The organism is Pseudooceanicola sediminis (assembly GCF_003575965.1).
Classification (GTDB): Bacteria; Pseudomonadota; Alphaproteobacteria; order Rhodobacterales; family Rhodobacteraceae; genus Pseudooceanicola; species Pseudooceanicola sediminis.
In genome coordinates this window covers 1-56,154 of sequence record NZ_QWJJ01000020.1, presented here as the reverse complement: position 1 = coordinate 56,154, position 56,154 = coordinate 1, and the positions used below count along the sequence as shown (strand labels likewise).

Genomic DNA, 56,154 nt, shown 5'->3' with positions numbered 1-56,154 from the left:
TGGCCGGACGCAAAGCTGCGATCCGCGCGTCACGCTCGGACTGCCGAGCCAGCACGGCGGCGAAATCAATCCTGGACGGCGCCATCGGCGCGGCCAGAGTGGGTTCGATCTTGGACATTGGAAACTCCGAAATGAGGGAATGGATCTGAACCCCGAGGCTCTCTCTCGTCCTCCTAGGCTCACATCCTCCCCAGCCCTTCTCTGACTCTCGGGCGTCACGCCGCGATCTGCAGGGCGCGAGACGCGAAGACACGCCAGAGCGGATCGACAAGACGGGCATCGAGAACGTCGGCGTGGTGCCGCAGCCGTCGCGCGAGGCCATGTTCATGCCATTCGGCCGCCCGCATGGCCTGCGCGCGGGTCTGGCTTGCCTCGGACACGACGGCGCGGGCTTCGGCGGCATCCGAGACCGGGTGGCACCATGCGACCCCGCCATCACAGGTAGCTCCGGCCAGAACGAGACGGCCCTCCCGATCGAGGATTGCCAGGATGCGCGGAGCGTCTTCAGGTGTGATATCTTCGGCGTGAACGATTGCCCCCTGCATGGCCTCGGCCAGCGTGGCAAACCGCTCCAGTACCATGGGGTGTGCCTGCCCGGACATGAGAGCCCCGGGCGTATGGCAAGTCGTCGTGAGCGCAAACGGCAAGTCTTGATCTTTAAAATCGGTCAGGAGGCTCGGCGGCAAACTTGTGTTCTGCGTTTCCGGCTGAGTTTGGCAAGGAAGGTCGAACATGGGCATATCTCCGACGGTGCGGAAAGCCTCTCTCACCGCTTCAAACCGTCAAAGACCGAACCGCCGCCCTCTTCCTCGAAGGGGCGACGGCGGCGGGTACGAAAGGCGCGTCAGAGCTTGCCCAGGGCCCGCAGGCTCAGTTCCGTCCCGGCGCCGACGATGATGTGGTCGTGCAGCGTGAGGCCGAGATAGCGACAACCCTTCTGGATCTCCTTGGTCATGCTGAGATCGGCCTCCGACGGCGTTGGATCTCCCGACGGGTGGTTGTGGATCTTTTGTGCCCCGTTTTCTTATGTGCCCCGAAGTCAAGATCGGTAGCTCTATCAATGGCTTCTGAGGCAAGGCTGGGCACATAACGGTGCATGCTTGTTGGCATCAGGTGTTTCTGGTTTTGGGCGACAGATGATTGTCGAGACACTGGGCGGCCAATCATGCCGCCCAGTGTCATATCGCTACAGGGATGAGAGCCACGCCAGCATGGCCGCGTCATCTCGCCATGCGGATTTTCGTGCTTTGCCACCAGCAACCGGCTCAAGCAGTTTCAGGGCTTCCGCCTTCATGCGTATGGTTATCTCGGCGTAGCGATTGGTCGTCTCCAGATTGACATGCCCCAACCAGCCCCGAATGACGTTAACCTCCACCCCTGACTCGAGGAGATGGACCGCCGTTGTGTGCCGAAACACGTGGGGCGTGATGTGGGTGCGTGAGGCTTGTACGCCCGCCGCCTCCCAGAGTTTGGCGTGATGGCGAATACGCTTGTAGATGCCGAAACGGGTCATCCCGCCGCCTGTGCCGCCGACGAACACAATGGTATCTGGCGAAAGAACTGTGGCGCGTTCATCCAGCATGTCCTGCAACGCCTTGGCGGTCTGGCTCCAAAGAGGGCAGGTTCGCCACTTTGACCCTTTGCCGAGCAGCCTGACCCGCGCCGGTGAGGCTAAATCGAGTTGGCCCACCTTCAGTTGCGCGACCTCTGAGACGCGCGCACCGGTGTTGTAGAGCAGCATGAGGAGCGCGCGGTCGCGCAGCGAAAGACGATCCTGGGCGGGGATGCAGGCAAAGAGCGCCTCGACCTCATCACGTGCCAGAAACTTCATCTCTGGGCGCTGATGGCGCTTCATCGGTATGGCTGCAACCTTGGCGCTGACCGGCAACATCTCTGGTGCGGTCCGGCAGAGATATTCGAAGAAAACGTGCAGGGCCGTCAGGCGCTGGTTGCGCGTACTGATGGCGTTGCCGCGCTTGACCTCCATGTTGTTTAGGAATGCCTGCACAGCAGAGTAGTCCAAATGCTCGAACCCGAGGCCACTGACCCCGATCCGATTGGCATCCGCAACGAAGATCAGGAATAGACGCAGGCTGTCTCGATAACTGCGGATCGTGCTGGATTGCAGGCCTTTGTGGCGCGGCAGATACTCCAGAAAGTAATGGTGAACGGCGGTGGGAAGGTTCAGCTGTGTCATGCTTGGCCTCCACCGCTCAGCGTCGGTGCGAAGGCCTCGAAACGCTGATTGGCGGCATCGAAAAGATCGTTAGTGATGGTCAGATAAACTGCGGTGCTGCTGGGATTGAGGTGCCCCAGAAATGTGGACAGATGATGGAGGCGGTCTGCCGGCGTGATCCCTTGGCGGTACCAGTTCAGCAGGGTGCGCACCGCGAATGAATGGCGCAGGCCATGAACGTGGGGACCGAAAACTCCAGGCGGGATCACAAGGGCGAGTTGCGGCAACAGGTCATCGCGAAAAGTGTTCCGGATGCTGTTGGTGCTGATCGGTGTACGGCCATTCCAGGAAAATAGGTAATTGGTGCCCGAGCAGGCGAACCCATGTTGCTCGCGTTGCGTCAGGTAGCTGCGTAGCCTGGCGGCCAACTTGGGGCCAAAGGGCACAAGTCGATCCTTGCCAAACTTGGTATTGCGGATCTCCAACACTTCGCGGGTCAGGTCCACATCGCCCCACTGAAGGCGAGCGACCTCCCCGACCCTCAGCCCAAGGCCAGCGAGCAAGGCAAAGATCATCTCGTAGAGAATGCCGCGCTGTGGTGCGCGTGAATTATCTGGCAATGCTGCGGCCAAAGTCAGCAGTAGCCGGATAGTCTTGTCAGAAAACAGGTAAGGCAGCTGTCGCGCTGTTTGCGGCTGAGGCTTGATCGTTACCGGTGAGGCACCAAGGATTTGTTGGCTGGCGATCCAGTCGAACAACCGTCGAACATCTCCGAGCAGATTATTGTAGCTCCGCGGGTTGGTTCGGTTGCGGGAATCCAAGAAGTCCTGCAGGCACTGTGCGTCAATCGCCTCAATGCTTTCCACGCCGCGGTTGTTGAGAAATCGATCGAGCAGCCGAAGTTGGCGATCTTCGCAGGCGAACTTGCATCCCATGGCGCGTTTTGCACGCAGGTATTGTTCGATCTGAGGGGCCAGGATGCTTTGAAAGCTGTTCCAGGGGGCGGTCATAGCACGTCCTCCCCTTGGGCAATGACCATCTCTCGCAGCTTGTGCACCGCCACCTTGCCATAGACCAATGTGGATGCGGGGTGGCGATGACCGACGTAATCGCCAATGACTTTGAAGGGCAGGTCGGCTTCTACAAGGTGCTGAACGCAGGCATGGCGCAATGTGTGCGAGCCGGCACGTGCAACCTGAATGCCAATACTGCGCATGCGGCCAGAAACCATGCACGACACCCCCGTATGCCTCATAGGTGTATATGGCGATCTTGCGGCCAAGAAGACTTGGCGATCGGCGATATCCGTGCGCCGAACGTGCAAATAGGCGATTATGGCTTCGCCGACGGTCGCTGACAGCGGATATCGGGTCGAATGGCCGCCTTTGCGCATTGGGATGCTGATCTGGTCATGCACCCAATCAATATCATCGAGGCACAGGGCCGCGATCTCTCTTGCACGCAATCCGTAGCTGGCCAGCAATGTCAGAATGGCATAGTCGCGTTTGCCCACGTCGGAGCGGCAATCGACGCTGGCCAGCAGGCGCTCGACATCAGGCCATGAAATGGCACGTGGAATGGATGCTTGTCGATAGGCGCGGCCGCGCGGAAGACTGCGTGTGAGATCGTTCGCAATGATGCCTTCACGGTGCAGATAGGCGAGGAAGACGCGCAAGGCGCCGGTCGTGCCGAGCATGCCGGACTTGTGCAACGTCTCCGCGCGGGTGTTAATGAAATCAGTGATGGACGCCGGGGTAAGCGCCGACAGGGTTATGCCCGTCTGCGCCAAGTATGACTCGAACGGGCGCAGGGTGTAGGTGTATTTGTGTAGCGTGGCTTGGCGCAGTCCTTTCTCGTTGAGAAGGAAAGGGAAAAAACCAGGTGCGCTGACACAGAAGGGCATGCGGGGACGATGGCTCGGACGTGTGAAACCAGGCAGAGCTAGGCAAAGCATTCGCTCCACAGGCAAACGGCTTTGGGAAGCGATTGCCGCCCGGTCCTGTGCGCTCTTGCACCACTTGCCGTGTTTAGCAAACCAGTGGCTTACAAACGCATCTACGTGATCTGGAAGCTGATCAAGGCGTTGAACACCACGTCCAACGACGAACTCGTTGAAGTGTCCGAGGGCCCGAACATTCTGCTGAATAGTAGCGGTACCGGTATGTAACTCATCAAGCGATTGAACGTAGCGCTCGATCTGCGGCCCAAGCCACTGGGCTCTGATACGGTCGATCACCTTGAGCGACCTGAAATGGCGTTCCAACATGACAAGCATCCTTCTGGAAAATTGCAGGAGCTGTCATGTTGCACGACGTTTGCCGTTATGTGCCGGGCTTTAGCTCAGAAGCCATTGAAAGAGCTACTGATCTTGACGGCGGGGCACATAAGAAAACGGGGCACAAAAGATCCATTATGTGGCGCGCCACATAATGGACCAGGATCAGGGCGCTGGCGTTCAGCATCAGAGCCCGTTTGATCACCTCGCGCGGATAGACCGGGACATGGTCGACCGTGCCGATCGACAAGAGCTCATCGGCGATGATGCAGTTCTTGCGGTCGAGATAGAGAACGTGGAACCGCTCGATCGGCCCGCGCACCGTCAGCGCGCAATAGTCAAGAAGCGCCTGCCAGCTGTCGATGACGGGGTTTCGGCTGAGATAGCGGCCGAGGATGTCTCGGGCCTCGAGGATGACGGTTTCTTCCTGGGGGGTCATGGGGGTCTCGCTGAGTTACCCACCTCGACGCCCCTTCCCTCTCGGGGCGGGGCCGGTGGCGTGCATGTGGAAGAGGAAAACGCGACCGCCGCGGATGCAGGCGGTCGCTGTGCCGGGCTTCGCGTCAGCCGACCCGGTCGAGGAGCTTCTTGGCGCGCCCTTCCATATCAAGGCGGGCATCCTGCTGGGTCTTGTCTCGCGCGAGCCGCGTGATGCCCTGCACGAAGTCGAAGATGCTTTCCGGCGGTCGGCCTTCCTCCATCAGCACCTTCTCGATGATCTTGCCGGATTCGGCCTTCGAGAAGCCGCGCTTGCGCAGGAAATCCGCGCGGTCCTCGTCGCTGCGCGCCACGACTTGCTGCCGTGCCGCCCTGATCCCATTCACGAACCCCTGCGGCGAGGAGTTGGCAAACCGCGTCAGCGCCGGGGCCGCCTCATGGGCGAAGCGCGAGGCCGCGTATTTCGAGTGGCGGATTTTGATCTCCTGGAAATCCTCGACGCCCCAAAGGTTGCGGTTCTGGCACACCGCCCGAAGGTAAAAGCTCGCCATACCGAGGGTCTTCGCCCCAACCTCGGAGTTCCAGCAGTAAAACCCCCGAAAGTAGAGGTCGGGAGAGCCGTCCGCCAGCTTGCCCGCCTCGATCGGATTGCGATCGTCGACGAGGAACAGGAAGACGTCGCGGTCCGAGGCGTAGAGCGTGGTCGTGTCGCGGCTGATCTCGACATCGGGGTTGTAGACCCCGGTCGACCAATCCAGCACACCCGGCACCTTCCAGCGCGTATCGCTCGTGCCATTGCCCGCGATGCGCTGCACCGCCTCGACAAGCTCGAAGTCGTGGATGCGGCCGTAGTCGGGACCGGTGACGGCGCGCAGTTCCGTGCGGCCATCCTCAGTCTCGAAGGTCTTAACCTGCTCGGCACGGTGGTTTGTCAGACCGTACTGCAGGTTGATCCCCGCCAGCGGCGCGGGCAGCTGCCGCAGGTAGGAGGCCGGAGCGCCGACAATGCTGGCAAGCTGGCCAAACGCCCAATGGGTAGGCACGACCGGCTCATGCGCCTTCGGCAGGACCAGATGCAATCGCTCGGCGCTGTCGCGCGCGGCCTCGACGCGGATGTCCGCTGTCTGCACCACGCGGCTGCGGCTGCGCTCGGAGCGACCCTTCACGCTCGCCCAGAGATCGTCGAGCGACAGATACCGCTCGTCATCGGGCCGGTTGAACCATTCGGACGACACCCGCCCGTTCCGCTCACCCCGGCTCACATCCACCTTCCAGCCACCAGCCCGCGTCGGCTGTACCGGATCCAGAACTTCCACAACGCCCATCGGCATTCCTCCGCGACAGGCGCCGGGAGCCACTCTCCCAGCCTTTAACCTGTCGCGAAAGCAATCAGCCTTTCTCTCACTCTTCAAAAGAGGCACGAGCGGCGGCAATGCGGGACGAAGCGGGCGCTCGCTGCGATTGCGCAATCGCCGAATTTCCTACCCAGATTCGGTTGTTCCAGCGCAGTATGTGTCCATCTCTAGATGTGCGTGGGAATCTCAGACTTAGGGGGTGAAAGGTGAGCAAGTTGCAGGATGAAGAGGGCAAGACCGACGAACTGCCACAAGGCATTACGATTCCGAGCGACCTTCAGTTTTCCGCCAGAATGTTTCCAGACGAGGACTACGCCAAGGAGGCGATGTACAAGTTGCATTCCGTTCTCAGCGTCATCAGTCAATCCATCGACCTAACTAACCTGGATGGCGTGACGGTCGCCTTCGACTACGACGAAGCACTGGCTGATCTTGATCGTGGATATGAGACAACCTACACACTCACCGCCACCAAAGGTGTCGCCATCGGTGTTGCAATGGCGCCCACGGTAATTCGCGACGGTGTGATCAAAACGCATCTAGTACTTAACGCGAACTACGCGCTCAGCATCCTAGAAGGACCTGGGGAGGAAACCGAATACTTTTGGCAATCACTTCACCTAATTGCACACGAATGCGCGCATGTGGAGGTGACAGCAGCATTTGACAAGTCGTTCCCCGGGTTTCTTCTTCAGAAAACACACAGCAATATCCTAGATAACATGCGCTGGCAGGTTATTCTGGCAACGTGGGATGAGTATGCTGTATGCCGCATCGCCGGCTCCATTGGAGATGATCCCGTAGAGGGTTACCTCGAAACCTTGGTCAAGGTGTTGGGCGATACCAGGGGCCAATGCTGTGAGCTGATTAAGGCATATCGGACCCACGGGGATGTTGGGCAGATTGTAGGGGAAGTATATGGGAAGCTCGGCGATCTGCTGAAGTATTCATCTTACTTTGTGGGTGCTGCAGCAGCGCAGGAAACCCCAGAAACGCATCCGCCTGCTCTCACCGATGAGGCTGAGTTTGGGTGGTTTTCTCCGTTCTACGAACGCTTGATTGAAATGCAGGAGGCGCTTTGGAACGAGTTTGGGAGATGGAAGAATTTGGATGCCTTCGAGGCAATCGGCGATATCTTAGAGGACATGGCTGAGAGCATTGGTGTCGAAGCGTCGCGCGAGTCCGACGACCTGATCAAATTCAATATTCCATACCGACCGGAAAGCATGCCCGACATTGCCATGACGAACCCGTTAATGCGTGCACTGCTCGGCAGATAGCTGCATTGCATCATCGGCCAAAGTGGGCTCGAAGCTACATTGTAGCAGTGCAGCGAACCCGGCGGGTTTCCCCGCCGGGCCTGAGGGGGGGAGACCCCGTTCCTCAGAACGGGATCTCATCGTCGCGGTCGACCAGTTCGGGGTTTTCGTTCTCGGCCGACTTCGGGCGGCTCAGGAAGTCGACCTTCTCGGCAATGATCTCGCAGCCGTAGCGGTCGTTCCCCATGCTGTCGATCCACTTGGTGTAGTGGATGCGGCCGTGGACGAGGACCTTCATGCCCTTTTCGCAATGCTCAGCGACCGTCTTGCCGAGACCGTTGAAGCAGGTGATGCGGTGCCATTCGGTGTCCATGACCCGGTAGCCGTTCTCGTCGCGCATCACACGGCCTTCCGAGAGGCGGGGGCGCGAGGTGGCGAGGCTGAAGTTGGTGATCTTGGTGCCGCTCTGGGTGGTGCGGACTTCGGGGGTCTGACCGATGTTGCCGGCGAGGATGACGATGTTCTGCATGATAAGCTCCTGTGTGTCCTGTCTTCGGGACCGTCCCTTCGACAAGACCCTGAAAAAGCCCGTCGGGTGACGCGTGCACGGTGGACAGCATGGACACCGGAAACCCCCAAAGGACCGGGGTGGAGCGGGCAGGACGCCAAAGGCGGCCAACACGGCCCGGACTGACGCGGGGTTGCGCGCGAGAGCCCGAACGGGATTAGGGGATTGTCAGTCGAAGGGATGGCCCAGAAGACAGAGAGATGCGGGGAGCCCTTGCTAGACCATGTCCCCTTGCCAATCGGGACTGTTTGACCCAAAGCCCAACTCCCCACCAGCGGCGCAAGTGTCCATCACCGGCTCTCGCCCCCCTGCCCTTCCCCGCTGGGAAATGCAGGGCCTTGCCGCGACAGGCTATCGATACCGGAATATTCAGGACACGGACCGCACCCACTAGCTGAGTGGGATCTCGGGACGTTGTCGCTTAACGCGGACAGAAAATGCAGAAGGAAGTCGCCGGGGCATTCTTCACGGTCTTGGATTGGCAGATGGCGAAAGGTTGCGCGAAGGCGGAAGCCATCGCCATGGTATGGGCCACTTCCTGGCCGAGCTGATCGGGGAGAGCGGATACCGCTTTGCGCCAACATTGTTGGATTTCCGGCTCCCTGAGCTCTTGGCGCCGACCTGGTCAGGTCACGGCCGAAAACTACGGGGGTTCGTCGATGTGGCGGCGATAGATTGACGGCTGACGACATGACCGCGCGGCAAACTCCGGGTTCAGTCTGGGTCGGACCGATCAACTGCGTCCAACTCGAAAATCGTTGCCTCGGGTTTCGGCCCCATCACACGCGTTGGCAGATTAGGCGCAGGCAATTGCCCTCTGTGGTGCCCCTTCACCAACACAACTTTACCGCTGCGATAGCGCCGCTCATGTTCGCTCACCCAATGGCGAACAGGGCCGCTTCGCCCGTCCTGGACCTGACGCTCGAACTCAAGGCGAGCCTGCCGCTCCTGCATGTGAGCCGCGGCCTGCGGACCAATGCGGATTGTAAGATGGGATTTCTGCGCACCTAGAATCCAGGACTTCCCGAATTTTCGAGCGGTCTTGGCATCCTTGGCTGTGAACGTCTCGTTTTCCGTGGGAATGATGCCACCCAAGTCCGGGGAAACCAGCATCGCAAAGAGCGCGTAAGGGATGAACAGGTCGTAGCCTGTTTCAACTTGGTGCACCGTGCGCCGACCGTTGATCATTTCCATCGTATCACCGCTCCGCACACGGAATTCGACCATGGAACGGCTCAACTCGACTTCGACGTTGTCGTAGTTCAACTCGCCTGTCGGAATTCGCTTCACGAGCAAAGCGCAGATTGGATCGACGACCCGCGAATTCTCGCGGCGATGGAACATCGTGATGCGCAAGTGGCCCTTGTTACGATCATCGATGAGATAGCCGCGTAGACCAGTGCCTACGGGTTTGTCGTCATGTCTCGTTACAGGTGAAGCCCGTTCAAAGCGCGCGACACCCAGCTCTCGATCGTCGAATTCGACCCAAACAACGTCGGCAGGGAGCTTTACCTCACCCAGAATGGCCATTGCGGGAAGACCGGTTTCCGAAGCCTGCTTGGCGACTGCGTCATGAAGCGTATCGGCATAGGCTGCAGCCATATGGTCGAGCAGGTACACTTTCGCTTGCTGCAGGGCATCGAGCGCATACTCGCGAAAGCGCCTCAGATCTTCGGACGGCGCAAAGTGCCAAACAAGGTCGTCAGCAGGAGCCGATCTACCCGCAAGCGATGAACCGTATAAGGAAATCAATGATTTGTAGAGCATGCGACGTGACCTGAACCAAATACGACGCAGTTTCCGACGAACCCTGACGATATTCAAGCGGTCTTCATGGCACTGCAATTGACCGCTGATGTCTGGGCAAAGCCAGATTGGCTGACGCTCGAGCTCGTTTTTATGCAAAGGCATGCCGACCATCGTCGGCTCATTTTGCCGGTCAGCCGGAACGGTGGACAGGCGAAAGGCCCGGATCGGAGCCTTGCTCCGAACCCGAGCCGTCTGAAACGTGAGGCCGAAGCCTCACCCGAAAGGATCGTATTCCGAGACGATCACGACCTCGTCGCCGTCGATCTCATCGGCGGGGACAGCGCCATAGGTTCCATCCCCGGCCTGGAAGACGACGATCGAAACCATGAGCGTGGCGGCGAGGGAGGCGGCGAAGGCGTGAGCATCTTTGCGGGACATCTGTTTGGCTCCTGTCTTGGAGGCGGGGGACCATCCCCCGCGCGACAGGACCTCGCAGGCCCGAAGACTGGCTGACATCACCGGGTGCGTTCGGCTCGTCCGAATCCACCCGGCGGCACGGGTTCGCCCGTAGTCCGCCCCCTCGCGGGTTGATCTCGAAGACAGGATTCGGGGCAAGGAAGGGAATGGCGAGCGGGGGATGGTGCGACCGCTGACTGGAGCCGTATGTTCCACTGATGTCATCGCTGCCAGCCTCCCGGCAGACATTTGGTACCAGATCTAGTTCCGTGTTGGATTGGAACCTATGGTGCCCCGCGATCTCGCGGGACAGGGTCGTGATGGGTGAGAGGCCCGCGCTTTGGCGGGCCCCTTGGGTTCTACGTAGGCTCAGGCGGCAAGCTCCGCGCCCCCTGCCCTAGCAGCGCCTTCTTCGCCGACAATCTCCAGCCGCGCATTGCGATAGCCTTCTTTGGCGATCCAGAGCTCGGCAGCCGTGACAGACTCGGCCAGGTGGAGCAGCTCCGTGCAACCGCCGAAATCCAAAAGGACGCGAACCTGCCCGGGCTGTGGTTCCTCAGCGACCTCGAAGGTCAAGGCGCTGTCAGCCGAATGCGTTCGCATGATCGTCACGAGAATGACCCCGTCCGAAGAGAAATTCCCCTCGTGCAGCGTGAACGACGCCGGCGCAGTCCAGGTCGGATAGGGTCGCGGTGGCTCCTTCTTGACAAGACGGCCGACGCCGTTCGAGCGCTCCCAGGCCGCGAGCTTCTTTGTGAACCGCGCGGGCGGTTTCGGACTGTTGTCGGTGTAGCGAATGAGCGCCCCCAGGGGCGCGGTGTCGAGAATGGTCGTTGCAGACATGATTCCTCATCCTGAATGCGTGATTTTTCATTCATCTAGTTGATATTGTTGAGATTTATGAGATTGAGGGCGGGTTTTCCCGCCCTCGGATGACTCAGATCACTCCGCAGCCATCATCGACGCATCATCACCCGGCAGGTCAGCGGTGAGGAAGGCGGGAAGGTCGACATCCTCGGTCTGGTCGATGTCGGAAACGGGTTCAGACGCCCCCTGCCCTTCTGCACCGTCCAGTACCGCCGGATCGTGACGGCGAAGAACCTCCGGCAACCAGCCGCTGTCTTTCAGCAGACGCTCGGCTTCAGTCGCCATCTCGCCCTTCTTCAGGTGATCGAGGAGTTGGGCAGTGCCTTCCCCTTTCGCCTCGCGCACGGCCTCGAGGATCCGGGCCTTGGGCACGCGGTTCAGGTAGGTATCGGCAGTCGGCTCCCAACCTGCCTCGACCATGTCGAGTTCGACCGCCTGTGCAACCAAGTCGGACTGAGTCATCCGCTTGGTCAAACCGCTGGCGGTGATACCGGCACCATAGGGGTTCACCTTCTCGTGGAGCGCGTTGATCCCGAAGCTGAGGCAATGCGCGAGCAGCGACAGCCGGCTCCCTTGATCAAGGGAGGTCAGGAAGTCCCAGAGCGCGGCATCGTCGCCGAGCGGCAACTCGGCCTCCCACTCCGCGTGGCGATCGTCCACCAGCTTGGCCACCACGCTGTCTTTCAGATCGCTCGCCTGCGCGGACATGTAGACGTGACGTACCGAGACCTCGAGGCAGCTGCCGACCGAACTGGACGTCCGGAAGGTATCATTGACGAGCCTCAGGAGCAGAAGCGTCAACGCGACGTCAGGGGAGCGACCGACAGCTTCGCGCAGTGCCAATGTCCGGTGCGCCGTCAGCTCCATGACCAGCCGCTCAGGCAAGGGCTTCAAGGCACCGTCGTCCTCGTCTTCGGGCACGTTCGCGCCGAGGGCTTGACCGGCAGCAGTGATCACCGTGCCATTGCCGATACCATCTACGCTGTTCGGCGCTGAAAGCTCAGCGCGCTGCCCGTCTGCCGCCAGTTCACCGCTGTGGACATTGGCGTCTTCCCGAGGCTCATCCTCAGGCCGCACGAAGCCCCGATAAACTGCAAGCTCGCCATAGCGGTCAAGCGTCACAAACGCCCCTGCCCGTGCGATCTCCTCCGCGTCGAAAATCAGCGGCCGGGCATCGAGTTTCTCCATCGCGACTTCCAACTCGCCAAGACGCGCGTCGATCTCTTCGGGGAATTCATCCTGGCCCTCGTATTCCTCCTCGAGCGCCCGGTACTCGGCAAGCAGCTTGGCATGGGCCGCGCCTTCGTCATCTGTCATCGGCGCCGGGTCTCCGCTCAGCCGCCGCAAACCGTGGCTATAGCCATAGGGCAGGTCGAGCGAGACCTCGATCCATTTCCAACCTTCGGTCGCAATCGCTTCGGCTTCAGCCTGAAGCTTCTCGCTGACCAGACGATCGAGCAGGGCAGGGTTTTCCAGCCAGCCGCCGTCATCGCCCTGAAAGAGGTCATGCAACATGGTGCCACCAGCCGTCTCGTACGCCTCGACGCCGACAAAGACAGCACGACGGTCAGAGGCCCGCACCGAGGTTTCTGTCAACATGCGCCGGATCTGATAGGGCTCTTTATTCCAGGACGAACGAATTGCCTCCCAGACCTGAACTTGGCGCTCGTGATCCGGATTGACCGTAAAGGCCATCAGCTGCTCCAGCGTCATCTCGTCCTCGGCATAGAGCTCGAGCAGGGCAGGGGCCACGGCGGCGAGTTTCAGGCGCTGTTTGACCACCTGCGGCGTGACGAAGAAAGCGGCCGCGATCTCTTCATCGCCTTGACCCTTCTCCCGCAAAGCAACGAAGGCGCGGAACTGATCGAGCGGATGCAGGGCTGCGCGCTGCATGTTCTCAGCGAGCGAGTCGTCTTCGGCGAGGATCGCGGAAGTGGCATCCCGTACGATGCAGGGAATGGGCGTCGTCTTGGCCAGACGCTTCTGCTTCACGAGGATAGACAGGGCCTGGAAGCGCCGACCACCAGCGGGGATTTCGAACTTGCCGGTCTCGGATCCATCATCCGCCAGAACGGGCCGAACGCTCAGGCTCTGCAGCAACCCGCGGCGGGCGATGTCTTCGGCCAGTTCCTCAACCGAGATGCCAGCCTTGATGCGCCGGACGTTGGACTGGCTCAGAACGAGTTTGTCGAAGGGGATATCCCGGGACGGGGACAGGGTGACTTTCTGGGTAGATTTCGCCATCAGATATTCTCCACGACGGGCGCCGGAAGCCACTCTCCCGATCTCACTTCCCGTCAACCCTTTCACAGCCCATCTCTACCTCTCAACATGTCCACCGCGGTGGACATCACGCAGTAGCTGCCCCAGAACGAGAAAGCCTCTCCAACAACACTGATGGGTTGAAGTCAGTTTCTCTGCGACCGAGCGTGATGCTGTGGAAATACGCTCCGAAGTCTCGGATGCGGTTGCTCATCTGGAGAATTATGAAGATGGCGCACGATGCTTTTTGAGAGCCTATCTTTCTAGCAGCCTTTTCGAAGGTGCTTTCGTGGATTCCCATCATTGGAGCGAGCGTTCTGGCGTGGCTTTCGACATCGTGCCAGTTTCTAAGTGAGTTCGTCGCGAACGATGTAGCTTGATCACAAACGGTTGTGAGTGTTTGCAGGGGAAGTGTTTCGCTGTCGGTCCCGCTTTCTAAATCTTTTTGTTCTTTTTTAGACTTAGAATGGTGGCGGACAGTTTGCCCGTCATTGGCGGGCAGTTTCATTGTTTCTGGTGCGTCCACCGCGGTGGACATCTGTTTGCATTGAGCTTCCAGTTCGCCGAGCAAAGCACGATACTCCGTGATCGAGAGCTTCCTCCGAAGAACTCGGCGTACCTGATGAGTGAGTTCGTTCTCGGGGTCAGCTTCGTCGATCTGCGCAAGTTTGGTTAGGATTTGCTTTCGCAAAAACACGCGATCCCGACGAGCGTTTTCCATCGCTTGGGCTGTTGCAAGTAGTTCGCCGGCACGCGCGAGCAACGGAGCCAGCGACAAGCCATAGCTAATGGACTGACCTTCGGACGACTTCACTCGGTATCTTTTGCGATTTGGGCTGTCGTGGCGCTTCATAAAACCGAGTTCAACAAAGCGATCGATGTGCCTACGGAGGGTTCGTTCATCGATCCCGCCAACTCGACGGCAGATCTCGTCGTTGGAAGCGAAGACTGTGTCGCCATGCCCAGGCTTGAGAAAGCTCAGCATCGCTTGGAGCGTTTGAACATGTCCTGGACGGAGACCGAACAGGCAGCGACTATCTCTGAGCGCGCGGAAGACTGCCCAGATGTCGGTTTCAGGTGTGGTCGTGGGGGGGGTGCCCTTGCCGACGCCAAAGGTCTGAACGGAAAGCTTTGTGAATGCCATGTTTGTTGAACGACGACCGTTGCGGCCCACAACTTCCCCGGCTCTTCTCGCTGTTTTTGGCGAGAAAAGGCAACAAAAAGACGTCCACCGAATCGGTGACTCTTGACCGGCATGTCGGAGATTGCTACATCACAGGTGCAAATCAGATGATGAGGGCTCTCCGGGGGAAACCTTGGGGGGCTCTTTTCTTTTCGGTCTTCGCCTTTCTCCTCTGCTCGTGTTTTTGGTTATGACCGGGGATCAGCTCCCCGAGCCTCTCTCATTCTGCCATTGTTCAAAAAGCTGTCGCAGCGTGGTTTCCGCGCGCTCTTCGAGCCATTGGCCGAATTCCGGGTTGTCCTTGCGGGTGATCTTGATAGCGATCGACTTGCCATCGACTGAAAGTGTGCCGACAGGGCTACCACTATTGTCCTTTACCACGGTCGTTTGGCCACGGGCGCTTTGGTTGGCTGCGCCACGCGCCTTGCTGGAGCAAGCAACATAGACGGCTTGAAACTTGTCCGTGCTTGGAGTGGTGTCAGGCAGAGAGGCAAGTGTCTCAAGCGCAATGTCGACAAGCGGAACCTTCTCTGAAAGTGCAGCAAGATCACCCCATTGGCGTCGACCTACGCCATGAGCCGGGCCGATAAGCCGGACAAGTTCGTCAGGCAGCTGCTCGATGACTACACGATGGTTCGACACACCTTGCCGGGTGAGGCCTAGGGCGTCCTGAATGACGCCAGGCTTGTAACCGGCCTCCTGCATCTCTTTGATAAAAAGAGATTTTTCAATGAAGGACGGATCCAGCCGCAGGTTGTTTTCCTGACCTTGCGCGATCAGAGAAGCATCATCATCGAGCGTTCGAACGATCGCTTTGACGGTTCCACCAACTCTTCGAATGGCTGCAAGTCTACGACGCCCGTAGATGATGCGGTATCGATCCGGTTGGTCAGAGGGGCGAACCATGATCGGCACTTGCTGACCATGCTTGCGAATGCTTTCGGCGAGATCTTCAATGCTACTATCTTCCAGGATCAGGCGATCCCGGAGACCATCCATATCGATCCGGTCGGGTTCGATATCTCGGATTGAGTTGGCAGTGATTTCCCGGAGAGAATCCCGCAATCCGCCAACCGAGCCAGGTAGCTTCGAGGATTTGACCGGGGCAGGGGAGGAGGCTGCCGACTCTTTCTCGTCTTTCGGTGGCTGGTTGAAGATATTTCGAGCCATCAGCGACGCCCCCATGCCATTTGGATTGTCTGCTCCAGCTCATCGGCAACGCTGTTCACGCTGGTCAAAGCCCGATCAATGGTCTTCCGAATGAGCTGGCTCGGGTCTACCTCATAGATGGTTTGCTGAGTCATGCCGGCGTCAGAAATGGCTGTCGACTTCAGCATCGGTTCAGTCATGACTTGGCCCGCAAGGATTGAACGCAGGTACCCGGCCATTTGCGTTTGTGGTCCGTCCGACGGCTCGTAGCGTGTGATCAGGAACTTTACGAAGTCCCAAGTGACATGTCGTCCAATCGCCTCTTCGACGGCTTTGACCGTTTCCGAAGCGAGTTTGAGGAACTGGCTCATCGAAGCGATGTCGAGCATGCCGGGGACGACCGTCACAAGTAAGCCCGTGGACGCTGCCAATGCTGTCAATGTCAGGAAGCCCAACTGCGGAGGGCAATCAATCAGCACGATGTCATAGTCTGAGTCGACTTCCTCTAGCGCCAGAGCAAGACGCTCTGCAAAAATCGGCTGAACCCTACGCGCAAGGGCATTCGCTGTCTCGGTTTCGTACTCGGACAACATCAAGCCAGCCGGGACCATGTCGAGCTTGTGGAAGTATGTTTTCTGGATGACCTCCGAGAGCGGAACTTGATCATCGTATCTCAATGCGTCGTAGATTGTGCCGCCTTCGGCAAATTCGAGCTCAGGCCGGTAGCCGAAAAATGTCGTCAAACTGGCTTGTGGGTCGAGGTCCAGCACAAGCACGCGGTAGCCACGCAGGGCATACCTGTGTGCCAAATGGATCGTCGCTGTTGTCTTCGAGCTACCGCCTTTGAAATTCACGACCGAAATGACCTGAAGACGGTCGCCGTCTCGGCGGCCAGGTCTGTACGCGTCAGCATTTTTGCCTGTCCGCGCCAAAATGTTGCGGAGGTCGTCAACTTCTTCGGCCGTGTAGAACCTATGACCGCGACCGTCAGTGTGAACTTCTGGGAAGCTGCCATCTTTGTGGCGGTTGCGCAGGTTCGACGTACTAACGCGCAGCAACTCGGCGACCTCGGTCGAGCTGAAGCGGCGCAAGGACTTGCGTTCTTCTGGCTCGAACGCAACTTTCATCTGCCGGTCAAGCGACTCAGCAAGACTGTCTGCGAATGCTCCGATGTCGGAAGAGCCTATACCTTGCGTGTAGCCCGTATTTCGATCATCCATGTTCTGCCGCCTCTCATGGCCTTTGCTAAGGCTCTTTGTCGTTCTGACGGTCGAAGCCGCGTCTGACGCGTTTTGCCGTCAGAATGGAGATGCCACGAACATCTGTGTCCGGCAAGAAGAATCTAGATGTAGTGGAAAAGTTATCCACAGCACCAATTTGGTCGCGCGGGGCTTGCGACAGATAACGCATTGATTAACAACGATAAAGACCGTTTCTGGCGAAGCCGATACCCTTCGAGATATTTTCTGCTCGCGCGAACTAACCCCAAGGCTTTGTTGGATATTTACGTGGCTTTCGTCCAATTGAGGTGATGATTCTGGAAGATTTGGGCCGAGCGAACAGAGTGGTTTGCCGACCATTGGCGCCTACAAAAGGCCGAGACGCTCTGCCCGCTCCAGCAGCATTCTGACTGAGGAAGGCTGCCAGCTGGTACGACCGCGAGGGGTGCGCTCACGCATGGATTCCAGTCGGTCGCAGATTGCCTGCAAGGTGATCTCGGGGTCAGCACCTTTGATCGCAGCGACTATCGCAGGCAGGCGATCGTCAGTTTCGCGTCGTCCGGCGCGGCCAAGAACTTCATCAGGCAGAAAGCCGTCGCGCACATATGCCTTCACGGCGCGGAGCAGGCGGCTTTGGGTCCAATGGCGATCTGGGGGCAGGGGGCCATTGATAATCCGGAGGACGTCTTCCCAAGCCATATCGGGGCGCAAGCGGCGCACATGGGGCACCCAATCCTGCGCTGTCTCGTTCAAGCGCTCCATGTAGCCGTCCTGTCGAGCCACCCGCACCTTGCGCAGCGCTTCAGGGTCCTTGGCGCGAAGACCTGGGTTGCCGCCTACGCGGCCCTTTGAGTGTGCCGAGGCAAGTCCGGCTTTGGTACGCTCGCGGATCAGAGCGCGTTCGAACTCAGCCGCAGCGCCCAGAACCTGCAACGTGAACTTGCCCTGGGGCGAGGCAGTATCGATCGGGTCCTGGAGCGAGCGGAAGAACGCCCCCTTGCCTTCCAGTCTTTCGATCACCTCAAGTAGGTGCGACAAAGACCGCGCAAGCCGGTCGATCCGCACGACGACCAGCGTGTCGCCCTTGACAATCCGCTCCAGCACACGTGCAAGCACGGGCCGCGCGCGATTGCCGCCCGAGGCGTGCTCTTCAAAGATCTCGGCGCATCCCGCAGACTGCAGTGCCTCAGACTGGGGCAGGGGGGTCTGATCCTCGGTGGAGACGCGCGCATAGCCAATCAGCGGCATGAAACTGGGCCGTTTGCAATTTTATGTACCACCAATAAACGACCGTTTGTAAATGAATGCAAGGGCGCGCTCTGTGGCGCTGTTCATCAGAAAGCCCTTGGTTTCCATACGCAGAGCGCGATCAGGGAGGTCTCGCGGACCATCGCGCGCGCGTGCTATGTAAGGTGTACAAACGCACTCTGATAAAACCCTTGGGTAAAGCTCAAAATAGCTGTATTTTGCGCATATGAGGCCTGGAACCCCCGCATTGTATGATGAATCCGACGCGCTCGGCATTTATGCTGAGGAGGTCGAACAGGCGTCTGAGGACGACCTGTGGTTTCTGCCCGGTCCGATGGACGACGAGCCGGACTATTTGCCGCCGGGACCACGGGCCGAACCGCGTGAAACCGAGGTCCTCGACGAATGGCGGAAGGCAGAGGGCGGGCAGGCCGCGCGTCTTGCCCGTGTGGCCGGTCGCGTCGGCGCGCTGGACGACCGGTTGAAGCGCGGACCGGAAGGATGGCGGCATCGGCTTGCGCTGATGGAGGCCGCAGATTTGAGCTGGCACACCGGTGACCGCATCAGCCAAGACCGGCTGGCGCTCTGGATCTCGCTGCGCCTGTCCGGTGTCCAGGACGACACGGCGGCGCTGGCGCGAGTCGGATGGGCGATTCGGCGACTGACGGGTGGACCGGGACCGGAGCAGGACCTTTCCGCCTTCCTCGACCGTCGCGACCCCGAGAACATCAGTGATGAGACCGAGCCGTTCGTGGATCGCGCGAGCGGTTGGCTGGATCTGATGGGGCAGGCCACGGACCTGCACCCGATCACTCGCGCTTGCGCGGGCTTTCACCTCTGGCGCCTCGCGGGGCTCGGGCAGCACGACGACCGTATGGAAGCGGCTGTCGCAGCTGCGCGGATCGCGGCCAGCGATGGAAGAGGCGCAGTCTTCACGCCTCTGGCCATGGGCGGGGCAGGGGGACTACGAGCCGGTGGTTCACCGTTCGAACGTCTGGAACGCTGGCTATACGGGATGGAAGCCGCGTGCCTGACCGCGGTGCGGCACCTTGACGATATCGAGGCATGGTCGGCGCGGGCGGAAGCCGAAATGACATTGCTCTCGGGCAGGACGCCGCCGGCCTTGCGCGCAGTGCTGACCGAATGGCCGCTCGTCTCTGCGCCAATGGCCCAGGCCCTGACGAGTGCCAGTCGCGCCGCTGTTCAGCGCAACCTTGCATGGATGCAAGAGCGGGGTCTGATCCGCGAGGTGACAGGACAGGGGCGGTTCAGGATGTGGAAGGCGACAAACTGAAGGTTAGCGTGGGTCTCACCCGCTCACTCGACAGCAGCGATAACCGCGAGCACGCGGCAGGGCGCGCAGAAACTCACCAACACTTAATGCATTTGTTGCACTTATTTCATATATGGTGGTAGAGAACAGAAACCGGAGAGGAGACCACCATGAACATGCTGGCACACCGACATCTTCCGCCCACGCCGCAGGACGCAGCGATTGCGCGCGTCTCTGGCCAGGCATTGTCACGCTTCGCCCAGGCGCGCGCGCCGTTGAAACTTCGTGTGACGGACTCCGAGCAGATGGAGCCGATCGAGCTTCCTGCGGGCGCCGTATCGCTGCTCATGGAGATCCTCGAGGCGATGGCAGCGGGGCGGGGGGTCACCATCATCCCCGAGAACGCCGAACTCTCGACCGTACAGGCCGCTGAGGTTCTGAACGTCTCGCGTCCGTTCCTGATCAAGCTGCTCGAGGATGGTGCCATACCGCATCGGAAGGTCGGCAAGCATCGCCGCGTCCGCATGGAAGACGTGATGTCCTACAAGGCCGCGATCGATACCGAGCGTGAAGCTGCGCTCGATCAACTGGCCGCCGACGCTCAAGAGCAGGACATGGGCTACCGCTCGAAATGAGCCAGTACACGGTCCTGTTCGATGCGAACGTCCTTTATCCCGCGCCGATGCGCGATGCACTGATGCAGTTGGCGGTCACAGACCTTTTCAAGGCCAAGTGGACGGCCGATATCCATCGGGAGTGGATTGATGCGCTTCTGCGCAATGAACCTCATCGGGAGCGCGCCGCGCTGGAACGAACTCGCGACTTGATGGACAGGGCCACACGCGACTGTCTGGTCACCGGCTACGAGGCATTGGTGCCGGCCCTAACACTGCCGGACCCTGACGATCGGCACGTTCTGGCGGCGGCAATCGTTGGGCGCTGTGACGCGATCGTCACGCAGAACCTGAAGGACTTCCCACCAGCGGCACTTGCGCCCTTTGGCATCGAGACCCAACACCCTGACGACTTTTTCCGGAACCAACTGTCTCTCGCGCCCGGTCTGGTCTGTTCCGCGCTGCGGAAAGTTCGCGCGCGCCTCAAGAATCCGCTCAAAAGCGTCGACGAGTATCTCGCGATCCTGACACAGCAGGGGTTGGTCGCCACGGTTGCCGACCTGGAGCAATTCGCCGACCTGCTTTGATCCCAGAACTGCCCTGACTGAATACGTTCTGGCCAGAGTTGTGGCACCCGATCCATCATCACCGCGAGATTTCGCCCGCCAGGACTGCACGCCCGTGGACTGCAAGCGTAGCAGTGAACCTCGGGCAACCGAACTGCCGGATCACGGCGACAATGCGCGCATCGTACGCCGCTTGCCCTATGACGCGACACAGGTCTGACGCGTGAAACTGGCGGTTCGAGCTTGGCGCAGCCTTGATCTGTTCGTGCAGCTCGCGCTCTCGTGGCTCTTGAACCGGCTGTGGTGCGGGGAGAGCCGGTGGGCGCGTCGCTTCTCCAAGCGAGGTGCGCCACCGGCGCATGAAGCCGAGCAGGAAACCGGCCGGAACCTTGCTGTTCCCACGGGCCCGGTTGAAGGCAAGGAAGCGTTCCCAGATCACTTGCGTATCGACGTTCCAGCAGGGTAGGGCGCTCTTCGCGGCCTTGATCAGCTCGGCCCAGCATGTTCGGAACACGTTCGAGCAACCGTCAATGTTGATCTGTCCTGTGAATATAGTTTTGTTAGATTCTTCTCTAGATAGTGATGTGTCGCCTCCGCCTGACACGAGATCGTGGGTCTGTTCGCCGTCGTCAAAGGCCGCGAAGCGGAAAAGCCAGGGGGCGAACTTGCCGTTCGATTTCTCGCGCTCAAGCTTCAGTTCAGAAGTTTCAAGCTCACTCAGCAGAACGCTCAGGTACTGGCGCGAGACGCCCATCTTCGCCGCCAGAGAGGACAGGGTGAAGGCAGCCGTGCCGCGGGGCAGGCCGTTATACCCATCCTTCCACGCAATTCCGTCGAGGATGAGCGTGGCCAGCTTGTGCGCCGAAACGGAGAGGTCTGTCTGCGTGATTCGCCTGAGGATCAGGCCGGTCGTTGGTTCCATGGTCGTATCTCCTAAGAGACGATGCCATGTCGAGAGCAAACAACATTCTTGCCAGCAAAAACACTTTGCTGGTTGCAGGGGTTCGGACACTGCGCTAAAAAGACCGTGTTCAGGGGTTTTTTTCTAGCGCGGCGTCAGGCTTCTCGGTCTGGCGTCGTTTCCCTTTTTTGGGGTGATGCACTGCCTCCGGTGCAAGTTGATCGGAGCGGGCCAGTGCTACGCTGGCCCGCATGGGGTTCAGTATCGAACCTCTTCGAAGCCGTAGTTTCCTTCATGGTCGCGCCAATCGACGAAGACCGAGCGATAACTCACCCAACCACAGTGCTCGGGACGGGGCAGAAGCGAGGCAGGTGGAACAGCTCCCACGCTCGATCTCTGCCAGCGATAATCGCCCTGCACACCGTAGGAGCCGAGCCTAGTCGAGTCGTAGCGGATGCAATCACCGTCACGATCCTGATGTTGGCTGAACTGGACATGGTAGACGCGGATGCTCCGAACGAAGTCGAAGGCGCTGCCAGAGATGTCGATATCGGCGCGTTCATCGGCCTGCGCCAACACGAACGGACCTGTCGCATCCGGGAGGCTGATCTCAGGCCGGACGGGCGTTGTTGCAGAACTCAGTCGGTGAAGGATTCACATCGGGAATCCATGCGGTTAGACGATCTGCATGAGCAAGCCCAAGCCCGCCCGCTACCGCACGACGAACTGGTCCAGCTACAACGATGCGCTCAGGAAGCGCGGATCGCTGCTGATCTGGCTGGACAAGGAGATGACCTGGCACGCGCCGCATGAGGGACGCCCAGGGCGCCCGCCGGTCTTTTCGAATGCCGCGATCCAGTTTTGCCTGTCGCTCAAGGTTCTGTTCAAGCTACCGCTCAGGCAGACAGCCGGAATGGTCGCGAGCCTCCTGCGCCTGGCAGGGCTAGACTGGCCCGTTCCGGACTACTCGACGCTGTGCCGCAGACAGAAGACCCTCAAGGTGCAGATCCCCTATCGCCGTGCCGAAGGGCCGCTGAATCTTCTGGTGGACAGCACCGGCATCAAGTTTCTTGGCGACGGCGAATGGCAGGCCCGCAAGCATGGCGTTCAGGGCCGCCGCCAATGGCGCAAGGTGCATCTGGCGATGGATATCGCCACCTCGGATATCCGGGCCGTCGAGTTCACCCCTAGCCGGGAAGGCGACAGCCCAGTCCTGCCGGACCTGTTGGGCCAGATCCCCGAGGACGAGGACATCGGCACCGTGACCGCGGATGGTGCCTACGATACCCGCCGCTGCCACGGCGCCGTCATCGCACGCGGTGGCACGGCAATCATACCGACCCGAAGGAACGGTCGAGCTTGGAAAGAGGACTGCCCGGCTGCCAAGGCGCGCAACGAAACCCTGCGCGCCACGCGTCACTACGGTCGGGCATTCTGGAAGCGGTGGACCGGATACCACGCCCGTAGCCGAGTGGAGGCCAAGATGCGATGCCTGAAGGCCTTCGGTGAGCGCATCGCCGCGCGGGATCCAGATCGCCAAACCGCCGAAATCCACATCCGGGTCGCCCTTGTCAATCGCTTCAACGCGCTCGGCACCGCCCACGTCGTCCGCGTGGCATGAAACTGAATGGGAAAGGGGCACTCACAACTCAGGCCGACTTTCTGCAACAACGCCAACGAGATCTACGCGGCCCCTGTCTCCTGAGCGCGGAACCGCTGACGGAATGCGTGAAGCTGAGAAGAGATGACAAACCGGTCGAACCGGGGATCGGGACACCCCAGGGGGTCAAGGCGCAGAAAGCGCGCAATTTTGATTGGGACCCGATCCGCGGACTTCATCTGGGCCAGCGGCTAGACCGCACCACAAAGGCCGTAGACATGACTGCTTTCGGCATAGGCGCGTCAATTCCCAGCTTGCGCAGCAGGGGTCGTCCAGACATGGGAACACTTGCCCTCGCCAGAGATGCCCACTGCGCGTTGGCGACGGTCCACCAATGACTTGCGCCACCGGACCTGTGGGGGAACCGGCGCAGCGCCAGTTCCCCATCGGCTCATTCTGCCGGAACCCAGGGCCGGTTATAGGCTGCCACGCGCCAATCACCGTGTTCGATGAACCGGGGGGCGCTCCCGGTTTCCAGCGCCTCGGCTGCGGCGTTCAGCGCCTCGGGCGATGTCTCGGGCCAGGCGCCCGTTTCGATCCGTTCGACCAGGGTCTCGACGATGGCCGTGCTTTCGGCAGCCGTGAACTCGCAATGGCCCGTGCCCTGGACCAGCGACTGCCGATACAGATCGCCGGTACCCTGCTCCTGCACCAGCGCGCCGTAGCCTTCCATCAGCGTGTAGGGAATGGCCCAGTCGCCCAGCATGTGGATGCGGATCGCCGGAACCTGCAGATCGCCGGTCGTCGTGCGCCCGTCTGCGGCCCAGAAATCGCGCGCATAATCCGAGGCCGCGATGCGGGGGGCGGCGTCGATCCTGGCAATGTCGGCCTGAAGGTCCAAACCGGCCTGTTCGTAGAGCGCCTCAACCGTCCGCGCCATCGCGGGTGCGGCATTCTGGTAGAAGGCGGCATAGTCGACCCCCTCGTTCCCGGAAAGTTGCTGCCCCGATGCGGCGTTTTCGAACAGAAGCCGCGAGGACCCGCCAACATTACCGCCGATGCGCAGCGCCGAGGCCACGATCATGTCGGCCATGGCGCCGGCATCCGCGGTGTCGGGTAGTTCGGTCCCCTCGACCATCCACGGCGACCACTGTCCGATGGCGAAGGCAAGCGCCAGCCGCGCGCGGCCCTCCGGGCTTTCGCCCGCCGTTTCGATGGCGGCCATCCAGGACGCACGGATCGCGTCAAGGCTGCGCTCGCCACCCGCTCCGGCATTGGGCAGGCCGACGATGGCGAGATCGCTGGCCGGACCGTGCCCAGCGGCCTCATAGCTTTCGCCCAGCAGGGTCTGCATGGCGAACCAGCCATCCAGGAAACTGCTCATGATCCAGACCGGCGTATGGGCGGCAAGCACGGCGGCACCGTCGATCCTGTCCGGGTAATCCTCGGCCGAAGCGAGGCTGTCGAGCCCTCCGCCAGAACAGCCGTATTGCAGCACCATGTCAGGAGCGCGCTCCAGGTCCGTGAAAATGTCCTGAACAGCTTGTAGATTCAGGATTTCACGCTGCGGATCGTATTGCCACAGGCGCAGCGGGTGCCGGGCGAGCCCGGCGAAGGCATAGCCACGACCGAGCAGGTCGTCATACCGCTGGACCGCTGACGCGACCGAAACGTTGCTGGCGAAATCCAGATCCCTGAGTAGTCGACCATTCCAGTTCTCGGGCACGCGGATCAGCCATGCCGTCCCGTCCGGCAGGGTTCCCGCATGTTCGTTGAAGGCGGGCTGCTCCTGCGCCGACGCGAGCGGGGCGAAGCCCGCGGTCAGAGCGAGGCAAAGCACCACCATTCCGGTCCGCGAACGCGGGCCGGCCAAATTGGCTGTCCGTGACATGAATTTCCTCCAGTTTGATGCAGCGATGAAATCCGGCTCCTCTTCCGGGGAACCATCGCCGGGAAAAAACATAGATAGCTAATTATTAGTGTCAAGGGCTCTGATGCACAAATCGGCTTAAGGCCGAGGTTCCCCTTTCCCCGGACGGACTTATCCCACAGCTTCCGTGACGGGTATTCCGAGCGCGGTGTAGCCGTTCAGGACGGCGATGCGGACCTGGAGTTCGGCGACCTGTCGGTCGAAGTCCCGTGCCATGAGCCGCTGGCCCAGCAACTTGATACAATGCATCTTTGTCTCGACGCGGCTTCGGCGGTGGTATCCACTCCATCGTCGCCAGAGCGCGCGGCCCAGGTATTTCGCCGCGCGCAGGGCCTCATTTCGCGCCACGGCTCCGGCGGTGATCGTCTTCCAGGGCTTCGCGTTCTTGCGGGGCGGGATGACGGCATGGGCACCGCGATCTGCAATCGCATCGTGGCATTTGCGCGTGTCGTAGGCGCCATCAGCCGTAACGCTACCGATTTCCTGGTCCTGCGGGATTTGGTCGAGAAGGTGGGTAGGATGGGCGCATCACCGATGTGGCTCCCGGTGACTTCGACGGCCCGGATCTCCAACGTTTCTTCATCGATCCCAAGGTGGAGCTTGCGCCAGACGCGCCGTTTCGGGCCGCCATGCTTGCGTGCGTGCCACTCGCCTTCACCTTCGACCTTGATCCCGGTGCTGTCGATCAGCAGGTGCAACGGCCCCTTGGAGCCGCGGTAGGGGATGTTCACGGCCAAGGTCTTCTGGCGGCGAGATAGCGTGCTGAAGTCGGGCACCGTCCAGTTCAGGCCGACCAGCCGTAGCAGGCTCTCGACGAACCCGGTCGTCTGCCGGAGCGCCATGCCGAACAGCACTTTCATCGAGAGGCACGTCTGGATAGCGGCATCGCTGTAGGTCTGCTGGCGGCCACGCCTGCCTGTCGGCGCGGCATCCCAGCTCATCTCGGGGTCAAACCAGATCGTCAGCGAGCCCCGGCGCTTGACTGCTTCATTGTAGGCTGGCCAGTTCCTGGTCTTGTAGGTCGGGGGTATGGGTCTGCTCATGCAGCCTGACTAACAGACTGGATTCGCAAGGTGAAACCTTCACAGCATTTGCGCAACATGTATAACCGCCCCTTGCGCAAGAGGGTTTCTGGATCAGTTTCGCGCGGTGTCGGGTGCTGACATGTATCCGGCCTCTGTTGCGGCCATCATCACGCCGCGGGCCCGTATGGTGTTCGCAGGTCGGGTCCAGATCAAAGCCGCGTGCTCGATGGCACTCTGTTGCGCTCTGGTCCTCCCGATCCCGTCTCACGACCGTGCGCCAAACGTCTCCTTGCCCTCTTCCGCTCCGACGTCCTCGCGACCAGTGACGGCTTACGCCGCAGCGGTCGGAGACTGGTAGGCGCCGCCTCGGGCCATCAGCGCCCAGACGATCCGCGCCATTTTGTTCGCCAGCGCGACCCGCACCAGCATCGGCGGCTTGCGCGTCAGCATCTCGCCAAGCCATGTGCCCGGCCGGGCAGCGGCATGAACATGCCGCTTGATGATGACGCTGTTGGCCCCGATGATCAGCAATCGCCGCAACGACCGTTCGCCCATCTTCGTGTTGGCCCCGAGACGCTGCTTGCCTCCTGTGGAATGCTGACGGGGCGTGAGCCCGAGCCAGGCCGCGAAGTCGCGCGCTTTGCGGAACGTCTCGGGGGGCGGAGCCAGAACCGCTATGGCCGTGGCAATCAGAGGACCTATCCCCGGGACTGTCATCAGGCGCCGCGCCACCTCATTCTCCTTGGCACACCGGGCGATCTCGGCATCGAGCTTGCCGATTTCCGCTCCGAGATGGGCGAGTGACGCCACCAACACCTTGAGCGTGGGGATGGCATCGGCAGGCAGACCGCTTTCCGGGTCTTCCACAATGGCAATCAGCTTCGACATGTTGGCCGCGCGCTGCGGAACGATCATTCCGAACTCGCCCAGATGCCCGCGCAGGGCATTGATGGTCTGGGTTCGCTGCCGGATAAGCAACTCGCGGATGCGAAAGACCATCGCCGCGCCTTGGGTCTCCTCGCTCTTCACCGGCACGAAGCGCATCGTCGGGCGCGTCGCCGCCTCGCAGATCGCCTCGGCATCAGCCATATCATTCTTCTGGCGCTTCACGAATGGCTTCACGTAGGCGGGTGGGACCAACCGCACGTCATGCCCGATCTTCCCGATCTCGCGCCCCCAGAAATGGGCGCCACCGCAGGCTTCCATCGCGACGACGCAGGCCGGCAGCTGTCCAAAGAATGCCAGACCTGATCTCTTCGCAGCTTCTTGCGCAGCACCGCCCGGCCCGTAGCGTCGGCACCGTGGACCTGAAACACATTCTTCGCCAGATCGAGCCCGACCGTGATAATCTCCGACATGACCGCTCTCCTTTGTGGATCCTTGCAGACCCACCTTGGCACATCGATGCCGTCGGGGGGGCACACCATCAAAGCCGCAAATCCTCATGAAATGCGCGGCCCGCCTCGGCGTCGTAGCACCGGTAGGCGCAATAGTGCTGCTGCAGGATGGGCGAGGGCGCCCGCCCGCACAGGGTCTTCGTCATGATGTATGTTGCCTTCGTGAGTGTCGGCATTACCCGGTTTCCAGCGCCGCGGGGGACCGTAACGCCTTCCGCGTCGAGCTTGAGTGGGGGGATAGCAAGCTTTGGTATCTAATCGTTGACAATCTCCTAGCGAGGGCTTTAAAGATAGATGTCTAAGCTATGTTTCGCAAACCACCGATCCGGCCCCCGTGTTCCGGATGTCGGACGGGAGAGGGGCGCGACGCAGGGCCAAACGGGAGGACATGATTATGCGTTTCACTGCAATCGCGATGGCTGCCGGCCTCGCCGTCTCGGCGACGGCTGGTCACGGCCAATCGCTCAACCTCACTCTTTCAGGCGGGAACCCGGGCGGCCTTTGGTCGCTGCTGGGCGCCGGCATCGACCGCGCCGCGCAGGTGGCGGACACCTCGGCCGTGGTGACCTATCAGGCTACGGGCGGCGGGTTCGCCAACATCGGCCTGCTGGGCGCCGGGCGCACGGATCTGGGCCTGGTGCACGACGCCGAGGCGCAGCTCGCGCTGGGAGGCGAAGAGCCCTTCCGCGGGCCGATCACGAACATGCGGGCCATCGGCTACATGTACAACTGGGCGCCGATGCACTTCTTCCTCGACCGCTCGATGGCCGAGCAATACGGCATCGACAGCCTGGACGACATCGCCGGCAGCGGCGCGCCGATCCGCATCGGCATCAATCGCTCGGGGAACATCACCTCGAACATCGCGCTGATGATGTTCGAGCTGGTGGGGGTGACCGACGAATCCCTGGCCGAAGCTGGCGGCCAGTTCGTGCGCGCCGGCGCCAATGAGCAGGGCGAGCTGCTGCAGGACGGACGGCTCGACATGATTACCAACGGCATCTTCATCAACCACTCGTCGTTTCGCGCGGTGGACACGAATGCTGACGTTGTGCTGCTGTCGGTCCCGCAGGAGGTCATCGACGCCACCAACGAGCGCTTCGGCACCGGCCAGATGGTCATTCCCGCTGGCAGCTATTCGAACCAGCAGGCGGACGTGAACACCGTGACGCTGGGGGCGCTGCTGGCCGCGACCGACGCGATGAGCGACGACGACGCCTATGCCTTGACCAACGCCCTAATCACCAACATCGACGAGGTGCGCGCGGTTCACAGCGCGATGCAATCCCTGACGCCCGAGTTGCTCGCCACGCCCAGCGTGCTCGAGTTCCACCCCGGCGCCGCCCGTGCCTACAGTGAGGCAGGGCTGTCGCAATGATCGGGACACTCGTCTCCACTGGCCGCAGGAGGGATCTTGCGGCCGGCCAGCAACGGGCCATCGTCGTGGTGGCCGCGATCTTCTCGGCCTGGGTGATCTACGCCAACCTCTTCACCATCTCGGATCCGCTAGTTCTGGGCATCCTCTTCGTTTCGGGGATCTACGCGATCATGTTCGCGGCGATCGGTGCCACGCCGAACGCTCCCGACCGCATCCCGTTCTATGATATCGCCCTGTCGCTGCTCAGCCTGGCAGCGGGCATCTTCTTCTTCGTGAACGCCACCGCCATTGCGGACCGCATCAGCCTGCTGGATCCGTTCACGCCCGCGCAGCTCTTCTTCGGCATCTCGCTACTGCTCCTGACCCTCGAAGCGACGCGCCGGACCACGGGCATGGGACTTACCATCGTGGTCGTGGCCTTCCTGGCGTACAACTGGTTCGGCTACCTGCTGCCGCCGCCCTTCGGGCATGGCGTCGACGATTTCACCTACCTGCTCGATATCTTGGTCTTCACCACGGATGGCGTGTTCGGGGTGCCGATCCAGGTGGTCGCCAGCTACGTCTTCCTGTTCGTGATGTTCGGCACTTTTCTGTCGAAAGCGGGTGGGGGCGAGTTCTTCTTCAACCTCGCGGCGCTTCTGACCGGGCGCACCCGCGGCGGTCCGGCGAAGATCGCGGTGATTTCCTCAGGGCTCTACGGCACGATGTCGGGCAGCCCGACCTCGGACGTGGTGGCGACGGGCTCGATCACCATCCCGGTGATGAAGCGACTGGGCTACAGCGCGCGCTTCGCCGGCGCGGTCGAGGTCGCGGCCTCGACGGGGGGCAGCGCGATGCCTCCGGTGATGGGGTCGGCCGCTTTCATTCTCGCCGAATATACCGGCGTGGATTACAAGGCGGTGGTCGTCGCCGCCGTGGTGCCCGCACTGCTCTACTACCTCGGCGTCTTTAGTCAGGTCCACCTGCGCGCCGTGCGCGAAGACCTGCGCCCGTCCGAGGACGAGATGCCGACCGTAGCGCAGACGTTCCGCACGGGCTGGGTCTTCCTGCTGCCGATCATCGGCATCGTGGTGGCGCTGCTCTCGGGCTATTCTCCGACCTTCACCGCCGGGATCGGCGTGATGGGTGTCATCATCGCCTCGACGCTGCTGAAGGCGACGCGCCTGTCGCCGTGGCAGGTGATCGAGGGCTTGGGCGAGACCACGCTGCGCATCCTGCCGGTGGCTGGCGCCTGTGCCGCCGCGGGTCTGGTGATCGGGGGCCTGTCGATGACGGGGCTGGGTATGAAGGCCGCGAACCTGATCCTGGTGATTAGCAACTCGCAGCCGATCCTGACGCTGGTTATCGCCGCTGTCGTGACGATCATCCTGGGTCTCGGCATGCCGACCCCGAGCGCCTACATCCTGGCTGCCGTGCTGGTCGGTCCGGCGCTGGCGCAACTGGGCTATCCGGTGCTGCAGAGCCACATGTTCCTGCTGTACTTTGCCGTTCTCTCGGCGCTGACCCCGCCGATTGCGGTGGCGGCCCTGTCGGCGGCGGCGATTGCGCATGAAGACCCGTTCAAGATCGCCTTCACCTCGGTGAAACTGGCCTCGATCGGCTTCATGCTGCCCTTCGCCTTCGTCTGGAACCCGGCACTGATGCTGCTGGCCGACCCGCTGTCGAATACTTTGGCCGTGGTTGGGGGCGTGATTGCCACGCTGTCCGTGGCCACCGCGGTCGAGGCCTTCGCCAGCAAGCCGGTATCGCCGGCGGAGCGGGTACTTCTGCTAGGCAGTGCGGTTGCGGCGGTCGCGCCCTTCCAGCTGCTCGCGGTCGCGGGCATCGCGCTCGGGGCAGCCATGTTGGCACGGCACCTGGTGGCGGGGCGCCGGGCCAGCGTGCAACAGAACGCCGCCGGCTGATGCCACCCTGGCGCAGCCTAACAGATCGCGCGGCCCGGACCCCTCCGGGCCGCGCGTCCTTTTGCAAGAGAGACCGACGTGACCCATCCGACCCAGACCGCAGAGCGACTCACGACGCAGAGCCCCTCCGCCGTGCCGCCGCAACAACCGAAGTTCTGGAAGCGCTGGGCGGTCAGCATGCTGGCCGTCTATCCCGCGCTTATCGTCCTGGTGCTGGCCACGCGGCCCTTCACCCAGGGCATGCCAATGGCGGTCTCGCTGTTCATCGTGGCGCTGCTGCTGACCGGATTGAATGTCGGGCTGATCCTGCCATTCCTGAACAGGAAGTTGGGGCGCTGGCTGGCTGCGCGCTGAAGCCGGAACGGGCAGGGCGGTACGATTTCATATATGTGAAATGTCGCAATGATCCCGCCGGCAATCAAGACAAGGTGCTCTCCGCCAAATAAGCTTAGATAGCTTACCCTTTAGGTTGAGCAGCCAATCCAGACCAGACTGTCCGCCCAGGGGCGGCGCAGTCGGAACGCTACGGGAGGAGCGAGCGACATGACTTCATCCACCACATTCACCAACAAACTGCGTGCCCTTGCGGGCGCTTCGGCGCTGTCGGCCGCGACGCTGGGCCTGACTGGTGCCGCCGAGGCACGCGACTTCCGCCTGCTGTCGGGCTGGGATTCCAGCTATGTTGCGGTCGACGTGCTGACGTCGTTCATCGAGACGCTCGACGAAGCCGTAACCGAGGGCTTCGGCGTCAACGTCATGGGCCCCGAGACCGTGCCCCCGTTCGAGCAGTTCGACCCGGTGTCGCGCGGCCTGTTCGACCTGCTGTTCACCAATGGTGCCTATCACTTCAACCAGACTTCGGTGGGAATGGCGCTGGACGGCCTGTCGGGCGATACCGAGGCCTTGCGCGAAGCCGGAATTTGGGACGCGGTGGATGCCGATTACCAGGAGCAGGGGTTGAAGCTGATCGCTGTGCTTTACGACCTGAATGGCTACCACATCATGCTGAACGAGCCGGTCGGCGAGAACGGCCTCGAAGGACGTCGCGTGCGCGGCACGCCGATCTACCACCCGGCGATCAACGTGCTGGGTGGCTCGCCCGTGGTGCTGCCGGGCGGCGAGATCTACCCGGCGCTGGAACGCGGTGTGATCGACGGTGCGGCCTGGCCGACCATCGGCGCTCTGTCCTACCGCTGGTTCGAGGTCGCCGACTACATGATGCGCCCGACCTTCGGCCAGGTCGGCCATCTGGTGTTGATGAACCTTGACACCTGGAACGACCTGTCCGAGGAAACCCGGGCCGAGATCGAGACCGCCGCGCGCGAGTTCGAGATCGAGGCCAATGGCCTGTTCGACACGCTAGTCGCCGAAGAGAGCGCCGCCCTGGAAGCAGAGGGCATGAGCGTGACCGAGCTGTCCGAGGAACTGGCGGGCACGCTCAGCTCGGCCTGGTTCTCGGGCGTGATGGACCTCGCGGCCACGCAATCGGGCGAGGCGATCGAGGAAATTCGCCGTCTGGCAACCGAAGCCGATCTCGACGGCTGATCGGGGCCCGGCCCCTTCCGACGCGCGGCCGCTTGGTGCCGCGCGTCTTTCCGTCCCCCGGTCGTCCTTCTCGGCCCATTCTCTTCGGCCTTTCCGTTCCAGGAGCTTCCCTCCATGCGACCGATCCTGACGCTTCAGGACGTGCTGACCCGGCTGATGTTCTTCATCGGCGTCGGTGCGCTGGCAGCCATCGTGCTCATCTACGCCTTCGAGGTCGTCTCGCGCTATGCCTTCGGCGCGCCGACCCTCTGGGCGAGCGATTTCGTTTCCTTCCTGCTGCTGATCACGGTGTTCAGCACCGCGCCCTGGCTGACCCGCGAAGGCGGGCACGTGGCCGTGACTATCCTGCCCGACCTGGTCGGCCGGCTGCGCCAGGTGATCCTGCGCGCGGGCTTCCTGGTGGCGGCGGCGACCTGTCTCTGGGCTGCCTGGCTTTGCATCGGCGAGGTGCAGCACCTGGCCTCGCGCGGGACGGCGACCCTGACCACCGTGCGCATTCCGAAATGGATCCTGGTGGCCTTCATCACCTATGGCGTGGCCAATTCCGGCCTGTATTTTCTGCGCCTCGCCTTCGGCCAGGCGCTTTCCGAGACCGACTCCCAACCCGAGGTGACCCATGGTTGAAGGTATCGCCGCCGTCGCGACCGGCGTGGGGCTGCTTCTGGGCTTCATGGCCGTAGGCCTGCCCGTCTTCGCGGCCTTCCTGCTGGTCAACCTGCTGGCCGTCGCGGTCATCATGGGACCGATGGGCTACGGCATGTTCGTCAACTCGCTCTACGAGACGACGACCACGCAATCGCTGGTCACCATCCCGCTGTTCATCCTGATGGGCGAGATCCTGTTCCGCTCGAACTCGGTCGAGGTGCTGTTCCGGTCCATCGACACGCTGGTCGGTCGGGTGAAGGGGCGCCAGTACGTGCTGTCGATCCTGCTGGCCACGGTGTTCAGCACCCTGTCGGGTGCTGCGATGGGCGTGGCGGCCATGCTGGGCCGCTCGCTGCTGCCGGGTATGATCGCGCGCGGGTACGACGCGCGGCTGTCGGCCGGCACGATCCTGGCCGGCGCCAGCCTGGCGCCGCTGATCCCGCCTAGCGTCCTGGTCATCATCATTGGCACGCTGGCCGGCGTGTCGATCGCCGGGCTGCTGATCGCGGGGATCATCCCGGGGCTGATGTTCGCGGGCATCTTCCTGGGCTATTGCTTCATCCGGGTCTGGCTCAACCCCTCGCTGGCGCCCGACGAGCCCGACGACGGCACCCGTGCCACGCTGGCCGACAAGGGCTGGGCGCTGCTGCGGGTGGTGCCGTTCTCGATCATCATCCTGATGGTGATGGGTCTGATCCTGGCCGGGATCGCCACGCCGACCGAGGCGGGCGCGATGGGGGTCATCGGCTCGCTCATCACCGCCGCGATCTATCGCAACCTGTCCCTGAAGATGATCGGCGAGTCGCTGGTCTCCTCGGCCAAGGTGGCGGCGATGATCCTGTTCATCATGGCCAGCTCGAAGCTGTTCAGCCAGCTGCTGGCCTTTACCGGCGGCGCCTCGGCGATGACCGAATGGGTCGTGGGGCTGGAACAGTCACGCTGGGTGATGCTGATCCTGCTGATGCTGCTGCCCTTCGTGCTGTGCATGTTCATCGACCAGATCGCGCTGATGCTGATCGTCATCCCGATCTACCTGCCGATCATCGAGGAGCTGCAATTCGATCCGATCTGGTTCTGGCTGCTGTTCTTGGTGAACATCACCGTGGGGGGCATGACCCCGCCCTTCGGCTACACGCTGTTCGCGCTGAAAAGCGCGTGGGAGGATGCCAGCCTCGGCAAGGTCTTCTCCTCGGCCTGGCCCTTCGTGCTGCTGTACCTGCTGGGCATGATCGTGCTGGCGCTGGTTCCCGGGCTGACGACGCTGCTGCCGTCGATGCTGTGACAACCCTCGGCGCGGCGGCCCCGGTCGCCCGCCCCCTGCAAGACAAGGAGGGCTCCATGCTCGAACCGATCCTGCCCGACAACCTGGGCCTCTACTACGGCAATGCTTGGCACGCGCCGCAATCCGGGCGCACCGATCCGACCTTCGACCCGGCAACCGGCAAGGTGCTGGCCCAGGTGGCCACGGCGGGCGAGGCGGATGTCGACGCGGCCGTGGCAAGCGCCCGCGCGGGGTTCCGCGAATGGCGCGACGTGGCGCCCCTGGAGCGCGCGCGCGTGCTCAAGGAGATCGCCGCCATCATCCGCAAGCACGGCGACGAGCTGGCGCTGCTGGATTCCGCCAATTGCGGCAACCCCTATACCGAAATGCGCGGCGACGCGGGCGTCGCCGCGGCGCAGATGGAATTCTTTGCCGGCCTCGTCACCGAGATGAAGGGCGACACCATCCCGATGGGCCCCGAGCGCATCAACATGACCCTGCGCGAGCCGTTGGGCGTGGTGGCGCGGATCCTGGCGTTCAACCACCCGCTGATGTTCTGCGGCGGCAAGATGGGCGCACCGCTGGCTGCGGGCAACGCGGTCATCATCAAGCCTCCGGTGCAGGCGCCGCTCTCGGCGCTGAGGCTGGCCGAGCTGATCGACGGCCTGCTGCCCAAGGGTGTCTTCACCGTGCTCCCCGGCGGGACGGAGGCGGGCGCGGCGCTGGCCTCGCACAAGGGTATCGACAAGGTCACGCTGATCGGTTCGGTGGGGGCCGGGCGCGCGGTGATGCGCGCGGCCAGCGACACGCTGAAGCCGGTGCTGCTGGAACTGGGCGGCAAGAACGCCCTGATCGCCTATCCGGACAGCGACCCCGACAAGGTGGCCAACGCCATCGTCGCGGGCATGAACTTCAGCTGGTGCGGGCAGAGCTGCGGCTCGACCAGCCGCGCCTTCCTGCATGACGACCTGCACGACGCGGTCGTCGAGCGGCTGGAGGCGGATGTGTCGCGCTTCAAGCCGGGCATGCCGACCGATCCCGCGACGACGATGGGCGCGCTGGTCGGGCGCGAGCATTTCGACCGGGTGATGGGCTACATCGCCTCGGGCAAGGCAGAGGGCGCGCGCGTCGTCACCGGCGGCAACGCGGTGACCGAGGGCGCGATGGCGGACGGCTGCTTCGTCGAACCGACGATCTTTGCCGATGTCACGCCCGACATGCGCGTCGCCCGGGAAGAGATCTTCGGCCCGGTTCTGGTGCTGCGCCGCTGGTCGGAAGAGGGGGCGATGATGGACGAGGTGAACGGCCTCGACGTGGGCCTGACCTGCTCGATCTGGTCGAAGGACCTGGCCACGGCGCATCGCGCGGCGGCCCGCGCGGAGGCCGGCTTCGTCTGGATCAACGAGGTCGGGCGGCACTTCCTGGGTGCGCCCTTCGGCGGCTACAAGCAGTCGGGCTTGGGGCGCGAGGAGGGGATCGGCGAGCTGATCTCGTTCACGCAGGAGAAGAACATCCACATCAACCTGGGCGGCCAGTAAGCCTTTATCCGGACTGTGGGAAAAGGAAAGGGGGCGGATCATCCGCCCCCTTTTTCGTGTCTCAGCGGGGCGCCAGCCGGCCCACCGGGTCGCGCTCCCGCAGCCAGTCCAGGAGGTCTGTCAGCTGGCGGTCGCGCTCCTCGACGATCTCGGCATAGGGCGCGTCGTACTCGTACCAGCCGCGTCCGGTGATCGCGCCCATGTGCCCGGCCTCGGCCAGGTCGCGCAGCGCCTTGCGGCCCTTGTAGTTCTCGTCCCCGGTCTGGTGGTACAGCGAGTCCGTGACCGCCAGCGCCGTCGCCTTCGACACGATCAGATCTTCGGTCAGCAGCGGCCCCCACAGCGCGAGGCGCGGCCCGATGCTCAGCCGCACGGCCGCGTCGATATCGTCGCGGCTGGCGATGCCCTCGTCCATCAGGCGATAGATCTCGGTCAGCATGGCGAACTGGATCTTGTTGATCAGGAAGCCCGGCCGCTCACCGCAGGCGACGCCCACGTGATCGATGGATTCGACGAAGGCCCGGCCCCATTCCACCAGCGACGCCGGGGTGAAATCGGCGTGGATCACCTCGATCGAGCGGATGATGTGCCCGGGCGTGATATAGTGCAGGCCCAGTATCCGCTCCTTGCCGTTCACCCTGGCGCCGATGTCCGACAGCAACAGCGACGAGGTGTTGGTGGCCAGAACCACCTCCGACGGGCAGAGCGCGTCCAACTCGGCGAACAGCGCCTGCTTGGTCTCGAGCTTCTCCTGCACCGCCTCATGCACCATGAAGGCGCCCTTCACGGCCTCGGCCAGCGAGGGCTCGGTGCGCACGCGTGCCAGCATCGCGTCGACGGCGGCCGAGTCGTCTGCGAAGGTCGCGGCGATCGGGCGCGCGCGCTCGGCAAAGCTGGCCAGCAACTCGGTATTCATGTCGCACAGCGCGACATCATGGCCGTGGTGGGCATAGAGCGTGGCGATCACGCAGCCCATGAAGCCCGCGCCGACGACGCAGATCGTGCCGGACGACGGCGGGAGGGGGATGGAGGGGGCGGTGTCGGGCATGGAACCTCGTCTGGTGTCAGGGCGCGGTCGGGGCGTGCCCGCCGCCTGCCGAAAGGGATGAACGGGGAGGGCCGTGCCACTGCGCAATCGCGCGCGCATCCTGCCGTCTCCCTTGCCGACAGCCTTGCGAAATCGGGCCCCCGGTCAACGCGAACCGCCCCGCATGGCGGATATTTCGAGGATGTGAATTCTGCCCGAAGGCCCGCGCGCCGGCTGCGGGACATCCGCCGGGGCCGCGTCGCGAACCCTTTCCGCAGCGCCCCGATTCGCCTAGATTGTGACAGGGCGGAGCGGGCCGGTACGGGTCGCCGAGCCGTGTGAATCGGAAGGGCAGGGGAGATGACCGCAGACAAGGTGAAATCCGCTGCGCGGGTGTTTGAGATCCTCGAGTTCTTCGCCAGTCACCGACAGCCTGCCCGGCTGCACGAACTGGGCGCCGCGCTCGGCTATCCGGTTTCCAGCCTGACCGCGCTTTTGCGTACCATGCTGGACATGGGTTACATGACGCTCGATCCCGCGACCCATGCCTATCTCCCCGCGCCCCGGCTGCAGACGTTGACGGGCTGGATGCAGGTCGACGATTATGAGCAGACCGTGCTGTTCGATGCCCTGTGCCGTCTGCGCGAGGCTGCGGGCGAGCCGGTGGTGCTGGCCGCGCCCGCCGACCTGCATGTCGATTACGTCACCTCGCTGCACCGGCAGGAGGGGCGCAACACCCATATCCGCGCGGGCGACCGGCGGCTGATGGTGCAGAACGGCACCGGCTGGCTGATGCTGGCGCGCGCGCCGCGGCCGGTGGCGCTGCAGATCTACCGTCGCACCGTGGCCGAGGGGCTGATCTCGCCGCGCGACTACCCCCAGGCGGCCTTCGAGGCGGTGCTCGACGCCAATCGTGATACCGACGTGTCGATCCTGCACGCGCGCGACCTGCTGGACATTCCGACGCACCGCACGGTGCATTGGGATGCGTCTATGATGTCGACGCTGATCCCGGTGCCGCCGGGGCACGCACGCCCGCTGGGCATCGGGATTCATGGGCCGACGGAGCGCATATCACGCCGCGCGGATGAACTCTCCGAGCTGCTGCGCCGGACGTCGGCGGAGCTGGCGGCGCGCCTCGAAACCGTCTGAAGAGGCGCGCGCAACTCTGAACAAGACCATGAAAAAAGGCCCGCACGATTGCTCGTGCGGGCCTTCCCTGCGTGCGCCTTGGGAGGAAAGCGCCAGCGCGTCACTCGGCCGCTTCGGCCGGGTCATGGGCGACCAGCGTGCGCCAGTCGACATCCTTGGGATAGACCCCCTCGTGCGAGGCGATGCGCGACTGCAGCGCGAAGCTCGCGGTGCCGATCGCCGGGCCGCCCTCGGCCACCTTCTGCGCGGCGTCGGTCATCAGTCGGCGGAACTCGACGATGGCGAGGTCCGAGGCGCCCAGCACGTCGGTATGGCGCTGCACGCGGCTGCCCATCGACACCCACATGATGATGTCCTCGTTCGGGATGCCCGGAACGCCGGTGAAGTGGCCTTCCTTCATCAGCTCGCGGTCCTGCTTGAAGTCGTTGTCCAGCGTCCGAAGCGTGCGCCACTTCTCATCCAGGTCCTTGCCCGGAACAGCGTGGTTGAAGGCGCGCCATTCCTCGGTCGAGGGCACTTTCGGGCCGCCGAAGGCGAGGAAGTGGAACGCAGTCTCGTCGTCGTTGATCGGCACGATGACGCTGGCGACCTTGTAGGCGTTGTTGGGCGGGATCAGCGAGTAGTATGGCGCCACGAACTCGGTGATGCGCAGGTAATGATGCGTTGCTGCGTTCTTGATCGGCTTGCGGATCGCTGCGTAGTGGAAGCCGTAGCTGGTGGTCTCGGTCTGCATGCGCGGCGATTTGTCGGTCGACGGGCGGTACCACGATTTGTCATCGGCTGCGGCACTTTCCACGCGGGCCGGTTTCATCGTTGATGAATGCAGCGACGAGGAATGCGCGCTGTCGATCTGTCCTTCGTGGATCTGCGCCCAGTTGGCGGGGACACGGATCTTCAGGATGGCGACCGGGGTGTCTTCGGTTGGGGCGAAGGCGGGGGGCTGGAACTCCGGCATGTCGGTCTTGTCGCCGAGCCACGCCCAGACGAAACCGCCCCATTCGCGCACCGGGTAGGAACGGGCCTTGACCTTGTCCATCAGCGGGCTTCCCTCGGGCTCGGACGACATGGCGACGACGTTGCCGTCCACATCCATCTTCCATCCGTGGTACAGGCAGCGCAGGCCGCAATCCTCGTTGCGACCGTAGACCAGCGAGGCTTTGCGGTGCGGGCAGAGCTCGTCGAGCATGCCGAGACGGCCCTTGGTATCACGGAACGCGACGTAGGATTCGCCAAGCACTTCGACGCGCAGCGGCTTGCCGTCGTTCTCCGCCACTTCTTCCATCAGGCAGACCGGCGTCCAGTGCTGACGCATCAGTTTCGCCATCGGCGCGTCACCCGTCACGCGGGTCAGGACTTCGTTCTCTTCGGGGGTCAGCATCTCGTACTCCTCCTGCGGCCCGGGCCCGTGAAGGCCAATCTCGAATGCTTGACAACATATACTTAGCTATCTAAACGAGCAAGGGCAGATACACGTTTTTTGGGAGGGGCGAATGGAGCTCATCAGGATGCGCGTCGGTGCAAGACGCGCGCTGACCCCGCAGATCACCGAATTCACGCTGGTTCCGATGGAAGAGGGCGCGCTGCCCGGATTCACGCCCGGCGCGCATGTCACGGTCGAGACGCCCTCGGGGGCAATGCGGCGCTATTCGCTGGTCAACGACGGCACCGCGCCGGACCATTACAAGATCGCCGTGAAGCGCGAGCCGGCCAGCCGGGGCGGCTCGGCCTCGATGCATGACGAGGCGGTCGAGGGGTTCGAGCTGAACGTCGAGGCGCCGGAAAACGACTTCCCCATGGCCGACGCGCCGCGCTACCTGCTTATCGCGGGCGGCATCGGGGTCACGCCGATCTCGGCCATGGCCGCGCATCTTGAGCGCGAAGGCAAGGATTTCAACATCATCTACCTCAGCCGCAGCGCGGAAGAGGCGGCCTACCTGGAAGACCTGACCACCGCTTACGGCGACCGTGTCCTGGCCCATCACGACGAGGGCGACCCCGAGAAGATCTACGATTTCTGGGACCATTTTGCCGAGCCGCAGAAGCTGAATGTCTATTGCTGCGGGCCAAAGCCCCTGATGGACGAGATCGAGGCGATCTCGGGCCATTGGCCGGAAGGCCGCGTCAACTTCGAGGATTTCAAGCCCGTCGACGTTGTGCGCGCCGATGACGAGGCCTTCGAGGTCGAGCTGAAGAAGACCGGCATCACGCTGACCGTGCCCGCCGACCGTTCGATCCTCGAGGCTATGCGCGATGCCGGGTTCCCGACCGTCAGCTCGTGCGAGAGCGGCACCTGCGGCACCTGCAAGACGCGACTCCTGGAGGGCGAGGCCGATCACCGCGACATGGTGCTGATGGACGAGGAAAAGGCCGACAAGATCATGATCTGCGTCTCGCGCGCCTGTTCGGGCGGGAGGCTGGTCCTTGACCTCTGAGCCCGCGCAAATGCCCGTCAGGCTAGGCGTCGTCGGGCTGGGTCGCGGCTTCATGCTGATGATCCCGACCTTCACCGCCGATCCGCGCGTGAAACTGGTCGCCGCCGCCGCCCCCCGCGCCGAAAGCCGCGCGGCGTTCGAGGCCGAGTTCGGCGGTCGGACCTATGACGACATCGTGCCGCTTTGCGCCGATCCTGAGGTGGAGGCGGTCTATATCGCCACGCCGCACCAGATGCACGCCGACCACGTCTGCACCGCGCTGGCCGCCGGCAAGCATGTGCTGGTCGACAAGCCGATCGCCATCTCGATGGCGGATGCCGACCGCATGGTCGCGGCCGCCGAGGCCTCGAGCAAGCATCTGATCGTAGGCCCCAGCCACAGCTTCGACCCGCCAGTCGAGGCCGCGGCGCGCCTGATCGAGAGCGGTGAGGTGGGATCCCTGCGGATGATCCAGGCGTTCAACTACACCGATTTCCTCTACCGCCCCCGGCGCCCCGAGGAACTGCGCACCGAAGAGGGCGGCGGCATCCTGTTCAGCCAGGCGATCCACCAGATCGACGTGGTGCGCCGGCTGGCCGGTGGCCTTGCCACCCGAGTCACCGCGATGACCGGCGCCTGGGATCCCGCGCGCCCGACGGAAGGCGCGTTCAGCGCGCTCATCGCCTTTGCCAATGGATCCTTCGCCAGCCTGACCTATTCCGGCTACGCGCATTTCGACAGCGACGTCTGGATGGATAATGTGGGCGAGCTGGGCCAGCGCAAGGACCCCGCCGCCTATGGCAAGGCGCGTCGCGCCTTGCAGGGGCTCGACGCCGAGGCCGAAGCCGCGCTCAAGCAGACCCGCACCTACGGCAGCGGGGCCGGGCTTATCGAGGCGGAAAACAACGAGCATTTCGGCCCGGTGATCGCGCTGTGCGACCGCGCCGACCTGCGGCTGACGCCTGCCGGGCTGGATGTCTTCGGCGACATCGAGCGCCGCTTCGTCGAGGTGCCCTTCGGCCCCGCCCCGCGCGGACCTGTCATCGACGCGCTGGTCGGCGCCGTGCGCGAGGATCGCGCGCCCGCCCAGACCGGCGCCTGGGGCCGCGCGAGCCTCGAAATCTGTCACGCGATCCTGGAATCGGCGGCCTCGGGCCAGCCGGTGGATCTGCAGCGCCAATGCGGCATCACGTAAAGGAGGAACACGTGTCCGATCTGAAACTCTCCCTCGCCATGGGGAATTACGACCGCACGCGGGCCATCGTCGACGGCCGGGTCAAGATCGACGGCGTCGATCCCGTGCCGATGCTGCTGTCGCCCGAAGAGATGTTCTTCCGCGCCTTCCGGCACGAGGCCTTCGACATCTCGGAGCTGTCGCTGTCGTCCTATTCGATCTCGGTCGCGCGCGGGAACCCGCATTACGTCGCGATCCCGGTGTTCCTGAGCCGCGCGTTCCGTCATACCTCGGTCTATATCCGCACCGACCGCGGCATCGACCGGCCCGAGGATCTGAAGGGCAAGCGCATCGGCATCGCCGAGTACCAGCTGTCGGCCAACGTCTGGGTGCGCGGCATCCTGGAAGAGCATTTCGGCGTGAAACCCTCGGACGTGACCTGGGTGCGCGGCGGCATGGACACGCCGGGCCGCCCGGAAAAGATCGCGCTGACGCTGCCCGACGACATCACCATCGAGCAGGCGCCCGAGGGTGCCACGCTGAACGGCATGCTGGCGGCGGGCGAGATCGACGGCTTCATCGGCCCGCGCTGGCCGCGCTGCTTTGCCGAGGGCCATCCCCATGTCGGCCGCCTGTTCCGCGACAGCATCGGCGCGGCCGAGGAGTATTTCCGCCAGACCCGCATCTTCCCGGTGATGCACGTTCTGGGCGTGCGCCGGACCTTGGTCGAGGAATACCCCTTTCTGCCCGCAGCGCTGCTCAAGGCGTTCTCGGAGTCGAAGAAGCTGGCCGAAGAGGCCTTGAACGACACCTCGGCCACCAAGGTGACGATGCCCTTCGTCGAGGACACGCTGAACCGTGCCCGCGCGCTGATGGGCCCCGATCCCTGGAGCTATGGCGTCGGCGCCAATGCGCATGTGCTCGACAAATTCCTCGACTACCATTTCGCGCAGGGCCTCTCGCCGCGCCGGGTGCAGGTCGACGAGCTGTTCCACCCCTCGACCCTCGAAGCCTACAGCCTGTGAGCAAGGAGGCCCCATGAGCCGTTACCAACCCGGCGATATCGTCGAGATCCGGCTGGAGCAGGGCCTCGCCTATGCCCAGCTGACCCATGAGCACGAAAGCTACCCGCCCGTCGTGCGCCTGTTCCGGGGGCTGAGCGACAGCCGCCCCTCCGATCTGGAGGCGCATGTCGCGCAGGCTCCGCGCCTGACGGCGATGATCCCGCTGGAACAGGCGCTGGACCGGCTGGGGCTGGCGCATGAAAAGGCGGGCAGCGCCGCGCTGCCCGAGGACGAGCGCAAGTTCCCCACCTTCCGCATGCCGATCCGCGACAAGCAGGGCGAGATTGTCTATTGGTGGTTCTGGGACGGGCAAGGGCTGAGCTATTCGGTCGAGCTGGACGCGATCCAGGACAGCCTGCCGCTGCGCGAGGTGATGTCCTCAGCCAGGTTGCTGCAGGAATTGCAGGCCCCGGCCTGAGCACGAAACACGACAGGTCCCCATGATCCCCTTTATCGGCGAGATCTTCGCCATCCTCGCCGCCTTTTGCTATGCCTTCGGCTCGGTCGCCGCGACCAAGAACGCGCGCGAAAAGGGCGGGCGGGGCAATGCCGTGCTGCTGTCGATCGTGTTGACGGCGCTGTTCTCGGGCGGGTTGTGGCTGATCATGGGGCCGTCGCTGCCGCCGATTGACACAGGCTTCTGGATCGGCGTGGCGATCTTCGTCGTCGCCGGCATGCTGGCCACGGTGCTGGGGCGGATCTTCTTCTTCCGCTCCATCGAGCTGGCCGGCGCCATCGAGACCGGGCTCATCCGCCGGCTGATCCCGGTGTTCGCCGCCGTGCTGGCGATCCTGTTCCTGGGCGAGAGCCTGACCATCGCCAGCGCGCTGGCCTTCGTGCTGGTCTTCGCCGCCGTGGCGCTGGTGGTGTTGTCGAACAGGGGCCAGATCGTCGCCGATGACGAGGACGCCCGGCGAGCGGCCGGCGAGCGCAACACCGGCCGTGTCCTGGCGCTGATGTCGGCGGCGAGCTATGGCGGATCCTACGTGGCGCGCAAGTTCGCCATGCGCTGGCTGCCCGATCCGCTGATCGGCGCCTTCATTGGCGCGGTAGCCGCCTTCGTGTGGTTCGCCGTCGCAGCCCTGTTCAGCGCCGCCTATCGCCGCCACCTGAGCGAACTGTTCCGCCGCCCGACCGGCTGGCAGCTGGTGGCGGCCGCCTTCGTATCGCTGGGCCAGACCGCGCAATTCGTGGCGCTCAGTTTCACCACCGTCACCGCCGTGGCGATCATCGGCACGATCGAGATGTTCCTCGCGGCCTGGCTGGCCGCCTGGGTCCTGCGCACCGAGGATCGCCCCGGCCCGATCTTCGCGCTGGCTTCGCTGATGGCGATGGCAGGCGTGATCGTGCTGGCGCTGGTGCGCACCTGAAATAACACAAGAATTCCGAAACGGGAGAGAGACAGATGACCAGGGAAACCGACCGCCCCACACCCTGCGAGGTGAAGACGCTCTACGGCAGCGACGCCATCGCCGAGATGCTGCGCCGGCTCGACACGCCCTACGTCGCGCTCAACCCCGGCTCGAGCTTCCGGGGCCTTCATGACAGCATGGTCAACTACCTCGGCAACCAGGATCCGCACATGCTGCTGTGCCTGCATGAGGAACACGCGGTTTCCATCGCCCATGGCTGGGCCAAGATCACCGGCAAGCCGATGACCGTGGTGCTGCACGCGAATGTGGGCCTGATGCACGCCGCGATGGCCATCTACAACGCCTGGTGCGACCGCGTGCCGATGCTGATCCTCGGCGCGACCGGCCCGGTCGACGCGGCCAAGCGTCGGCCCTGGATCGACTGGCTGCATACCTCGCGCGATCAGGCGGCGGTGGTGCGGCCCTATGTGAAATGGGATGATCAACCGGCGTCGCTGGCCGCCTCGCTGTCGTCGCTGATGCGGGCGATGCAGATTACCACCTCGGCCCCGATGGCGCCCACCTATGTCTGCTTCGACGTGACGGTGCAGGAAACCGCCATCGAAGCCATGCCCGCGCTGCCCGATCCCGCGCGTTTCGCAGCCCCTCAGGCCCCGGGTGCGAGTGCCGCGCAGGTCTCGGCCCTGGCCGACATGCTGGCCGAGGCGCAATCGCCGGTGATCCTGATGGGCCGCGTCTCGCGCGATGAAGGGGACTGGGCGCGGCGCGTGGCGCTGGCCGAGTATTTCGGCGCCCGCGTCATCACCGACATCAAGACCGGCGCCGCCTTCCCGACGCGCCACAAACTGCACGCGGGCGCGCCCGGGTTCTTCCTGTCGGCTGAATCGGTCGAGGCGCTGTCGGGCGCGGATCTGGTGCTGTGCCTCGATTGGGTGGACCCGGCCGGCACGCTGGCGCAGGGCAAGCTGGGCGCCGGGGCCAAGGTGGTCAACGCCACGCTCGAGCCGATGCTGACGAACGGCTGGTCGATGGATCATCAGGACGTGGTGGCGAGCGATCTCACCATCCTGACCGAGGCCGATGCGCTGGTCGCGGCGCTGTGCGAACGGCTGGGGCTGGAACCCGCCGCACCCGCGCCCCGCACGGCACCCGCGCCGCACGGGCAGGAGCCCGATGCCGTGCTGTCGCTCGACGCGCTCTCGCATGTGCTGCGCGCGGGGCTGGCCGAGGATCCGCACACGCTGGTGCGTCTGCCCCTGGGTTGGGACGGTCGCCATTGCGATTTCACCGGGCCGCTCGATTATCTGGGCTATGACGGCGGCGCAGGCATCAGCTCGGGCCCCGGCATGGTCGTGGGCGCGGCGCTGGCACTGAAGGACACGGGCCGCATGCCGGTCGCGGTTTTGGGCGACGGCGATTTCATCATGGGCGCGACCGCGCTGTGGACCGGGACGCATCAGAGCGTGCCGATGCTGATCGTGGTGGCCAACAACCGCTCGTTCTTCAACGACGAGATCCACCAGGAACGCGTCGCCCGCGACCGCGACCGCCCGGTCGAGAACAAGCATATCGGCCAGGCGATCGACGAGCCGGATATCGACATCGCCGGCCTCGCGCGGGCGCAGGGCGCGGTGGGCATCGGCCCGGTCGCGACGGTGGCCGCCTTCGAGGCCGCGCTGGCCGATGCCGTGGCGCAGGTGCGCGCGGGCAAGTCGGTGGTGATCGACGCCCGCATCCTGCGCGGCTACGTCAAGGAGATGGCCGAAGGCATGACCGCGGAACAGGACGGCTGAACAGAATGGCTATGCGGGGCGTCGTGGATGGGCAACGGGTGACACGAAACGGTTGAAAAGACATCTAACCCTTGTGTCCTGCACGGGAAATCAGCACAAATGGAAGCGACCCGTCGCCGGCATCGCGCTGGCGACGGGGCTTTCGTTTCTGGCCGATTGAGACCGTTCCACATGGATGAAACCGCGCCCTCGGGGCATGAAGACTTCGATCCCAAGCTGACCGAAGAACGCCTCGCGCGTCTCGTTCGTCTCGCCGCCAGGGCTTTCAACCGCTCGCTGCAGATGCGCCTTCAGGACGAGGGGATCACCTTCGGCCAATGGATCTTCCTGCGCATCCTTTGGTACAATGACGGGTTGTCGCAGCGCGAGCTGAGCCAGCGCGCGCATCTGACCGAACCCACCGCGCACGCCGCGCTGACCAAGCTGGAGAAGCAGGGCGTGATCACGCGGCAGAAGATGGACGGCAACAAGCGGACTTTGCAGATCTTCCTGACGCCCAAGGGCTGGGAATTGCGCGACCGGCTGGAGCCGATGGCGCATGACGTCAACCTGATTTCGCTGAAGGGGCTGGAGGAGGACGAGGTGCGCGTGCTGCGCAAGGGTCTCCTGGCGATCATCACCAATCTCGAGGCGGATGAGAACGCCGCCGCCGAGCAGGGGATCAAGGTGCCCGCGACCCGGTCGAGCTTCTGACCGGGGCGCAGGCGGGTTGGTGGGGCAGGGCGCCGTTCAGGCGCCCGCCATCTCGCGCATCAGCGCCGCGTCGAGCGAGACCACGTCGGCATATTTTGCCTGCAGGTCCAGCAGGCTCTGCTCATGTGCGGGCTGGCTGCGGTCGCCCACCGCCTCGCGCACCACGATCGGACGGAAGCCGTTCTGCAGCGAGTCCACCGCCGTCGCGCGCACGCAGCCCGAGGTCGTGCAGCCGGTGATCACCAGCGTGTCGACACCCTCGGCTACCAGGCGGCTCGACAGATCGGTGCCGAAGAAGGACGAGGCGTATTTCTTCACCAGCGTGCGTTCTCCGGCCGCGAGGCTCAGCCTCGGGTCCAGCTCGGCCCCGTCGCCGCTGGCGGCCAGCGTCTTCAATCCGCCCTGTTTCAGCGGCCAGATCCCGGCGTCCGACAGATCCGGCTCGTCGTAGCGCACGGTGGTAAAGAACACCGGCTCGCGGCGGGCCGCGAAATCGGCGATCAGTGCGTTGATCGCCACGATCTGCGACGACAGGTCCGCGCCCAGCGGCAGGTCGGGATTGGTGAAACCCTTGATGACATCGATCACCACCAGCGCCGAGCGGCGGCCGAAACCGATGGTCTGCCCGAAGCCACGGGCCTTGAAGGCTTGTTCGTCCATGAAGTTTCTCTCAGTTTGGATCCCGGAAGCCCAGGGATCGGGATATGGAATGGGCATAGAGGCGGTTGAGCCGCCCGGTATCCTCGCGCCGGCCGTCGCGGCTGCCGTCGCGGTCGTAGATCGTGCTGAGCACGCCCACCGGCGCGCCGGTCTCGTCGCGGAAGGCGCAGGCAGTGCCCTCGATGTTCTCCAGCCCGCTGCCGAGGTTCTCGGCGTAACCCAGGTCGCGGGCGGCGGTGACGCGCTCGGCCAGACCCTCGTAGGTCAGGCCGCTGTCTTCCAGGTGGCGGCTGATCTCATCGCGGCGCGAGGTCAGCTCGACCTCGGGCTTGGCGGCGATATAGGCGATCTGGAAGGCCACGAAATCGGACCAGCCGTAGATGATTCGCCAGATCGGCACGCGGGTGCCCGTGGGCCAAAGCCTGCGCATGGGATGGGCGATCGGCGTACCGATCCGATCATAGAGGGTCAGTTCCTGGCGTTCCTCGGCTGCCAAAGTGATGTGCACGAGGCAGTTCGCCTTGAGCGCGAGCCCGTCCGCGTCATTCAGCGCAAGTTGTCCTGCGCGCGAGTGCAGCCATACCTCGTAGCCCATCTCCCAGTAGCGCAGCGAAGGGCTGTAGCGGGACTTGGTGTTCTTGTGGACGAATCCATACGCCGCAAGGGTTTGCAACAGGCGGTGCACGTTGCTCTTGGTCATGCCGAGAGCCGCCGACAGGTCGCTGATGCCCGCCGGCGCCTCGCAGGTTGCTAGGTGCCGCAACAGGATCAGCCCCTTCGAGAAGGACTTGTCGAGACCTGCCTTATTGTTGGGCAGATCGGGGCTTTCGTCGGTCATGCCGCACGCCTTACTTGACGGAAAGAAATGTGAAAAATTAGTCGCAAATTACGGTACAAGCTTTCTACAATATAGAACAAGGGAGGTCAATATGATCCGCCATACCGGAAAGCCCCTTATCACCACCGCGCTTTCGTCCGTGCTGTTCGCAGGTGCCTTCACCGGCCCCGCGCTGGCGCAGGAGCTGATCGAAGGGCATCTCAACATCATCGGCTCGGCCAGCTTCATGCCCCTCTATGCCGAGCGGGAGATGCCGTTCTGGACCCAGACCCTGGCCGAGGAATCCGACGGGCTCATCACCGCCGACGTGCGCCCGTTCAACGCGTTCAACGAGGCCGGCCTCAACGGCACCGAGCTGTTGCGCCTGCTGCAGCAAGGCGTGGCTGATGCAGCGACGCCGATCCTGAGCTACCTGGCTGCCGACGACCCGATGAGCGAAGCCATCGACCTGGCCGGCATCGCCCCCGACTTGGCCAGCGCCCGCGCCGTGTCCGAAGCCTGGGCGCCGGTTCTCGACGCGCATTTCGCCGAGCGCAACGACGCGCGCGTGCTGGGCGTTCTGGCCTATCCGTCGGGCGCTGTTGGATAAATCAGCTGGCGAGCGCAATCCCCCTTTCCCCGGGCACACTTACCCTGCGGCCACGGTCATCGGGATGCCGAGTGCCGTGAAGCGGTTGAGGACCGCCACCCGGATCTGGACCTCCGCCACCTGGCGGTCGAATTCCCGGGACATCAGCCGCTGGCCGAGCAGCTTCACGCAGTTCATTCTCGTCTCGACCCTGCTGCGCCGGCGGTACCCGCTCCAGTTCCGCCAGAGTGCCCGGCCCAGGTGCTTCGATGCTCGCAGGATCTCGTTGCGTGCGCGAGCTCCTGCCGTGTCCGGCTTCCAAGGCCGGGCGTTTCGACGGGGTGGAATGATCGCTGTTGCTCCACGGGCCGCAATGGCATCGTGGCAGGCGCGTGTGGCGCAGGCACCGTCAGCCGAGACAGTGGCGATGTCCTCGTTCGCCGAGATCTGGGCGAGAAGGTTCGGCAGCATCGGGGCGTCGCCGACATTGCTTGAGATGACCTCGACCGCCCGGATCGCTCTGGACGCTCATTCGGTAGAAGCGCCGCATGTTGACGGCCGGGTCGATCCGCTTGAGACCGATCACGGTCGGGAACACCTCGAGCTCGTGCAGTAGGTCGAGCATTGAGCAGCCACCTCTTCAGCGGCCAGTTTTTCAGCCGGCGCTCGGCGTCTCCACTCAATTGGAACCAAGGGCCGGGATTGGGGGCTCGCGCCCCCACCTCGAACTTCATGACCGGGATCGGACGCCTCGATGTGTTGAACTTGGATCTGGCGCCCATGCCAAGCGTGATCCACGCCGTACATCTGGGGCGGCATGGCATGCGCCCGGCAGTGGCGCAATTGCTGGATTGGCTGAAAGTCTCTGCGAAACGCCTTGTATGACGGACCCGTGCGGCACGAGGCGAACAGATATCTTCCGCAAACAAAGGAAACCGATCAGGCTGATCTATGTGGGCGTCGCCGACGCAGATACCTGCGCGTTCAGCCGTGAAAATCTTCCTTGAATCTGTCGATCTGATGCATGCGCTCATGCAGGATCGCGACGATACCGATATCGCCGTCGGACAGTCGGCGCCAATAGACGATGTGGTGTTCGTACCGAAAGAAGAACCCTTCGACGCCGAACTCTGCCGGGATCAGCTTTGAGGCGACGCCATGGGCCTCGATCCGTTCGAACGCTTCGAACATGCCGGTGATGTAGCGGTCCGCCTGGACCTCGCCCCATCGGTCGCGCGTATAGCGGTAGATGTCATCGAGGCGGAGTGATGCCGCCTCCTGAACCCGGATCGCCATCTGGTCAGGCCCGGTTGCGAGCGATGACTTCGGCGGCCGTCAGCGGCCTGTAGCTGGTCTCGGGCGCTGCGAAGGCGCGGGTCAGCTCGGCCTTCAGCCGGTCGAAAGCCTCCTGCTCGGCCCGCTCCTTGTCTCGCCGGATCAGGTCGCGCACGTATTCGCTGATGTTCTCGTAGGAGCCGTTCTCGCCGACATTGGCCGCGACGAAATCGCTGAGCGCACCGCTCAGACGGACGGTCATGGTCGTGGTGCGGGACATGGAAGGCTCCTCATGCTTGGCGCGTATTCAATATAACCAAAAAACACTACACATCAAGTCTGGCGGCGGTGGAGCAATTTGGCCTCCCCGCCGCCTCAGTGGCGGCTTGACCTTATTCGGCATCCGCGCCGTCGTGCCGATCGGCCAGCAGCAAGACCATGTGGAACACGATATCCGAGTGCCTGGCCAGTGCGATCAGATGCTCGCCGCTGGGTCCACGCTCGCCCGCAATCCAGTATTTCACGGTTCGCTCGCTGGCGCCCGTCCACCGCATCGCCGTCTTGACTGCTCGATGCGTCAAGCCGAGTTCGTCCCGAAGCGCCGCGGCAATGGCGGTCCGGTAGTCGGCGGCATCGGCTTCAAGGTGCACATTTGTGCCCGTTTTCGGCACAAATGTGCCCGTCTTGGTCCGCATCTCTGCGTCCTCCTTCGATAATACTCTGGGAAGGACATGAAAAGCGGCAGTTCGTATTTGCGCCCAATCTGCGGTAGAGGGCCATCAGCTCGAAGCAGCCCACATGATTTCTTGGGAGGCGGGCGTGGCTCGGGGAAAAGCACCATTATCCGAAGGAGAAACCGAGCCGTCCGCGCAGCTGCTGGCTGCGGAGTACGTCCGGATGTCGACCGAGCATCAACAGTATTCAACCCAGAACCAGGCGCAGACGATCCGCGAATACGCCGAACGCCGCGGCATCAGGATTGTCAAAACCTATTCGGATGATGCGAAAAGCGGCCTGATCATCGGCGGCAGGATGGCATTGCAGCAGATGATCGCCGATGTCGAATCCGGCGTGGCCGACTTCAGCGTGATTCTGGTCTATGACGTCACCCGCTGGGGACGTTTTCAGGACACCGACGAATCTGCCTATTACGAATATCGCTGCCGAAAGGCGGGAATGCAGGTCGCCTATTGCGCCGAGCAATTCGAGAACGATGGTTCTCCGACCTCTACCATCGTCAAAAGCGTCAAGCGGGCAATGGCGGGCGAATACAGCCGTGAGCTTTCAGTGAAGGTCTTCGCGGGCCAATGCCGTCTGATTGAGCTCGGCTATCGTCAGGGCGGCCCGGCGGGCTTCGGGTTGCGTCGCGCCCTGCTCAATGAGCGGGGCGAAGTAAAAACCGAACTGAAGCGCGGTGAGCACAAGAGCCTTCAGACGGATCGCGTCGTCCTGGTTCCCGGACCAGACGATGAGGTCCGGACGGTGCGCTGGATCTACAGCCAGTTTCTGAAGAAGGGCCTGTCGGAAACCGAAATTGCGACAGAACTGAACGCGCGCGGCATCCTCACCGATCTCGGGCGGGCCTGGACCCGCGCGACCGTCCATCAGATCCTGACCAATGAGAAATACATCGGCAACAACGTCTACAACCGGCGCTCGTTCAAGCTGAAGCGAAAGCGGGTCGCAAACGGCCCGGAGATGTGGATCCGCTCGGACGGCGCCTTCGATGCCATCGTCGAGCCGAAACAGTTTCAGAAGGCCCAGGCCATCATCGCGGCACGCAACCGTCGCTTCTCGGATGAGGTGATGCTGGAGCGCCTTGCCCGGCTCTTCCAGCGTCATGGTTACATTTCCGGGCTGGTGATCGACGAAGCAGATGGCATGCCGTCCAGCGGCGCCTATGCCCATCGCTTCGGCAGCCTGCTCAGGGCCTATTCCCTTGTCGGGTTCACCCCGGATCGCGACTATCGCTACATCGAAGCCAACCGCCTGTTGCGGCAATTTCACGGCGACGAGATTGAGCGCGTGATCCACGAAATCACCCTGCTTGGCGGTGCTGTGATCAGGAACCCTGCGACGGACCTGCTGACCATCAACGGCGAATTCACGGCATCCGTCGTCGTCGCCCGCTGCCGCGAAACCTCCTCAGGCGGCCTGCGCTGGAAGATCCGCTTCGACACCGGACTCGCGCCCGACATCACCATCGCCATCAGGATGAACCGCACGAACACTGACGCGCTCGATTACTACCTGCTGCCCCAATTCGAGATGCGGAGCAAACCTCTGGGGCTTGCAGAGGAGAATGGCCTGATGCTGGACGCCTTCCGCTTTGAAACGTTGAACTTTTTCTTCGACATGGCCCGGCGCGTTTCCGTTTCCGAGGTGACACCATGGTGAGCGATATCGAAACCCACGCCGAGGTTCAGATTATCCCCATTGCGGCCATCACCGTGGAAAATCCGCGAGAACGATCTGAAAAGACCTTTCGTGCGCTGGTGGACAGTATCGGCAAGGTCGGGCTGAAGAAGCCGATCACCGTCGCGCAGGATGACACGGCGTCAGGGGATGCCTATCGGCTGGTCTGCGGTCAGGGGCGGATGGAGGCCTATGTTGCACTGGGCGAAACCCACATCCCGGCCATCGTCGTGGACGCGAACGAGGTCGAACGACTTCTGCGTAGCGTGATCGAGAATATCGCCCGCCGTCAGCAGCGACCGCTCGAGCTGCTGCAGGACATCGCCATCCTGCGCGACCGAGGATACTCGGACCACGACATCACCGAGAAAACCGGATTGTCATGGTCGTACGTTCACGAAATCGGCGAGTTGATCGCCAACGGCGAGGAACGACTGCTGATCGCGGTCGAGACCGGTCAGATGCCCCTCAGCGTCGCACTGTATATCACGAGGGCGGAAGAGAAGGATGTGCAGAAGGCGCTGGAAGCGGCCTATGCCTCGGGTGAATTGCGCGGCAAGAAGCTGCTTGAAGCACGGCGGCTGGTGGAACTGCGCCACCGGCACGGCAAGAAAAAGGGTGCCACACGCACAAAACGATCTGGGGTGCGGATGACATCGGCGGCGCTGGTCCGGGCCTATCGTATCGAGGCAGAACGCCAGCAGGACATGATCCGCAGGGCCCAGTCGACGCGCGGCAACCTGCTGTTCCTCGACGCAGCGTTCCAGTCCCTGCTCAAGGATGAGAATTTCCTCACTTTGCTCCGTGCCGAGGGGTTGGATTCCCTGCCGAGCATGGTGGTCGACGGTCTCAAGGAACCTCGGGCATGACACATATGGGCAAAACGCCCCCGCCCAAGGGGCCAGGATTTGAGCCGACCCTGCGTCAGATCCCGATCGCCACCATCCTGCCGGTGAAGCAACTGCCGATCACGGTTCCCAAGGGCCAGAAGTATGCACAGATCGCCGCATCGATCCGCGAGGCCGGCTTGATCGAACCGCTCGTGGTTGCGCGCGCTCCTGGTCAGGACGGCACGTTCATCCTGCTCGATGGTCATGTCCGTCTGCATGTCTTGAAGGAAATGGGCGAGGAAACCGTCACCTCCCTGGTCGCCACAGACGACGAGTCTTTCACCTACAACAAGCGCATCAGCCGTCTCGCGACAATTCAGGAACACAAGATGATCTTGCGGGCCATTGAGCGTGGCGTGCCAGAGGCCCGTATTGCTGCTGCACTGAATGTGGATGTGGCGTTGATCCGGCGAAAGCGGACATTGCTGAACGGCATCTGCCCCGAGGCTGCTGAACTCCTGAAGGACAAGCATTGCCCGGTCAACAGTTTCAGGTCCCTGCGCAAGATGAAGCCCTTGCGGCAGATTCAAGCGGCGGAACTTATGATCGCCGCGAACAACTACACGGTGGCCTATACCGAGGCCATCCTTACCGCGACCGATGCCGAAGACCTTGTCGATCCGGAAATGAAAAAAGAAACCTCTGGCATTACGCGCGAACAGGCGGAGCGGATGAAGGCCGAAATGGCCAGCCTGCAGAAGAACATCAAGTTGATCGAGGGGACGCTTGGCCCCGATCATTTACGCCTTGTGGTAGCGGGTCGCTACGTCGAACGGCTGCTCACGAATGAACGGATCAATCGCTATCTCGAAAAGAACCATGGAGAGATCCTCGGCGAGTTAGGTCGAATCGTGGCGGGCCTGTCTCGACCGGAACCGTCTTCGGAAGGGCCCGACGAGGCGGACGATTAAGGGATTCTGGAACAATCTGACGATGGGGACCCGGACCCAGTTCAAGCGCGGGGACCGCGGGAGACGCCGGACTGTGGGCCGGATCAAGCGCGGAGGTGGGGATGGCGGCGAACCCGTTCGGAGCCCACCAAGGTCGGCGGACATATCGCCGACCACGCAGGTATTCTTTTGCGATGACTATCTGCGATGTTTGACGGGCGCGCTGCATTCGACCGGATATTGGGTGCCAGTTGGGTTGGCGGCGCGCCCGCGAGTGACCACGTTTTGGTTGGCCAACACTTCGGTACTCAATGCCTGTCTGCCGCGATGCAGGGCAGGCCAGAATGGATTGGGCCCGCAAGTCATCTCGATATCTCGCCGGCCAGCACCGCGAGTCCGTGCACCGCCAAGGTCGCTGAAAACCTCTGGCACTCAAACTTGCGGATCACATCGAGGACCCGCGCTTCGTAGGCAGCGTGTCCAATCAAGCGACACAAGTCGGACGCGTGGAACTGGCGGTTCGCCGTTGGTGCGGCTTGCATCTGTCTCAGCAATTCGCGCTCTTTGGGGTCCGTTGTTGGTCTCGCGGGCGGCTTGACCGCGGGACGAGTTGGAGTTCCCGACGAATTTCGCCACCGGCGCATGAAGCCAAGCAGGAAGCCGGCCGGCACCCTGCCGTTGCCTCGCGACCGGTTGAAGGCGAGGAAGCGATCCCAGATGACCTGGGTGTCGATGTTCCAGCAGGGCAACGTGGCCTTCACTGCTTTGATGAGCTCTGCCCAACTGGTCTGAAAAACGTTCGAACTCGCGGTGATATCGATCAGCCCTGAGAAGATAGTTTTGTTATTATTATCTCTAGATAGTGATGTGTCGCCTTCACCTGACACGAGATCATGGGTTTCACGCTCCTCGTCGAAGGCGGAAAACCGAAAGATCCAGGGCGCGAACTTGCCATTCGGCTTCGCCCGCTCGAGCTGCAACTGCGAAGCCTCAAGTTCGTTCAGAAGAACCGTAAGATACTGCCGTGAGACACCCATCTTCTCCGCCAGGGCCGAGAGGGTGAAGGCTGCCGTTCCGCGCGACAAACCGTTGTAGCCATCCTTCCAGGCGATGGCGTCGAGGATGAGGGTGGCAAGCTTGTGCGCTGCGACAGAGAGATTTGTCTGTGTAATCCGTCGCAGGATCAGGCCGGTCGTAGGTTCCATAGTCGAGGTCTCCTTGGAGATCCGACGCCATGTCGTGAGACAACAACATTCTTGCCAGCAAAACAACTTTGCTGGTTGCAGGTGTTTTAGCGGTGCGCTAGGAAACTCTTGTTCACGGAGTTTTCTAGCGCGGCGTCAGGCTTCACGGTCTGGCGTCGTATCCTTTTCTTGGGGGTTAAGGGGTGCCACGCTTGGTCGTCAGGGCAAGAACGACGAAGCGCGGGCCGGTTTGTCAGTAGTGAACTTCTTCGAATCCGTAGCTGCCTGCGTTATCTCGCCAGTCGACGAAGACGGATCGGTATAAATAGCTGCCACACCGATCAGGGATGCTCAGGCCAGCTGCGGCCGGCACTTGGCCAACGTTGGATCTTGTCCATCGGTAATCGCCCTGCACGCCGTAGGACCCCAATCGCGTGAGATCGCTATGATGACATGTGCCATCTCGGTTCTCGTACTGGCTATACTCGATGTGATAGACGCGAATGCTGCGCACGAAATCAAAGGCGTCGCCCGAAATGTCGATGTCGGCTTGCTCATCCGCTTGGACGCGGACTAGGGGAATTGGATTCGAGGCCTGCGGTTCGGGCGGATTGCGGAACGTGATGTCATAAAGGCGTTCCATAGGCGACATTGGACTGGGGTCTTTGAACGACACACCCATTGGGCACCGCCAGATTTGTAAGGGCGGCTCGATCGGCCATGGCGTGATCCGCCGAATGAAGACCGCTCTGGCATGCGCGCAGGGCGCAGAGGCAGGCCAACCGCCCGCAAGGCAGAGGAGGATCGCACAATCCACCTGATAGGCCTGAGCCGGAGCTGACGAGGCCATTAGTCCGGATATGCTTATTGCCGTGGCTGTTGCCACGCCGTGGATCACGTGCTTCATGATGCCGACTCCATCTATAATGGTGCAGCGATACGAAACAACATTAATGATAGCAAGG

General features: G+C 62.7%; 55 protein-coding genes and 3 pseudogenes. 25 read left to right on the top strand and 33 right to left on the bottom strand.

All coding sequences use genetic code 11. The features are described from left to right. Positions 1-215 precede the first annotated feature (215 nt). The 7 genes from DL237_RS18720 to DL237_RS18690 form a co-directional block, all read right to left on the bottom strand. Positions 216-734 (bottom strand): hypothetical protein, encoded by a 519-nt coding sequence (locus tag DL237_RS18720; protein ID WP_009574199.1) that lies wholly within the window; start codon positions 732-734, stop codon positions 216-218. Between the two features lie 110 nt (positions 735-844). Beyond that, on the bottom strand, positions 845-1,006 hold the full coding sequence (locus tag DL237_RS18715; RefSeq protein ID WP_267897044.1) for a JAB domain-containing protein: 162 nt from the start codon (positions 1,004-1,006) through the stop codon (positions 845-847). Positions 1,007-1,186: 180 nt separating this feature from the next. Further along, entirely contained in the window at positions 1,187-2,197 is a 1,011-nt protein-coding gene (locus DL237_RS18710; protein ID WP_045682664.1) for a tyrosine-type recombinase/integrase, read from the bottom strand. Continuing rightward, positions 2,194-3,186, bottom strand: coding sequence for a tyrosine-type recombinase/integrase (locus DL237_RS18705; RefSeq protein WP_045682666.1), 993 nt, complete (start codon positions 3,184-3,186; stop codon positions 2,194-2,196). Before DL237_RS18705 ends, DL237_RS18710 begins: the two co-directional genes overlap by 4 nt. After that, entirely contained in the window at positions 3,183-4,442 is a 1,260-nt protein-coding gene (locus DL237_RS18700; RefSeq protein ID WP_045682747.1) for a tyrosine-type recombinase/integrase, read from the bottom strand. Before DL237_RS18700 ends, DL237_RS18705 begins: the two co-directional genes overlap by 4 nt. Positions 4,443-4,497: 55 nt before the next feature. Next, positions 4,498-4,890, bottom strand: coding sequence for a JAB domain-containing protein (locus DL237_RS18695; protein ID WP_233545061.1), 393 nt, complete (start codon positions 4,888-4,890; stop codon positions 4,498-4,500). Positions 4,891-5,014: 124 nt separating this feature from the next. After that, positions 5,015-6,214, bottom strand: a complete 1,200-nt coding sequence (locus tag DL237_RS18690) for a hypothetical protein (RefSeq protein WP_009574201.1) — start codon at positions 6,212-6,214, stop codon at positions 5,015-5,017. A gap of 236 nt (positions 6,215-6,450) precedes the next feature. On the opposite strand from DL237_RS18690, the gene DL237_RS18685 reads away from it, so the two are divergent. After that, positions 6,451-7,524 carry a hypothetical protein gene (locus DL237_RS18685; RefSeq protein WP_143093134.1) on the top strand — a complete coding sequence of 358 codons (1,074 nt, stop codon included), beginning with the start codon at positions 6,451-6,453 and terminating at the stop codon, positions 7,522-7,524. A gap of 103 nt (positions 7,525-7,627) precedes the next feature. Here DL237_RS18685 and DL237_RS18680 read toward each other — a convergent pair whose 3' ends face one another. The 9 genes from DL237_RS18680 to DL237_RS18645 form a co-directional block, all read right to left on the bottom strand. After that, positions 7,628-8,032: a single-stranded DNA-binding protein gene (locus DL237_RS18680; protein WP_008335991.1), complete on the bottom strand. Its 405-nt coding sequence runs from the start codon at positions 8,030-8,032 to the stop codon at positions 7,628-7,630. A gap of 753 nt (positions 8,033-8,785) precedes the next feature. Beyond that, a complete protein-coding gene (locus tag DL237_RS18675) occupies positions 8,786-9,991 on the bottom strand; it encodes a hypothetical protein (protein ID WP_009574203.1) in 1,206 nt (401 codons plus the stop codon). A gap of 102 nt (positions 9,992-10,093) precedes the next feature. Further along, positions 10,094-10,258, bottom strand: coding sequence for a hypothetical protein (locus tag DL237_RS20765; RefSeq protein WP_009574204.1), 165 nt, complete (start codon positions 10,256-10,258; stop codon positions 10,094-10,096). Between the two features lie 387 nt (positions 10,259-10,645). Continuing rightward, positions 10,646-11,119: a hypothetical protein gene (locus tag DL237_RS18670; protein WP_009574205.1), complete on the bottom strand. Its 474-nt coding sequence runs from the start codon at positions 11,117-11,119 to the stop codon at positions 10,646-10,648. Between the two features lie 99 nt (positions 11,120-11,218). Next, positions 11,219-13,387: a ParB/RepB/Spo0J family partition protein gene (locus DL237_RS18665; protein ID WP_009574206.1), complete on the bottom strand. Its 2,169-nt coding sequence runs from the start codon at positions 13,385-13,387 to the stop codon at positions 11,219-11,221. A gap of 106 nt (positions 13,388-13,493) precedes the next feature. Then, positions 13,494-14,579 (bottom strand): plasmid replication protein RepC, encoded by a 1,086-nt coding sequence (gene repC, locus DL237_RS18660; protein ID WP_233545060.1) that lies wholly within the window; start codon positions 14,577-14,579, stop codon positions 13,494-13,496. 210 nt (positions 14,580-14,789) lie between these two features. Further along, positions 14,790-15,758 (bottom strand): plasmid partitioning protein RepB, encoded by a 969-nt coding sequence (gene repB, locus DL237_RS18655; RefSeq protein WP_226562387.1) that lies wholly within the window; start codon positions 15,756-15,758, stop codon positions 14,790-14,792. Next, positions 15,758-16,957, bottom strand: a complete 1,200-nt coding sequence (repA, locus tag DL237_RS18650; RefSeq protein ID WP_009574209.1) for a plasmid partitioning protein RepA — start codon at positions 16,955-16,957, stop codon at positions 15,758-15,760. Before repA ends, repB begins: the two co-directional genes overlap by 1 nt. Positions 16,958-17,323: 366 nt before the next feature. Continuing rightward, positions 17,324-18,205 (bottom strand): recombinase family protein, encoded by an 882-nt coding sequence (locus tag DL237_RS18645; RefSeq protein ID WP_009574210.1) that lies wholly within the window; start codon positions 18,203-18,205, stop codon positions 17,324-17,326. Between the two features lie 226 nt (positions 18,206-18,431). On the opposite strand from DL237_RS18645, the gene DL237_RS18640 reads away from it, so the two are divergent. From DL237_RS18640 to DL237_RS18630, 3 genes are all read left to right on the top strand, one after another. After that, complete coding sequence (locus DL237_RS18640; RefSeq protein ID WP_007803223.1) at positions 18,432-19,499, top strand: helix-turn-helix domain-containing protein; 1,068 nt, start codon at positions 18,432-18,434, stop codon at positions 19,497-19,499. A 149-nt stretch (positions 19,500-19,648) separates the two neighbouring features. Further along, entirely contained in the window at positions 19,649-20,113 is a 465-nt protein-coding gene (locus DL237_RS18635; protein ID WP_007803221.1) for an excisionase family DNA-binding protein, read from the top strand. Further along, positions 20,110-20,679 carry a PIN domain-containing protein gene (locus DL237_RS18630; RefSeq protein WP_007803220.1) on the top strand — a complete coding sequence of 190 codons (570 nt, stop codon included), beginning with the start codon at positions 20,110-20,112 and terminating at the stop codon, positions 20,677-20,679. The genes DL237_RS18635 and DL237_RS18630 overlap by 4 nt, the downstream gene beginning before the upstream one ends. A gap of 58 nt (positions 20,680-20,737) precedes the next feature. Here the strand turns inward: DL237_RS18630 and DL237_RS18625 are convergent, their stop codons facing one another. Further along, the gene (locus DL237_RS18625) at positions 20,738-21,580 is read right to left on the bottom strand and encodes a hypothetical protein (protein WP_018065890.1); all 843 of its coding nucleotides are present in this window, start codon (positions 21,578-21,580) and stop codon (positions 20,738-20,740) included. Positions 21,581-21,817: 237 nt separating this feature from the next. Beyond that, positions 21,818-22,138 (bottom strand): hypothetical protein, encoded by a 321-nt coding sequence (locus tag DL237_RS18620; protein WP_275634938.1) that lies wholly within the window; start codon positions 22,136-22,138, stop codon positions 21,818-21,820. 109 nt (positions 22,139-22,247) lie between these two features. Here DL237_RS18620 and DL237_RS18615 point away from each other — a divergent pair, with 109 nt between their 5' ends. Beyond that, positions 22,248-23,180, top strand: coding sequence for an IS5-like element ISRhba5 family transposase (locus tag DL237_RS18615; protein ID WP_007803217.1), 933 nt, complete (start codon positions 22,248-22,250; stop codon positions 23,178-23,180). A 430-nt stretch (positions 23,181-23,610) separates the two neighbouring features. Here DL237_RS18615 and DL237_RS18610 read toward each other — a convergent pair whose 3' ends face one another. The 4 genes and pseudogenes from DL237_RS18610 to DL237_RS20655 form a co-directional block, all read right to left on the bottom strand. Then, positions 23,611-25,050, bottom strand: coding sequence for a hypothetical protein (locus DL237_RS18610; RefSeq protein ID WP_024099412.1), 1,440 nt, complete (start codon positions 25,048-25,050; stop codon positions 23,611-23,613). A gap of 150 nt (positions 25,051-25,200) precedes the next feature. Continuing rightward, positions 25,201-26,132: pseudogene (locus DL237_RS18605) on the bottom strand (IS5 family transposase). A 312-nt stretch (positions 26,133-26,444) separates the two neighbouring features. Next, positions 26,445-27,472: pseudogene (locus DL237_RS18600) on the bottom strand (IS110 family RNA-guided transposase). A gap of 68 nt (positions 27,473-27,540) precedes the next feature. Continuing rightward, a complete protein-coding gene (locus tag DL237_RS20655) occupies positions 27,541-27,687 on the bottom strand; it encodes a hypothetical protein (RefSeq protein WP_018065885.1) in 147 nt (48 codons plus the stop codon). A gap of 218 nt (positions 27,688-27,905) precedes the next feature. Between DL237_RS20655 and DL237_RS18595 the strand changes: the two genes are divergently transcribed. The 7 genes from DL237_RS18595 (at position 27,906) to DL237_RS18565 (ending at position 35,782) form a co-directional block, all read left to right on the top strand. Beyond that, positions 27,906-28,889, top strand: coding sequence for a TAXI family TRAP transporter solute-binding subunit (locus tag DL237_RS18595; protein WP_018065884.1), 984 nt, complete (start codon positions 27,906-27,908; stop codon positions 28,887-28,889). Beyond that, positions 28,886-30,793, top strand: a complete 1,908-nt coding sequence (locus DL237_RS18590) for a TRAP transporter permease (protein ID WP_089849673.1) — start codon at positions 28,886-28,888, stop codon at positions 30,791-30,793. Before DL237_RS18595 ends, DL237_RS18590 begins: the two co-directional genes overlap by 4 nt. A 78-nt stretch (positions 30,794-30,871) precedes the next feature. Beyond that, positions 30,872-31,147, top strand: coding sequence for a hypothetical protein (locus DL237_RS18585; RefSeq protein WP_089849675.1), 276 nt, complete (start codon positions 30,872-30,874; stop codon positions 31,145-31,147). A gap of 189 nt (positions 31,148-31,336) precedes the next feature. Then, on the top strand, positions 31,337-32,338 hold the full coding sequence (gene dctP / locus DL237_RS18580; protein ID WP_018065881.1) for a TRAP transporter substrate-binding protein DctP: 1,002 nt from the start codon (positions 31,337-31,339) through the stop codon (positions 32,336-32,338). A 114-nt stretch (positions 32,339-32,452) separates the two neighbouring features. Beyond that, the gene (locus DL237_RS18575) at positions 32,453-32,962 is read left to right on the top strand and encodes a TRAP transporter small permease (protein ID WP_018065880.1); all 510 of its coding nucleotides are present in this window, start codon (positions 32,453-32,455) and stop codon (positions 32,960-32,962) included. Then, positions 32,955-34,265 (top strand): TRAP transporter large permease, encoded by a 1,311-nt coding sequence (locus DL237_RS18570; protein ID WP_089849677.1) that lies wholly within the window; start codon positions 32,955-32,957, stop codon positions 34,263-34,265. Before DL237_RS18575 ends, DL237_RS18570 begins: the two co-directional genes overlap by 8 nt. A gap of 56 nt (positions 34,266-34,321) precedes the next feature. Then, positions 34,322-35,782, top strand: a complete 1,461-nt coding sequence (locus tag DL237_RS18565) for an aldehyde dehydrogenase family protein (RefSeq protein ID WP_089849679.1) — start codon at positions 34,322-34,324, stop codon at positions 35,780-35,782. A gap of 61 nt (positions 35,783-35,843) precedes the next feature. Here the strand turns inward: DL237_RS18565 and DL237_RS18560 are convergent, their stop codons facing one another. Next, positions 35,844-36,830 (bottom strand): 3-hydroxyacyl-CoA dehydrogenase family protein, encoded by a 987-nt coding sequence (locus tag DL237_RS18560; RefSeq protein ID WP_089849681.1) that lies wholly within the window; start codon positions 36,828-36,830, stop codon positions 35,844-35,846. Between the two features lie 339 nt (positions 36,831-37,169). On the opposite strand from DL237_RS18560, the gene DL237_RS18555 reads away from it, so the two are divergent. Next, positions 37,170-37,961, top strand: coding sequence for a helix-turn-helix domain-containing protein (locus tag DL237_RS18555; protein WP_089849683.1), 792 nt, complete (start codon positions 37,170-37,172; stop codon positions 37,959-37,961). 100 nt (positions 37,962-38,061) lie between these two features. On the opposite strand, the gene DL237_RS18550 is transcribed toward DL237_RS18555, so the two are convergent. Then, positions 38,062-39,339 carry a Rieske 2Fe-2S domain-containing protein gene (locus tag DL237_RS18550; protein WP_018065875.1) on the bottom strand — a complete coding sequence of 426 codons (1,278 nt, stop codon included), beginning with the start codon at positions 39,337-39,339 and terminating at the stop codon, positions 38,062-38,064. 112 nt (positions 39,340-39,451) lie between these two features. Here DL237_RS18550 and DL237_RS18545 point away from each other — a divergent pair, with 112 nt between their 5' ends. From DL237_RS18545 to DL237_RS18515, 7 genes are all read left to right on the top strand, one after another. Further along, the gene (locus tag DL237_RS18545; protein WP_018065874.1) at positions 39,452-40,393 is read left to right on the top strand and encodes a PDR/VanB family oxidoreductase; all 942 of its coding nucleotides are present in this window, start codon (positions 39,452-39,454) and stop codon (positions 40,391-40,393) included. After that, positions 40,383-41,567: a Gfo/Idh/MocA family oxidoreductase gene (locus DL237_RS18540; protein WP_210162262.1), complete on the top strand. Its 1,185-nt coding sequence runs from the start codon at positions 40,383-40,385 to the stop codon at positions 41,565-41,567. The genes DL237_RS18545 and DL237_RS18540 overlap by 11 nt, the downstream gene beginning before the upstream one ends. A gap of 11 nt (positions 41,568-41,578) precedes the next feature. Then, on the top strand, positions 41,579-42,571 hold the full coding sequence (locus tag DL237_RS18535) for an ABC transporter substrate-binding protein (protein ID WP_018065872.1): 993 nt from the start codon (positions 41,579-41,581) through the stop codon (positions 42,569-42,571). Positions 42,572-42,584: 13 nt separating this feature from the next. Further along, positions 42,585-43,028: a hypothetical protein gene (locus DL237_RS18530; RefSeq protein ID WP_018065871.1), complete on the top strand. Its 444-nt coding sequence runs from the start codon at positions 42,585-42,587 to the stop codon at positions 43,026-43,028. A 22-nt stretch (positions 43,029-43,050) separates the two neighbouring features. Continuing rightward, on the top strand, positions 43,051-43,980 hold the full coding sequence (locus DL237_RS18525) for a DMT family transporter (protein WP_018065870.1): 930 nt from the start codon (positions 43,051-43,053) through the stop codon (positions 43,978-43,980). Between the two features lie 35 nt (positions 43,981-44,015). Continuing rightward, complete coding sequence (locus DL237_RS18520) at positions 44,016-45,776, top strand: thiamine pyrophosphate-binding protein (RefSeq protein WP_018065869.1); 1,761 nt, start codon at positions 44,016-44,018, stop codon at positions 45,774-45,776. Positions 45,777-45,947: 171 nt separating this feature from the next. Continuing rightward, positions 45,948-46,469: a MarR family winged helix-turn-helix transcriptional regulator gene (locus tag DL237_RS18515; protein WP_089849685.1), complete on the top strand. Its 522-nt coding sequence runs from the start codon at positions 45,948-45,950 to the stop codon at positions 46,467-46,469. Between the two features lie 36 nt (positions 46,470-46,505). On the opposite strand, the gene DL237_RS18510 is transcribed toward DL237_RS18515, so the two are convergent. Together DL237_RS18510 and DL237_RS18505 are read right to left on the bottom strand one after the other, a co-directional pair. Next, the gene (locus DL237_RS18510; protein WP_018065867.1) at positions 46,506-47,129 is read right to left on the bottom strand and encodes an isochorismatase family protein; all 624 of its coding nucleotides are present in this window, start codon (positions 47,127-47,129) and stop codon (positions 46,506-46,508) included. 10 nt (positions 47,130-47,139) lie between these two features. Further along, positions 47,140-47,967, bottom strand: coding sequence for an IclR family transcriptional regulator (locus DL237_RS18505; RefSeq protein WP_089849687.1), 828 nt, complete (start codon positions 47,965-47,967; stop codon positions 47,140-47,142). A gap of 91 nt (positions 47,968-48,058) precedes the next feature. Here DL237_RS18505 and DL237_RS18500 point away from each other — a divergent pair, with 91 nt between their 5' ends. Then, positions 48,059-48,556 carry a type 2 periplasmic-binding domain-containing protein gene (locus DL237_RS18500; RefSeq protein ID WP_089849690.1) on the top strand — a complete coding sequence of 166 codons (498 nt, stop codon included), beginning with the start codon at positions 48,059-48,061 and terminating at the stop codon, positions 48,554-48,556. 39 nt (positions 48,557-48,595) lie between these two features. Here DL237_RS18500 and DL237_RS18495 read toward each other — a convergent pair. Further along, positions 48,596-49,051 (bottom strand): annotated as a pseudogene (locus tag DL237_RS18495) (IS5 family transposase); the annotation flags it as partial. Beyond that, positions 48,945-49,160 carry a hypothetical protein gene (locus DL237_RS21030; RefSeq protein WP_199672162.1) on the bottom strand — a complete coding sequence of 72 codons (216 nt, stop codon included), beginning with the start codon at positions 49,158-49,160 and terminating at the stop codon, positions 48,945-48,947. The pseudogene DL237_RS18495 and the gene DL237_RS21030, both read right to left, overlap by 107 nt. Before the next feature lie 77 nt (positions 49,161-49,237). Between DL237_RS21030 and DL237_RS20505 the strand changes: the two genes are divergently transcribed. After that, a complete protein-coding gene (locus tag DL237_RS20505) occupies positions 49,238-49,420 on the top strand; it encodes a hypothetical protein (RefSeq protein WP_147405377.1) in 183 nt (60 codons plus the stop codon). Between the two features lie 99 nt (positions 49,421-49,519). Here the strand turns inward: DL237_RS20505 and DL237_RS18485 are convergent, their stop codons facing one another. The 3 genes from DL237_RS18485 to DL237_RS18475 all read right to left on the bottom strand — a co-directional run bounded on the left by DL237_RS18485 (position 49,520) and on the right by DL237_RS18475 (position 50,505). Next, a complete protein-coding gene (locus DL237_RS18485; RefSeq protein WP_089849693.1) occupies positions 49,520-49,831 on the bottom strand; it encodes a type II toxin-antitoxin system RelE/ParE family toxin in 312 nt (103 codons plus the stop codon). Positions 49,832-49,835: 4 nt separating this feature from the next. Next, positions 49,836-50,090 carry a ribbon-helix-helix domain-containing protein gene (locus DL237_RS18480; RefSeq protein ID WP_089849696.1) on the bottom strand — a complete coding sequence of 85 codons (255 nt, stop codon included), beginning with the start codon at positions 50,088-50,090 and terminating at the stop codon, positions 49,836-49,838. A 112-nt stretch (positions 50,091-50,202) separates the two neighbouring features. Further along, positions 50,203-50,505, bottom strand: a complete 303-nt coding sequence (locus tag DL237_RS18475; protein WP_089849698.1) for a helix-turn-helix domain-containing protein — start codon at positions 50,503-50,505, stop codon at positions 50,203-50,205. 103 nt (positions 50,506-50,608) lie between these two features. Here DL237_RS18475 and DL237_RS18470 point away from each other — a divergent pair, with 103 nt between their 5' ends. From DL237_RS18470 to DL237_RS18460, 3 genes are read left to right on the top strand one after another with little or no spacing between them, the layout of a single operon-like run. Then, the gene (locus DL237_RS18470; RefSeq protein ID WP_226562356.1) at positions 50,609-52,207 is read left to right on the top strand and encodes a recombinase family protein; all 1,599 of its coding nucleotides are present in this window, start codon (positions 50,609-50,611) and stop codon (positions 52,205-52,207) included. Further along, on the top strand, positions 52,204-53,094 hold the full coding sequence (locus DL237_RS18465; RefSeq protein WP_199672159.1) for a ParB/RepB/Spo0J family partition protein: 891 nt from the start codon (positions 52,204-52,206) through the stop codon (positions 53,092-53,094). The genes DL237_RS18470 and DL237_RS18465 overlap by 4 nt, the downstream gene beginning before the upstream one ends. Continuing rightward, positions 53,091-54,026, top strand: a complete 936-nt coding sequence (locus tag DL237_RS18460; protein ID WP_089849704.1) for a plasmid partitioning protein RepB C-terminal domain-containing protein — start codon at positions 53,091-53,093, stop codon at positions 54,024-54,026. Before DL237_RS18465 ends, DL237_RS18460 begins: the two co-directional genes overlap by 4 nt. 341 nt (positions 54,027-54,367) lie before the next feature. Here the strand turns inward: DL237_RS18460 and DL237_RS18455 are convergent, their stop codons facing one another. Together DL237_RS18455 and DL237_RS18450 are read right to left on the bottom strand one after the other, a co-directional pair. After that, the gene (locus DL237_RS18455) at positions 54,368-55,210 is read right to left on the bottom strand and encodes a hypothetical protein (RefSeq protein WP_089849706.1); all 843 of its coding nucleotides are present in this window, start codon (positions 55,208-55,210) and stop codon (positions 54,368-54,370) included. A 232-nt stretch (positions 55,211-55,442) separates the two neighbouring features. After that, on the bottom strand, positions 55,443-56,154 hold a 712-nt coding region (locus tag DL237_RS18450), incomplete at its 5' end, for a hypothetical protein (RefSeq protein WP_325048642.1).

Excerpts from the sequence above, each read along its gene's own strand:
- DL237_RS18575 (WP_018065880.1), top strand. The coding sequence starts at position 32,453 with ATGCGACCGATCCTGACGCTTCAGGACGTGCTGACCCGGCTGATGTTC.
- DL237_RS18705 (WP_045682666.1), bottom strand. The coding sequence starts at position 3,186 with ATGACCGCCCCCTGGAACAGCTTTCAAAGCATCCTGGCCCCTCAGATC.
- DL237_RS18555 (WP_089849683.1), top strand. The coding sequence starts at position 37,170 with ATGACCGCAGACAAGGTGAAATCCGCTGCGCGGGTGTTTGAGATCCTC.
- DL237_RS18670 (WP_009574205.1), bottom strand. The coding sequence starts at position 11,119 with ATGTCTGCAACGACCATTCTCGACACCGCGCCCCTGGGGGCGCTCATT.
- dctP (WP_018065881.1), top strand. The coding sequence starts at position 31,337 with ATGACTTCATCCACCACATTCACCAACAAACTGCGTGCCCTTGCGGGC.
- DL237_RS18610 (WP_024099412.1), bottom strand. The coding sequence starts at position 25,050 with ATGTCACGGACAGCCAATTTGGCCGGCCCGCGTTCGCGGACCGGAATG.
- DL237_RS18675 (WP_009574203.1), bottom strand. The coding sequence starts at position 9,991 with ATGGTCGGCATGCCTTTGCATAAAAACGAGCTCGAGCGTCAGCCAATC.
- DL237_RS18485 (WP_089849693.1), bottom strand. The coding sequence starts at position 49,831 with ATGGCGATCCGGGTTCAGGAGGCGGCATCACTCCGCCTCGATGACATC.
- DL237_RS21030 (WP_199672162.1), bottom strand. The coding sequence starts at position 49,160 with ATGCTCGACCTACTGCACGAGCTCGAGGTGTTCCCGACCGTGATCGGT.
- DL237_RS18710 (WP_045682664.1), bottom strand. The coding sequence starts at position 2,197 with ATGACACAGCTGAACCTTCCCACCGCCGTTCACCATTACTTTCTGGAG.
- DL237_RS18530 (WP_018065871.1), top strand. The coding sequence starts at position 42,585 with ATGAGCCGTTACCAACCCGGCGATATCGTCGAGATCCGGCTGGAGCAG.
- DL237_RS18635 (WP_007803221.1), top strand. The coding sequence starts at position 19,649 with ATGAACATGCTGGCACACCGACATCTTCCGCCCACGCCGCAGGACGCA.
- DL237_RS18665 (WP_009574206.1), bottom strand. The coding sequence starts at position 13,387 with ATGGCGAAATCTACCCAGAAAGTCACCCTGTCCCCGTCCCGGGATATC.
- DL237_RS18560 (WP_089849681.1), bottom strand. The coding sequence starts at position 36,830 with ATGCCCGACACCGCCCCCTCCATCCCCCTCCCGCCGTCGTCCGGCACG.
- DL237_RS20655 (WP_018065885.1), bottom strand. The coding sequence starts at position 27,687 with ATGCCGACACTCACGAAGGCAACATACATCATGACGAAGACCCTGTGC.
- repA (WP_009574209.1), bottom strand. The coding sequence starts at position 16,957 with ATGGATGATCGAAATACGGGCTACACGCAAGGTATAGGCTCTTCCGAC.
- DL237_RS18460 (WP_089849704.1), top strand. The coding sequence starts at position 53,091 with ATGACACATATGGGCAAAACGCCCCCGCCCAAGGGGCCAGGATTTGAG.
- DL237_RS18700 (WP_045682747.1), bottom strand. The coding sequence starts at position 4,442 with ATGTTGGAACGCCATTTCAGGTCGCTCAAGGTGATCGACCGTATCAGA.
- DL237_RS18630 (WP_007803220.1), top strand. The coding sequence starts at position 20,110 with ATGAGCCAGTACACGGTCCTGTTCGATGCGAACGTCCTTTATCCCGCG.
- DL237_RS18510 (WP_018065867.1), bottom strand. The coding sequence starts at position 47,129 with ATGGACGAACAAGCCTTCAAGGCCCGTGGCTTCGGGCAGACCATCGGT.
- DL237_RS18615 (WP_007803217.1), top strand. The coding sequence starts at position 22,248 with ATGAGCAAGCCCAAGCCCGCCCGCTACCGCACGACGAACTGGTCCAGC.
- DL237_RS20765 (WP_009574204.1), bottom strand. The coding sequence starts at position 10,258 with ATGTCCCGCAAAGATGCTCACGCCTTCGCCGCCTCCCTCGCCGCCACG.
- DL237_RS18570 (WP_089849677.1), top strand. The coding sequence starts at position 32,955 with ATGGTTGAAGGTATCGCCGCCGTCGCGACCGGCGTGGGGCTGCTTCTG.
- DL237_RS18695 (WP_233545061.1), bottom strand. The coding sequence starts at position 4,890 with ATGACCCCCCAGGAAGAAACCGTCATCCTCGAGGCCCGAGACATCCTC.
- DL237_RS18680 (WP_008335991.1), bottom strand. The coding sequence starts at position 8,032 with ATGCAGAACATCGTCATCCTCGCCGGCAACATCGGTCAGACCCCCGAA.
- DL237_RS18565 (WP_089849679.1), top strand. The coding sequence starts at position 34,322 with ATGCTCGAACCGATCCTGCCCGACAACCTGGGCCTCTACTACGGCAAT.
- DL237_RS18645 (WP_009574210.1), bottom strand. The coding sequence starts at position 18,205 with ATGCCGCTGATTGGCTATGCGCGCGTCTCCACCGAGGATCAGACCCCC.
- DL237_RS18625 (WP_018065890.1), bottom strand. The coding sequence starts at position 21,580 with ATGGAACCAACGACCGGCCTGATCCTCAGGCGAATCACGCAGACAGAC.
- DL237_RS18500 (WP_089849690.1), top strand. The coding sequence starts at position 48,059 with ATGATCCGCCATACCGGAAAGCCCCTTATCACCACCGCGCTTTCGTCC.
- DL237_RS18550 (WP_018065875.1), bottom strand. The coding sequence starts at position 39,339 with ATGCTGACCCCCGAAGAGAACGAAGTCCTGACCCGCGTGACGGGTGAC.
- DL237_RS18720 (WP_009574199.1), bottom strand. The coding sequence starts at position 734 with ATGTTCGACCTTCCTTGCCAAACTCAGCCGGAAACGCAGAACACAAGT.
- DL237_RS18515 (WP_089849685.1), top strand. The coding sequence starts at position 45,948 with ATGGATGAAACCGCGCCCTCGGGGCATGAAGACTTCGATCCCAAGCTG.
- DL237_RS18590 (WP_089849673.1), top strand. The coding sequence starts at position 28,886 with ATGATCGGGACACTCGTCTCCACTGGCCGCAGGAGGGATCTTGCGGCC.
- DL237_RS18520 (WP_018065869.1), top strand. The coding sequence starts at position 44,016 with ATGACCAGGGAAACCGACCGCCCCACACCCTGCGAGGTGAAGACGCTC.
- DL237_RS18525 (WP_018065870.1), top strand. The coding sequence starts at position 43,051 with ATGATCCCCTTTATCGGCGAGATCTTCGCCATCCTCGCCGCCTTTTGC.
- DL237_RS18640 (WP_007803223.1), top strand. The coding sequence starts at position 18,432 with ATGAGGCCTGGAACCCCCGCATTGTATGATGAATCCGACGCGCTCGGC.
- DL237_RS18480 (WP_089849696.1), bottom strand. The coding sequence starts at position 50,090 with ATGTCCCGCACCACGACCATGACCGTCCGTCTGAGCGGTGCGCTCAGC.
- DL237_RS18595 (WP_018065884.1), top strand. The coding sequence starts at position 27,906 with ATGCGTTTCACTGCAATCGCGATGGCTGCCGGCCTCGCCGTCTCGGCG.
- DL237_RS18545 (WP_018065874.1), top strand. The coding sequence starts at position 39,452 with ATGGAGCTCATCAGGATGCGCGTCGGTGCAAGACGCGCGCTGACCCCG.
- DL237_RS18455 (WP_089849706.1), bottom strand. The coding sequence starts at position 55,210 with ATGGAACCTACGACCGGCCTGATCCTGCGACGGATTACACAGACAAAT.
- DL237_RS18470 (WP_226562356.1), top strand. The coding sequence starts at position 50,609 with ATGATTTCTTGGGAGGCGGGCGTGGCTCGGGGAAAAGCACCATTATCC.
- DL237_RS18475 (WP_089849698.1), bottom strand. The coding sequence starts at position 50,505 with ATGCGGACCAAGACGGGCACATTTGTGCCGAAAACGGGCACAAATGTG.
- repB (WP_226562387.1), bottom strand. The coding sequence starts at position 15,758 with ATGGCTCGAAATATCTTCAACCAGCCACCGAAAGACGAGAAAGAGTCG.
- DL237_RS18505 (WP_089849687.1), bottom strand. The coding sequence starts at position 47,967 with ATGACCGACGAAAGCCCCGATCTGCCCAACAATAAGGCAGGTCTCGAC.
- DL237_RS18690 (WP_009574201.1), bottom strand. The coding sequence starts at position 6,214 with ATGGGCGTTGTGGAAGTTCTGGATCCGGTACAGCCGACGCGGGCTGGT.